Annotated in this window: 50 protein-coding genes and 1 pseudogene (2 of these 51 cut by a window edge); 26 read left to right on the top strand and 25 right to left on the bottom strand. The window is 68.0% G+C overall.

The features are described from left to right. From C1931_RS18215 to rpoH, 3 genes are all read left to right on the top strand, one after another. Positions 1–2670, top strand: partial view of an Ig-like domain-containing protein gene (locus tag C1931_RS18215; protein ID WP_108757340.1) — the 3' end only. It extends 8310 nt beyond the left edge of the window; 2670 of the gene's 10980 nt are visible here — the last part of the coding sequence; its start codon lies beyond the left edge, outside the window; the stop codon is at positions 2668–2670. A 10-nt stretch (positions 2671–2680) separates the two neighbouring features. Continuing rightward, the gene (locus C1931_RS18210; RefSeq protein WP_108757339.1) at positions 2681–6295 is read left to right on the top strand and encodes a hypothetical protein; all 3615 of its coding nucleotides are present in this window, start codon (positions 2681–2683) and stop codon (positions 6293–6295) included. Positions 6296–6614: 319 nt separating this feature from the next. Beyond that, positions 6615–7490: an RNA polymerase sigma factor RpoH gene (gene rpoH / locus C1931_RS18205; RefSeq protein WP_108751041.1), complete on the top strand. Its 876-nt coding sequence runs from the start codon at positions 6615–6617 to the stop codon at positions 7488–7490. 98 nt (positions 7491–7588) lie between these two features. On the opposite strand, the gene C1931_RS18200 is transcribed toward rpoH, so the two are convergent. Continuing rightward, a complete protein-coding gene (locus C1931_RS18200) occupies positions 7589–8029 on the bottom strand; it encodes a hypothetical protein (RefSeq protein WP_108757338.1) in 441 nt (146 codons plus the stop codon). Between the two features lie 151 nt (positions 8030–8180). Between C1931_RS18200 and C1931_RS18195 the strand changes: the two genes are divergently transcribed. Together C1931_RS18195 and C1931_RS18190 are read left to right on the top strand one after the other, a co-directional pair. Continuing rightward, the gene (locus tag C1931_RS18195) at positions 8181–8570 is read left to right on the top strand and encodes a type II toxin-antitoxin system RelE/ParE family toxin (RefSeq protein WP_108757337.1); all 390 of its coding nucleotides are present in this window, start codon (positions 8181–8183) and stop codon (positions 8568–8570) included. After that, positions 8554–8886, top strand: coding sequence for a DNA-binding transcriptional regulator (locus C1931_RS18190; protein WP_108757336.1), 333 nt, complete (start codon positions 8554–8556; stop codon positions 8884–8886). Before C1931_RS18195 ends, C1931_RS18190 begins: the two co-directional genes overlap by 17 nt. A gap of 117 nt (positions 8887–9003) precedes the next feature. Here C1931_RS18190 and purD read toward each other — a convergent pair whose 3' ends face one another. From purD to purH, 3 genes are read right to left on the bottom strand one after another with little or no spacing between them, the layout of a single operon-like run. Continuing rightward, positions 9004–10287, bottom strand: a complete 1284-nt coding sequence (gene purD, locus C1931_RS18185) for a phosphoribosylamine--glycine ligase (RefSeq protein WP_108757335.1) — start codon at positions 10285–10287, stop codon at positions 9004–9006. Between the two features lie 58 nt (positions 10288–10345). Then, complete coding sequence (locus tag C1931_RS18180; protein WP_108757334.1) at positions 10346–11212, bottom strand: hypothetical protein; 867 nt, start codon at positions 11210–11212, stop codon at positions 10346–10348. A gap of 17 nt (positions 11213–11229) precedes the next feature. Further along, a complete protein-coding gene (gene purH, locus C1931_RS18175; protein WP_108757333.1) occupies positions 11230–12813 on the bottom strand; it encodes a bifunctional phosphoribosylaminoimidazolecarboxamide formyltransferase/IMP cyclohydrolase in 1584 nt (527 codons plus the stop codon). Positions 12814–12994: 181 nt separating this feature from the next. Between purH and C1931_RS18170 the strand changes: the two genes are divergently transcribed. Genes C1931_RS18170 through C1931_RS18145 form a run of 6 tightly spaced genes read left to right on the top strand, consistent with a single transcriptional unit; the run spans position 12995 to position 18785 of the window. Beyond that, the gene (locus C1931_RS18170; RefSeq protein WP_108757332.1) at positions 12995–13612 is read left to right on the top strand and encodes a CDP-alcohol phosphatidyltransferase family protein; all 618 of its coding nucleotides are present in this window, start codon (positions 12995–12997) and stop codon (positions 13610–13612) included. Positions 13613–13636: 24 nt separating this feature from the next. Further along, entirely contained in the window at positions 13637–15388 is a 1752-nt protein-coding gene (locus tag C1931_RS18165) for a bifunctional alpha/beta hydrolase/class I SAM-dependent methyltransferase (protein WP_108757331.1), read from the top strand. Positions 15389–15411: 23 nt separating this feature from the next. After that, positions 15412–16722 carry a phosphatase PAP2/dual specificity phosphatase family protein gene (locus C1931_RS18160; RefSeq protein WP_199913937.1) on the top strand — a complete coding sequence of 437 codons (1311 nt, stop codon included), beginning with the start codon at positions 15412–15414 and terminating at the stop codon, positions 16720–16722. Continuing rightward, entirely contained in the window at positions 16719–17156 is a 438-nt protein-coding gene (locus C1931_RS18155) for a hypothetical protein (RefSeq protein ID WP_108757329.1), read from the top strand. The genes C1931_RS18160 and C1931_RS18155 overlap by 4 nt, the downstream gene beginning before the upstream one ends. A gap of 10 nt (positions 17157–17166) precedes the next feature. After that, entirely contained in the window at positions 17167–17796 is a 630-nt protein-coding gene (locus tag C1931_RS18150; protein ID WP_108751032.1) for a lysophospholipid acyltransferase family protein, read from the top strand. Beyond that, positions 17793–18785, top strand: coding sequence for a phosphatidate cytidylyltransferase (locus tag C1931_RS18145; RefSeq protein ID WP_108757328.1), 993 nt, complete (start codon positions 17793–17795; stop codon positions 18783–18785). Before C1931_RS18150 ends, C1931_RS18145 begins: the two co-directional genes overlap by 4 nt. A gap of 226 nt (positions 18786–19011) precedes the next feature. On the opposite strand, the gene fis is transcribed toward C1931_RS18145, so the two are convergent. From fis to prmA, 3 genes are all read right to left on the bottom strand, one after another. After that, on the bottom strand, positions 19012–19287 hold the full coding sequence (fis, locus tag C1931_RS18140) for a DNA-binding transcriptional regulator Fis (protein WP_108751030.1): 276 nt from the start codon (positions 19285–19287) through the stop codon (positions 19012–19014). 114 nt (positions 19288–19401) lie between these two features. Further along, a complete protein-coding gene (locus C1931_RS18135) occupies positions 19402–20145 on the bottom strand; it encodes a DUF3426 domain-containing protein (protein ID WP_108757327.1) in 744 nt (247 codons plus the stop codon). Between the two features lie 42 nt (positions 20146–20187). Then, a complete protein-coding gene (prmA, locus tag C1931_RS18130; protein WP_108757326.1) occupies positions 20188–21108 on the bottom strand; it encodes a 50S ribosomal protein L11 methyltransferase in 921 nt (306 codons plus the stop codon). Positions 21109–21257: 149 nt separating this feature from the next. On the opposite strand from prmA, the gene C1931_RS18125 reads away from it, so the two are divergent. Both C1931_RS18125 and C1931_RS18120 read left to right on the top strand, forming a co-directional pair. Beyond that, positions 21258–22223 (top strand): hypothetical protein, encoded by a 966-nt coding sequence (locus C1931_RS18125; RefSeq protein ID WP_108757325.1) that lies wholly within the window; start codon positions 21258–21260, stop codon positions 22221–22223. Continuing rightward, on the top strand, positions 22220–22594 hold the full coding sequence (locus C1931_RS18120) for a hypothetical protein (RefSeq protein WP_108754332.1): 375 nt from the start codon (positions 22220–22222) through the stop codon (positions 22592–22594). Before C1931_RS18125 ends, C1931_RS18120 begins: the two co-directional genes overlap by 4 nt. A 113-nt stretch (positions 22595–22707) precedes the next feature. On the opposite strand, the gene accC is transcribed toward C1931_RS18120, so the two are convergent. From accC to C1931_RS18100, 5 genes are all read right to left on the bottom strand, one after another. Further along, a complete protein-coding gene (gene accC / locus C1931_RS18115) occupies positions 22708–24075 on the bottom strand; it encodes an acetyl-CoA carboxylase biotin carboxylase subunit (protein ID WP_010481079.1) in 1368 nt (455 codons plus the stop codon). Between the two features lie 10 nt (positions 24076–24085). Then, positions 24086–24565 carry an acetyl-CoA carboxylase biotin carboxyl carrier protein gene (gene accB, locus C1931_RS18110; protein ID WP_108754331.1) on the bottom strand — a complete coding sequence of 160 codons (480 nt, stop codon included), beginning with the start codon at positions 24563–24565 and terminating at the stop codon, positions 24086–24088. Positions 24566–24624: 59 nt separating this feature from the next. Then, positions 24625–25068 carry a type II 3-dehydroquinate dehydratase gene (aroQ, locus tag C1931_RS18105; protein WP_108751024.1) on the bottom strand — a complete coding sequence of 148 codons (444 nt, stop codon included), beginning with the start codon at positions 25066–25068 and terminating at the stop codon, positions 24625–24627. Between the two features lie 78 nt (positions 25069–25146). Next, complete coding sequence (locus C1931_RS20365; RefSeq protein ID WP_159093633.1) at positions 25147–25284, bottom strand: hypothetical protein; 138 nt, start codon at positions 25282–25284, stop codon at positions 25147–25149. A gap of 21 nt (positions 25285–25305) precedes the next feature. After that, positions 25306–26028, bottom strand: coding sequence for a DOPA 4,5-dioxygenase family protein (locus C1931_RS18100; RefSeq protein WP_108757324.1), 723 nt, complete (start codon positions 26026–26028; stop codon positions 25306–25308). A 155-nt stretch (positions 26029–26183) separates the two neighbouring features. Here C1931_RS18100 and C1931_RS18095 point away from each other — a divergent pair, with 155 nt between their 5' ends. Then, the gene (locus tag C1931_RS18095) at positions 26184–27014 is read left to right on the top strand and encodes an isocitrate lyase/phosphoenolpyruvate mutase family protein (RefSeq protein ID WP_108757323.1); all 831 of its coding nucleotides are present in this window, start codon (positions 26184–26186) and stop codon (positions 27012–27014) included. Between the two features lie 130 nt (positions 27015–27144). Here the strand turns inward: C1931_RS18095 and C1931_RS18090 are convergent, their stop codons facing one another. The 3 genes from C1931_RS18090 to C1931_RS18080 all read right to left on the bottom strand — a co-directional run bounded on the left by C1931_RS18090 (position 27145) and on the right by C1931_RS18080 (position 31144). Beyond that, positions 27145–29196, bottom strand: a complete 2052-nt coding sequence (locus C1931_RS18090) for a TonB-dependent receptor (protein WP_108757322.1) — start codon at positions 29194–29196, stop codon at positions 27145–27147. A 152-nt stretch (positions 29197–29348) separates the two neighbouring features. Continuing rightward, on the bottom strand, positions 29349–30134 hold the full coding sequence (locus tag C1931_RS18085; protein ID WP_108757321.1) for an SDR family oxidoreductase: 786 nt from the start codon (positions 30132–30134) through the stop codon (positions 29349–29351). A gap of 23 nt (positions 30135–30157) precedes the next feature. Beyond that, positions 30158–31144: an MDR family oxidoreductase gene (locus tag C1931_RS18080; protein WP_108757320.1), complete on the bottom strand. Its 987-nt coding sequence runs from the start codon at positions 31142–31144 to the stop codon at positions 30158–30160. Between the two features lie 119 nt (positions 31145–31263). Here C1931_RS18080 and C1931_RS18075 point away from each other — a divergent pair. After that, positions 31264–31581: pseudogene (locus tag C1931_RS18075) on the top strand (helix-turn-helix domain-containing protein); the annotation flags it as partial. Positions 31582–31775: 194 nt separating this feature from the next. After that, the gene (locus tag C1931_RS18070; protein WP_108757318.1) at positions 31776–33323 is read left to right on the top strand and encodes an alkaline phosphatase; all 1548 of its coding nucleotides are present in this window, start codon (positions 31776–31778) and stop codon (positions 33321–33323) included. Between the two features lie 161 nt (positions 33324–33484). Here C1931_RS18070 and C1931_RS18065 read toward each other — a convergent pair whose 3' ends face one another. Next, positions 33485–34420 (bottom strand): AEC family transporter, encoded by a 936-nt coding sequence (locus C1931_RS18065; RefSeq protein WP_108757317.1) that lies wholly within the window; start codon positions 34418–34420, stop codon positions 33485–33487. A gap of 92 nt (positions 34421–34512) precedes the next feature. Here C1931_RS18065 and C1931_RS18060 point away from each other — a divergent pair, with 92 nt between their 5' ends. Then, positions 34513–35388, top strand: coding sequence for a LysR substrate-binding domain-containing protein (locus tag C1931_RS18060; RefSeq protein WP_108757316.1), 876 nt, complete (start codon positions 34513–34515; stop codon positions 35386–35388). Positions 35389–35541: 153 nt separating this feature from the next. Here the strand turns inward: C1931_RS18060 and C1931_RS18055 are convergent, their stop codons facing one another. Beyond that, entirely contained in the window at positions 35542–36258 is a 717-nt protein-coding gene (locus C1931_RS18055) for a transporter substrate-binding domain-containing protein (protein WP_108757315.1), read from the bottom strand. A 161-nt stretch (positions 36259–36419) separates the two neighbouring features. Here C1931_RS18055 and C1931_RS18050 point away from each other — a divergent pair, with 161 nt between their 5' ends. Beyond that, positions 36420–36788, top strand: a complete 369-nt coding sequence (locus C1931_RS18050; protein ID WP_108757314.1) for a VOC family protein — start codon at positions 36420–36422, stop codon at positions 36786–36788. Positions 36789–36795: 7 nt separating this feature from the next. Here the strand turns inward: C1931_RS18050 and C1931_RS18045 are convergent, their stop codons facing one another. Further along, entirely contained in the window at positions 36796–37632 is an 837-nt protein-coding gene (locus C1931_RS18045; RefSeq protein WP_108757313.1) for an arylamine N-acetyltransferase, read from the bottom strand. A gap of 201 nt (positions 37633–37833) precedes the next feature. Between C1931_RS18045 and C1931_RS18040 the strand changes: the two genes are divergently transcribed. Further along, a complete protein-coding gene (locus tag C1931_RS18040) occupies positions 37834–40371 on the top strand; it encodes a methyl-accepting chemotaxis protein (protein WP_108757312.1) in 2538 nt (845 codons plus the stop codon). Positions 40372–40434: 63 nt separating this feature from the next. On the opposite strand, the gene C1931_RS18035 is transcribed toward C1931_RS18040, so the two are convergent. The 5 genes from C1931_RS18035 to C1931_RS18015 all read right to left on the bottom strand — a co-directional run bounded on the left by C1931_RS18035 (position 40435) and on the right by C1931_RS18015 (position 48632). After that, positions 40435–42966 (bottom strand): sulfite reductase flavoprotein subunit alpha, encoded by a 2532-nt coding sequence (locus C1931_RS18035; protein ID WP_108757311.1) that lies wholly within the window; start codon positions 42964–42966, stop codon positions 40435–40437. A gap of 524 nt (positions 42967–43490) precedes the next feature. Next, positions 43491–44048 carry a TlpA disulfide reductase family protein gene (locus C1931_RS18030; RefSeq protein ID WP_108757310.1) on the bottom strand — a complete coding sequence of 186 codons (558 nt, stop codon included), beginning with the start codon at positions 44046–44048 and terminating at the stop codon, positions 43491–43493. Then, positions 44045–46420, bottom strand: coding sequence for a protein-disulfide reductase DsbD domain-containing protein (locus C1931_RS18025; RefSeq protein ID WP_108757309.1), 2376 nt, complete (start codon positions 46418–46420; stop codon positions 44045–44047). The genes C1931_RS18030 and C1931_RS18025 overlap by 4 nt, the downstream gene beginning before the upstream one ends. Continuing rightward, positions 46417–46755 carry a divalent-cation tolerance protein CutA gene (cutA, locus tag C1931_RS18020; protein WP_108754311.1) on the bottom strand — a complete coding sequence of 113 codons (339 nt, stop codon included), beginning with the start codon at positions 46753–46755 and terminating at the stop codon, positions 46417–46419. The genes C1931_RS18025 and cutA overlap by 4 nt, the downstream gene beginning before the upstream one ends. Positions 46756–46829: 74 nt before the next feature. Next, a complete protein-coding gene (locus C1931_RS18015) occupies positions 46830–48632 on the bottom strand; it encodes an endonuclease (protein WP_108757308.1) in 1803 nt (600 codons plus the stop codon). A 311-nt stretch (positions 48633–48943) separates the two neighbouring features. On the opposite strand from C1931_RS18015, the gene C1931_RS18010 reads away from it, so the two are divergent. The 3 genes from C1931_RS18010 (at position 48944) to C1931_RS18000 (ending at position 51737) form a co-directional block, all read left to right on the top strand. Further along, positions 48944–49231 carry a co-chaperone GroES gene (locus C1931_RS18010; RefSeq protein WP_006396661.1) on the top strand — a complete coding sequence of 96 codons (288 nt, stop codon included), beginning with the start codon at positions 48944–48946 and terminating at the stop codon, positions 49229–49231. 83 nt (positions 49232–49314) lie between these two features. Then, a complete protein-coding gene (groL, locus tag C1931_RS18005) occupies positions 49315–50964 on the top strand; it encodes a chaperonin GroEL (RefSeq protein ID WP_108750286.1) in 1650 nt (549 codons plus the stop codon). Positions 50965–51125: 161 nt separating this feature from the next. Next, positions 51126–51737, top strand: coding sequence for a DUF6445 family protein (locus tag C1931_RS18000; RefSeq protein WP_108757307.1), 612 nt, complete (start codon positions 51126–51128; stop codon positions 51735–51737). 28 nt (positions 51738–51765) lie between these two features. Here the strand turns inward: C1931_RS18000 and C1931_RS17995 are convergent, their stop codons facing one another. Further along, positions 51766–52932 carry a serine hydrolase domain-containing protein gene (locus C1931_RS17995; protein ID WP_108757306.1) on the bottom strand — a complete coding sequence of 389 codons (1167 nt, stop codon included), beginning with the start codon at positions 52930–52932 and terminating at the stop codon, positions 51766–51768. 65 nt (positions 52933–52997) lie between these two features. Further along, a complete protein-coding gene (locus C1931_RS17990) occupies positions 52998–53927 on the bottom strand; it encodes a pepsin/retropepsin-like aspartic protease family protein (RefSeq protein ID WP_108757305.1) in 930 nt (309 codons plus the stop codon). Between the two features lie 103 nt (positions 53928–54030). Between C1931_RS17990 and C1931_RS17985 the strand changes: the two genes are divergently transcribed. The 4 genes from C1931_RS17985 to C1931_RS17970 all read left to right on the top strand — a co-directional run. Continuing rightward, positions 54031–54738 (top strand): response regulator transcription factor, encoded by a 708-nt coding sequence (locus C1931_RS17985; protein WP_108757304.1) that lies wholly within the window; start codon positions 54031–54033, stop codon positions 54736–54738. A 32-nt stretch (positions 54739–54770) separates the two neighbouring features. Continuing rightward, positions 54771–56063 carry a HAMP domain-containing sensor histidine kinase gene (locus C1931_RS17980; protein WP_108757805.1) on the top strand — a complete coding sequence of 431 codons (1293 nt, stop codon included), beginning with the start codon at positions 54771–54773 and terminating at the stop codon, positions 56061–56063. Between the two features lie 192 nt (positions 56064–56255). Beyond that, positions 56256–56756, top strand: a complete 501-nt coding sequence (locus C1931_RS17975; RefSeq protein WP_108757303.1) for a MarR family transcriptional regulator — start codon at positions 56256–56258, stop codon at positions 56754–56756. Next, positions 56753–57021 carry the 5' end (the start) of a DNA alkylation repair protein gene (locus C1931_RS17970; RefSeq protein WP_108757302.1) on the top strand. It continues 475 nt past the right edge of the window, so the window shows 269 of its 744 coding nt (coding positions 1–269); the start codon lies at positions 56753–56755; its stop codon lies beyond the right edge, outside the window. The genes C1931_RS17975 and C1931_RS17970 overlap by 4 nt, the downstream gene beginning before the upstream one ends.

Here is a 57021-nt window from a genome sequence, read left to right as displayed (position 1 = left end):
CTGAACGTTGCCGCCAACGACACGCTGCCGTTGAACCCGGTGTTCACGGTGATCGTTGCGCCTTTGAACGGCACCGCCGTGGTGAATGGTGACAACACCATCAGCTACACCCCGAACCCGGGCTTTACCGGCACCGATACCTTCACCTACCAGGTCTGCCTGCCGGCACCGAACCTCAATGTCTGTGACACCGGGTCGGTCAGCGTGACCGTGAGCGCCACGACCCTTCAGGCAGTGAGCGACAACTTCAGTGGCACGCCCACCCTGCCTGGCGCGGGCGGGTCCACGCCGTCGGTGCTGGGCAATGACCTGATCAATGGCGTGCCGGTGCAGCCGGCGCAGGTCACGGTGTCCCTGGTCGCACCTCCGGCAGGCGTCAGCATCGATGCCAACGGCATCATCACCATCGCCGGCAGTGCCGCGGCCGGTGCGCTCAACCTGACCTATCAGATCTGCGAAGCCAGCAACACGGGCAACTGCGCGCAGGCCACGGCACTGGTGCTGGTACGTCCGGACGCGGTGAACGACGTGGCCACCACGCCGGCCGGGCAGGCGCTGAGCGGCAGCGTGGCGGGCAATGACAACGCCGGCGGCGGTTCGGTGTTCTCGCTGGTGACCGCACCGGCGCAGGGCACGGTGGTGCTCAATGCCAATGGCAGTTACACCTACACGCCCAACGCAGGCTACACCGGCAACGATTCCTTCATCTACCAGCTGTGCCTGCCCGCGCCGTATGCCGGCGTGTGCGATACCGCCACACTGGCCATCACGGTCAGCGCCGCGGGTGGCACCCTGGTCGCGGTGGATGATGCGATTGCCGATGTGCCGGCCACCGGCGCCACCGCAGTGTTGAACGTGCTGGTGAACGACACGTTCAACGGCGCCGCGCTGGACCCGACCACGGTGCAGCTGACCCCCACCAACACCACGGCCATCACCATCCAGGCCAATGGCAGCGTGGACGTCGCCGCCGGTGTGGCCGGTGCCACCTACACCACCACCTACCAGATCTGCCTGGTCAGCCAGCCCAGCGTCTGCGACATCGGTACGGTGACGGTGACCCTGGCCAACCCACCGGCGGGCAGCACCGTGCAGCCCGCCGACGATACCGCTACGACGCCGCAGGACAGCCCGGTGGTGGTGGCGGTGCTGGCCAACGACCTGGTCGCCGGCAGCCCGGTGGTGCCGGCGTCGGTGGCCGTGACCATCAGCACTGCGCCCACCTCGGGCACGGCCGAAGTACTGGCCGACGGCAGTGTGCGCTACACGCCGGCGGCCACGTTCAGCGGCAGCGACACCTTCGCCTACACCGTCTGCACGCAGGCCGCGCCGGTGCAGTGCGGTACCGCCAGCGTGACGGTGCAGGTGCAGGCCAACGCCGTGGAAGTGGTGGATGAGACCGTGACCACGCCCGATGGTGAACCGGTCACGATCTCGCTGCTGGACAACATCAGCACCAGCGGCGCGCCGATCAACCCGCGTTCGTTGCGCGTGCTGGCCGCGCCGCGCTACGGCCGCCTGGGCTGCACCGACGGCGTCTGCATCTACACCGCCTTCGTCGGCTACAGCGGCCAGGATGCCTTCACCTACAACATCTGCGACGTCTCCATTCCGACCCCGGTCTGCGCCGATGGCCGGGTGAACATCACCGTGACCGCCAGCGGTGCCGTGCTGCGCCTGACCAAGCAGGCAGCGCAGCGCACGGTGAAGGTGGGCGAGCTGGTGCGCTACGTGGTGACCGTGGAAAACCTGGGCGAAGTGGATGCGCTGGGGGTGAACGTGGTCGATACGCTGCCGGCCGGCTTCACCTTCATGCAGGAGGGTTTCGAGGCCCGCGACCTGGACAACGCCGCGTTCGTGAGCGCGCGTTCACCGCTGCGGGTGGAACGGGTGGATATCGCCGCCGGCGGCCGCGCCACGCTGGTGTACTACCTGCGCGTGGGCGCTGGCGTGGGCCAGGGCATCCACACCAACCGGGTGACCGCGGTGGATGCGGTCAACGCCAGCATCGGCAACGTGGCATCTGCCGATGTGGAGGTGGTGGGCGATCCCTTGCTGGACGAGAGCCTGATCCTGGGCAGCGTGTTCGAGGACCGCAACGGCAACGGCATCCAGGATGACGGTGAGCGGGGCATTCCCGGCGTGCGCGTGGCATCGGTGGAAGGCCTGGTGATGGAAACCGATGCCTTCGGCCGCTACCACCTGGTCGGCATCAATGGCGGCCAGGCACGTGGGCGCAACTTCATCCTGAAGGTGGACCCGACCACGCTGCCGGCCGACGCGCGCTTCACCACGCGCAACCCGCTGCTGCGGCGGATCACCCCAGGGCTGCCGGTGCGCTTCGACTTCGGCGTGCAGCTGCCCGATGCACGGTTCGACAGCGGTCCTCCGGCTCTGCGGCTGGAGTTCGGCCCCGCGCTGTTCGTGCCCGGCCGCGCCGAACTGGCGGCCGGCAACGAGGCGGTGCTGGTGCAGGCGGTCAACGCGTTGCAGGCACGCCAGGGCGGGGTGCTGCAGGTGCGTGCCGAGGCGGGTCAGGAAGCGTTGGCGGCAGACCGCGGCCGCGTGCTGCAGCAGGCCGTGCTGGCGCGGTTGCCAGACGGGTGGGCCGACCGGGTGCAGGTGCAGGTACTGCCTGCACCGGCCACCGTTGACCGCGCGGACCGCTGAGGAGAGGGCCATGATCAAGACGACCGCACTCATCACCCTGGCCACCGCGCTGCTGCTGCCTTCGGCCTGGGCGCAGACCGCAGCGCCCGCGCCGGCACCGGAAGTGCCGCAGACCCTGTGCGGTGCCGAAGGCTGCCGCCGCGGCAACGACCTGCTGCTGCAGGTGCATGGCGATCCGACCCCGCAGACCGTGCCGACGCCCGCCGACGCGCGCGCGGCCGCACCGGGTGGGCAGTTCGTGACCGAGTTGCCTGACGGCGCGGTGGTGTGGGCCACCGAAGATCCGTCGCTGTCGGCGCCGGTGCTGAACGTGCAGACCGGTTCCATGGCACCGTTCGAGAACGGGCGCCTGACCAAGCCGCTGCGCTTCCATGGCTACAACAACTACGCCTCGTTCATCGAACGCACCGAGATCACGCTGTATCGCGGTTCCGATACCGATCTGGTCACGCCGCTGGCGCGCATTCCCATGCCGGTGGACTACGTGGGCAACACCGAATGGGATGGGCAGCTGCCGGCTGGGCTGAACCTGCGCGAAGGCGACGAACTGCAGTACATCGCCCGCGCCTACGGCCACGATGGCGCGTTCGACGAAACCAGCGCGCAGCGCTTCCAGCTGGTGCTGCCCACCGACTACGAGCGGGGCACGCAGCAGGTGCGCGACAACGTGCAGAAGACCCTGGGCAAGGTGCTGAACGGCGAGGAGGCGCGCGACCAGCAGCTGACCAATGACATCTATGGACAGAACGCGCTGCGCCAGCAGAACATCGCCATCTACGGCTCGCGCGTGCGCATCTACGGCCGTGGCCTGGCACCCAACGCGCGCGTGCTGATCAACGGGCAGAGCTTCCCGGTGGATCTGGAGCAGAAGTTCGCCGCCGAATTCCTGGAGCCGATCGGCCAGCACCGCTACCAGGTGGAAGTGGAAGCGCAGGACGCGCCGCCCCTGCAGCGCACCCTGGACGTGGAGGTGACCGGCAGCTACCGCTTCCTGGTGGCCCTGGCCGATGTGACCCTTTCCAAGAACACCGCCAGTGGCAACCTGGACCCACTGGTGGCCGACCAGGACCGTGACGACAGCTTCCTCAGCGAAGGCCGCCTGGCGTTCTACCTGAAGAGCAAGCTGCGCGGGAAGTACCTGGTGACCGCGCAGGCCGACACCTACGATCGCGAGTTGAAGCGTCTGTTCAGCGGCTTCCTGGATGCTGATGCGCGCGATGTGTTCCGCCGCCTGGACCCGGACCAGTACTACCCGGTGTACGGCGATGATTCGACCACGTACCGCGATGTGGATACCCAGGGCAAGCTGTACGTGCGCGTGGACTGGGACCAGAACCAGGCGCTGTGGGGCAACTTCGCCACCGGCTTCACCGGCACCGAGTACGGCCAGTACGTGCGCTCGCTGTATGGTGCGGCGCTGAGCTGGCGATCACGCGCGACCACGCCGCTGGGCGATCCGCGTTCCTACCTGAAGGCATTCGGCTCGGAGGCGCAGTCGGCGCTGGGCCACAGCGAATTCCTGGGCACCGGCGGCAGCCTGTACTACCTGCGCCACACCGATCTGCTGCCGGGCTCGGAACAGGTGGTGCTGGAAGTGCGCGACCGCACCACCGGCCGTACCGAAGTGCGCAGCACCCTGCAGCGCGGCGTGGACTACGAAGTGAACGAGATCCAGGGCCGCATCCTGCTGACCCGTGCGCTTTCGCAGATCACCCGCGAGAACGTGCGCACGCTCACCCGCGACACGCCGCTGGATGGCTACGACCAGGTGCTGCTGGTCGATTACGAGTACGTGCCGGTGGGCTTCAGCACGGACGATGTCAGCGCCGGCCTGCGTGGCAAGCAATGGTTCGGTAACCACGTGGCGGTGGGCGGCACCTACGTGGACGAAAACCGCAGCGGCGACGACTACAGCCTGATGGGCGCCGACCTGACCCTGCAGGCCGGGCGCGGTACCTACCTGAAGCTGGAACAGACCCGCAGCGAAGCCACCGCCGCGCCGATCTTCTATTCCGACAACGGCGGTCTGAGCTTCATCCAGCGCAACCCGGTGAACGCGGCGCGCAAGGGCGATGCACGGGCCGTGGAAGCACGCGCCAACCTGCGCGAGCTGGGCTGGACCACGCAGGACTGGAGCTTTGGCGCCTGGTGGCGCGATGTGGATGCCGGCTTCTCGGTATCGCGCATGGACACCGGGGTAGCACTGGAAGAGTACGGCGCCGAGTTCCTCGGCTACTTCACCGACAACCTCAGCCTGTATGGCCGCCAGAGCCGCGCCGAACGCGGCGACGTGGCGCTGGAACAATCGCAGCTGACGCTGGATTGGCGGCTGGGCAACAACGACCAGCTGGGTGCGGAGCTGCGCCGCGTGCGCGAAGAGAATGCAGGCGTGGACGTGGATGGCACCCTGGCCGCATTGAGCTACCGGCAGCGTTTCGGCGCCAAGTGGGAGCTGTACGGCACCGGCCAGCTGACCGTGGATGATGATGGCGGCGCATACGAGGACAACAACCTGTTGACCCTGGGCACGCGCTATCTGTTCGGTGATCGCTCCAGCGTGGGCGCCGAAGTGAGCAGCGGCAGCCGCGGCGACGGCGCCAAGCTGGAAGCCGAGTACTGGATGACCCCCGAGCACAGCTTCTACGGCAACTACAGCTACAGCACCGACCGCACCACCACCGACCCGCTGTACGACACCGGCCTGCAGTCGGGCTGGACGCTGGGCCAGCGCTGGCGCCTGAGCAACCAGGTGAATGTGTTCAACGAAAGCCAGTACCTGAAGGACCGGCGCGAGGACACCGCGGGCCTGGTCAACACCTTCGGCATGGATTTCTACCCGGCGCAGGGATGGAACCTGGGCTTCAGCGTGATGGATGGCAAGCTGGACGCCACCACCGGCCGCGTGGACCGCCGCGCGTACAGCGTCAGCGGTGGCCGGACCGATGCCAACACGCAGTGGACCAGCAAGCTGGAGTACCGCCGCGACCAGGGCGCCGAGCAGCGCGAGCAGTGGGTGACCACCAACCGCCTGCTGTACAAGATCAACGAGGACTGGCGCATCGCGCTGCGCGCCAACTACGCCGATACCCAGGACAGGATCAACGCACTGGCCGATGCCAAGCTGGTGGAATCCAACCTGGGCTTCGCCTGGCGCCCGCATGACAACACGCGCTGGGCCGCGTTCGGCAAGTACACCTATCTGTACGACGTGGCGTCGCTGGGCCAGGAAGGCGGCAACGTGTACGACCAGAAGTCGCAGATCATCTCGCTGGAGGGCGTGCGGCAGATCGGCGAGCGCTGGGAAGTGGCGGCCAAGCTGGCCGCGCGCTGGGGCGACTACCGCACCGGTCGCGGCGAAGGCCCCTGGCTGGACAGCCGGGTGAACTTCTCTGCGCTGCAGTTGCGCTACCGGCTGTGGTCGCAGTGGGAAGGCCTGGCCGAGTACCGCTGGCTGGATGTGCGCGACGGCGGCGACAAGAAGGGATGGCTGCTGGGCGTGGACCGCCAGGTCGGGCAGAACTTCAAGATCGGTGCCGGCTACAACTTCACCGAGTTCAGCGACGACCTGACCGAGCTGCGCTACGAGAGCAAGGGCTTCTTCCTGAACCTGTCCGGCTATTACTGAGCGCTTTGGCCGCGGCCTGGGTTGCCGGGCATGGTCCGGCACTACCGGGCTGGGGCCGCCTGGGCCTGAATGACCGGCAACATTGCCGGGCTGAATGGGGCGGGTTGGTGGGATTTTGCGGCCCAAAAGCACAATTCATCCACCGGTTTGTGCGTAAGTGATTGTTTTGGAATGGATTGATGCGTTATGGGGCGTGCTCGCCATTGTCATCAATTCGCGATAGGGTAGGGATGTTGAACGGCCCATTGTTTCGCCTGCGGAACACTGGAACTTCCTACCGCTTTAGCAGTCAAAAACCCGGACTGCTAAGATGAGCCCTATGAGCCAGAACACCTCTACTGCCCTTGTGGCAAACAATCTCCCGATTCCCAGTGCGCTCGGTTCGCTGGACGCCTACATCGGTGCCGTGCACCAGATTCCGGTGCTGTCGGTCGATGACGAACAGGACCTGGCCCGTCGTTTCCGCGACGGCGACGATCTGGACGCTGCGCGCGAGCTGGTGCATTCGCACCTGCGCTTCGTGGTGCACGTGGCCCGCGGTTACAACGGCTACGGCCTTGCGCTGGGCGACCTGATCCAGGAAGGCAACATCGGCCTGATGAAGGCGGTCAAGCGCTTCGACCCGGATATGGGCGTGCGCCTGGTGTCCTTCGCCGTGCATTGGATCCGTGCCGAAATGCACGAGTTCATCCTGAAGAACTGGCGCATCGTGAAGGTCGCCACCACCAAGGCGCAGCGCAAGCTGTTCTTCAACCTGCGCAAGTCGAAGACGCGCCTGGGCTGGATGAACGCGGCCGAAGTGAGCGCGGTGGCCAAGGACCTGAACGTGTCCGAGCGCGAGGTGATGGAAATGGAATCGCGCCTGTCCGGTCGCGATATCGGTTTCGATGCGCCCAGCGATGAGGACAACGAACACGCCCCGCCGTCGCCGGCCGCGTTCCTGGTCGCCAACGACGAAGACCCGTCGATGGCCTACGAGCGTGCCGACAGCGAAGACAACCAGCTGCAGCTGCTGCGCGAAGGCCTGGCCGAGCTGGATGCCCGTTCGCGCGACATCATCCGCCGCCGCTGGCTGGACGCCGACAGCAAGGTGACGCTGCAGGAACTGGCCGATGAGTACGGCGTTTCCGCCGAGCGCATCCGCCAGGTCGAAGCGAACGCGCTGAAGAAGATGAAGGCGCTGTTCAACGCGTAACGCGGTGCAGCGTTGCAAAGACGAAAGGCCCGGCAATGCCGGGCCTTTTTTGTTTGGTGGGGCTCATCCACGCATGGCGTGGATCTACTGATCCCGCCTCATGGCATCGGCTTTCCCGTCGTCTCCGTCAGGGCCCAGACCGGGATCGATGCGTGTTGCCGGAAGTCGATCGTGTTGAAGGTCGCCAGACCGGCCAGCACCTGCAGGTCCCCGCTGAGTGCCGTGCGCTGAATGGCCAATGTAGGCGTGGCAAAGCGCACGTAGCCGCCCCGGTTCCAGTCGTACACATGGATGCCGCGCGAAGCCATGGCCACACCGTCATCGTCACGGGGAACCTTCATGTGCATGACGGCCCTGCCAACCACCGGCAGCTCCATCAACATCATTTCCATATCGAAGATGTCCACCGCGGCTTGGTGCAGAAGCGCGGTAGGGATGTCTCCCTCGCCTGCGGTGACGAATGCCGCCACTGCGCCGGTCTGGTCAACGCCCAGCCAAACACACTCAAAGCCGTCCGGATAATCCTGATGCTGGCGCATTCTGCGTACTCCCGTCCCTGAAGCCGAGGCCTGGCGTTGCCGGGCCGCTTCTGTTCCTTCCTGCCGCCATACCGACGATCAGGTGCTCACAATCCCCACGTATGCAGGAGCCTGACGCTGATTTTCACGCCGTACCACTAGGTGGCACGGTATGATCATGCCACGTGTCTTCCGCACCCGAAGCTTCAACCGAAGCACACGAAAGTCAACGTTGTCCGACTCGGCATTGTGCCGCGCGGTGAGCGAAATGCGTCATGGGCTTATTGATGCCGATCTGGGTGGCGGTCTCATCAAGAAACGCGTCGCGCTGCCGGGCCGCGGAAAGCGCGGTAGCGCCCGCACCATCGTGGCGACCCAGTTGGGGCGCTACTGGTTCTTTCTCTTCTGCTATGAAAAGAACGAGCGCGCGAACCTCACCAGGGCGGAACGGGATGCGCTTGAGTTATATGCGTCTGAGTTCTTGAAGATGAGCCCTGCACAGTTGGACAGGGCAGTGATGTGCGGCGATCTGCAGGAGATATGCCATGACCAAGCGTGTTGAACGTAGACGTGCAAAGAGCCCAATCCTTGATGCGGTGCATGAAGGCGCTGCAGGCCTGTATGCCAGCGGCTTCATCGACAAGCGACGAATGGGCATGTACGAGGCCCTGTGTCTGGAGCCCGTACCCGAATACAGCAGTGCCCAGATCCGCGCACTGCGCGCGTCGCTGCACCTCAGCCAGCCCGTATTCGCCGGTGTGCTCAATACCAGCGTTTCGACAGTCCGCAGCTGGGAGCAGGGCGAAAAGAAGCCGAGCGGGCCCTCGCTGAAGCTTCTGAACCTGATCGACCGCAAGGGTCTGGACGCTGTCCTCTAAGGCAAAGGCCCGGCAACGCCGGGCCTTTGCGTGTCTGCAGGGTTCATCCACGCATGGCGTGGATCTACTGCGATCAACCCGGGTAGAGCCACGCCATGCGTGGCTGCACCCCGCACCTCACCCCTCGCGTGCGATCGCGCGCCAGCCGATGTCGGTGCGGTGGAACTCGTTGGCCCAGCGCACCTTGGCCACGCCGGCATAGGCATTGGCCTGCGCGTCGCGCACGCTGTCGCCCAGCGCGGCCACGCACAGCACGCGGCCACCGGCGCTCAGCACCTGGCCCTGCGCGTCCAGCGCGGTGCCGGCATGAAACACCTTGGCGCTGGCCGGCACATCGGCCAGGCCGGAAATCACATCACCGGTGATCGGCGATTCCGGGTACGGCCTGGCGGCCAGCACCACGCCCAGCGACGGGCGCGGGTCCCACTGCGCCTCCACCTGGTCCAGGCGACCGTCGATGGCCGCTTCCACCAGGTCCACCAGGTCGGACTGCAGGCGCAGCATCACCGGCTGGGTTTCCGGATCGCCGAAGCGCACGTTGAACTCGATCACCTTCGGTGCGCCGCTGGCATCGATCATCAGCCCGGCATACAGGAAGCCGGTGAACGGAATGCCGTCGGCAATCATGCCCTGCACGGTCGGGTTCACCACCTCGCGCATCACCCGCGCATGTACTTCGGCGGTGACCACCGGTGCCGGCGAATAGGCGCCCATGCCGCCGGTGTTCGGGCCGGTATCGCCGTCGCCCACGCGCTTGTGGTCCTGCGAGGTGGCCATCGGCAGCGCATGCACGCCATCGACCATGGAAATGAAGCTGGCTTCTTCGCCGTCCAGGAATTCCTCGATCACCACGCGCGCACCGGCGTCGCCGAAGGCATTGCCCGACAGCATGTCGCGCACGGCGTCTTCGGCCTCGGCCAGGGTCATCGCCACGATAACGCCCTTGCCGGCGGCCAGGCCGTCGGCCTTGACCACGATCGGGGCGCCCTTGTCGCGGATGTAGGCCAGCGCCGCGTCCACCTCGGTGTGCACGGCGTAGAACGCGGTGGGGATGTTGTGGCGGGCCAGGAAGTCCTTGGCGTAGGCCTTGCTGCCTTCCAGCTGTGCAGCGGCGGCGGTCGGCCCGAAGATGCGCAGGCCGGCGGCGCGGAAGCGGTCGACCACGCCGGCCACCAGCGGTACTTCCGGGCCCACCACGGTCAATGCCACGCCTTCGGCCTGGGCCAGCGCCAGCAGGCCGTCGATGTCGGTCACCTTCACCGCCGCGTTGCGGCACTTGTCCTCGGTGGCGGTGCCGGCGTTGCCGGGCGCCACGAGCACTTCACTGACCTGGGGGGATTGGGCCAGCTTCCATGCCAGGGCGTGTTCGCGGCCGCCAGAGCCGATGACAAGTACGTTCATCACGAGATTCCAGATTGCGTGGGAAGGGAAGGGCGATGTTCCCGGCAGGCCGCGTGCCTCACTCGCAGCCCTCGCGCAGCAGCGCGGCGGGGAAGGAATAGGTCCACGTCTTCGGGTCCAGGGTGAAGCGGTGCTGCTGGCGCACGGCGGTGCCACCGCAGGTGCTGCCGGTTTCTTCCACCAGCAGCGGCCAGACGCGCGCGCTGCGGTCGCTGTCGTCGAAGCGCTGGCTGAAGTCGATGTTGAACACCTTGCTGCGGCAGTCTTCCGCCGCGTCGGCGTCGTCGCAATCGTAGGCGGCGCCATTGTCGATATGGCTGCGTATGCTGCCGGTGTCGACCAGGCCCTTCGGGCCAGGCAGCACTAGCGATTGCGAGATCAGCGAATAGCCCTGGCCGAACCAGCCGTCTTGCACGCGGAAGCCGTAGAAATCGCTGCCAGCGCGCACGATCTGCACCGTGCCGGGCTGGCCGCTGCTGCCGTAGGTGCCACCGGTCAGTTCGGCGGCCACGTCGAAGCCGCTGGCCGTCGGCCGCAGCACGTAGAAGTCGATGGTGCCCGGCTCCGGGTGGCCGGCTTCGACCAGCGCGCCGCAGACGGCCAGCAGCTGCTGCCAGCTGTCGCCGCTCACCACCGGCTGCTCGGCGCAGACCTGCCAGCTGACCGGGCGCGTTTCGCCGTCCTGGCTCAAGCTGCCGCGCCAGTCACCCGACAGCGCGGCGCCCTGGCCGTAACGCTGGGCCAGGAAGGCCTGCAGGCGGGCAGTGCGGCTGATCGGCGTGGCCGGTTCGGCCGCCGCCGTCGTGGCCGCCGGCGCTGCAGGGGCAGCGGCCGGCGCGGGATCGGCGGCCGGCGTGCAGCCGGCCAGCAGGGCCGTGCCGGCCAAAGCGAGCACGGTGAGCGGTTTCAAAGAGACTGCAGACATCCGTGTCGCTCCCTGTATCAGTGGCGGAAGTGGCGAACGCCGGTGAACACCATGGCCAAGCCATGTTCGTCGGCGGCGGCGATCACTTCCGCATCGCGCATCGAACCACCCGGCTGGATCACCGCCTTGATGCCGGCGGCGGCCGCGGCATCGATGCCGTCGCGGAACGGGAAGAACGCGTCGGAGGCCATCACCGAACCTTCGACCGCCAGGTTGGCGTCGGCGGCCTTGATGCCGGCGATGCGTGCCGAGTACACGCGGCTCATCTGCCCGGCGCCCACGCCAATGGTGCGGTTGTCCTTGGCGTAGACGATCGCGTTGGACTTCACGAACTTGGCCACCTTCCAGGCGAACAGCAGATCGGTGAACTGCTTGTCGGTCGGCGCCAGCTTGCTGACCACCTTCAGTTCGTCGCGGGTCATGCCGCGGTTGTCCGACGACTGCAGCAGCAGGCCCGAGCCGACGCGCTTGCTGTCGAAGTTGTTCAGGCCATCACCGTGCGGGATGCGCAGCACGCGCACGTTGGCCTTCTTCTGCGCGTATTCCAGCGCGGCCGGCTCGTAGTCGGGCGCGATCAGCACTTCCACGAACTGGCGGTCCAGGATCACCTTGGCGGTGGCGGCGTCCAGCGGCTTGTTGAAGGCGATGATGCCGCCGAAGGCGCTGGTCGGGTCGGTGGCGTAGGCCAGTTCATAGGCATCGCCGTTGCCGGCACCCACGGCCACGCCACACGGGTTGGCGTGCTTGACGATCACGCAGGCCGGCGTGTCGAACTGGCGCACGCATTCCCACGCCGCATCGGCATCGGCCAGGTTGTTGTAGCTCAGTTCCTTGCCCTGCAGCTGCTGGAAGGTGGCCAGGGTGCCCGGCACCGGGTACAGGTCGCGGTAGAACGCGCCGCTCTGGTGCGGGTTTTCGCCGTAGCGCAGGTCCATCACCTTCACGAAGGTGGAATTCATCTGCGCCGGGTACTCGGCGCGCACCGGCACGGCGGCGTCGGTGGCAGTGACCGCCGACAGGTAGTTGCTGATGGCCGCATCGTACTGGGCCACGCGGTTGAACGCGGCCACCGAGAACGCGAAGCGGGTGGCGGCGCTCAGCTGGCCGTCGTTGGCATCAAGGGAGGCCAGCAGTTCGGCGTACTGCGACGGGTCGGTGGTCACCGCCACGCGGGCGAAGTTCTTGGCCGCCGAGCGCAGCATGGCCGGGCCGCCGATATCGATGTTTTCCACCGCGTCGGCCAAGGTGCAGTCGGCCTTGGCGGTGACCGCTTCGAACGGGTACAGGTTCAGCACCAGCAGGTCGATGGCGCCGATGCCATGCTCGGCCATCACCGCATCGTCCAGGCCCGAACGGCCCAGCAGGCCGCCATGCACCATCGGGTGCAGGGTCTTGACCCGGCCGTCCATCATTTCCGGGAAGCCGGTGACATCGGCCACGTCCTTCACGGCCAGGCCGGCATCGCGGATGGCCTTGGCGGTACCGCCGGTGGACAGCAGCTCCACGCCGCGTGCGGCCAGTGCAGTGGCCAGCTCGACCAGGCCGGTCTTGTCGGAAACGGAAAGGAGGGCCCGGCGGACGGGCAACAGATCAGCAGTCATGGGGACAGGGCAATCGGCAGCGGAGCGGGGCCGATATTGTAGTTCGTGGGGGCCGGTGGCGGGCGCTGCGCGGGGCGGTTTCCTGCCCCCGGTGCGTACAAACGCCCGTATCGGCATGCTGGGCTGGGCACGCCATGGGGTAGGCTATGCCGGAACTGCCAGGGATCAGCGGGTTCAGATCGTGTCGATCTATGCATTGAAAGGACGTTTCCAGGACCTGTTGCGTCCGGCCGTGCGCGGGCTCTACCGCCTCGGCATCACCGCCAACACGGTGACCGTGGCCGCCGCCGTGGTCTCGCTGCTGGTGGCCGCCGCCGTGTGGTGCTGCGCCCCGGCGCAACCGCTGCTGTACCTGCTGCTGCCGCTGTGGATGCTGCTGCGCATGGCGCTCAACGCCGTGGACGGCATGCTGGCCCGCGAGTTCGGCCAGCAGTCGCGGCTGGGCGCCTATCTGAACGAATTGTGCGATGTGATTGCCGACGCCGCGCTGTACCTGAGCCTGCTCAGCGTGGCGGGCGTGAACCCGGTGGCGCTGTGGCTGCTGGCCTGGGCGGCGGCACTGAGCGAATACGCCGGCGTGCTGGGCCTGATGGTCGGGGCCAGCCGGCGCTACGATGGGCCCATGGGCAAGAGCGACCGCGCCTTCGTGATCGGTGTGCTGGGCCTGCTGCTGGCCTTCGGCTGGGTGGGGGCCGCCACGGTGACGTGGGTGGCAGGCGTGGCCGCGCTGCTGTGCGCGGTGACGCTGTTCAACCGGGTGCGCCGGGGCCTGCAGGAATCGGCGGTTTCACCGCAGTAAACACCACGACAATACGGAGATTGCATGCGTCAGGCGCAGGAACGGGAATTCCACAGCTTCGACCAGGTACCGCTGTTCTACCGGTACTGGGCGAGCACCACGGGCAGCACGGCCAGCAAGGCCGTCGTGCTGCTGCATCGCGGCCACGAACATTCCGGCCGGGTCACCCACCTGGTCGATGAGCTGGACCTGCCCGATACCGCCTTCTTCGCGTGGGATGCGCGTGGCAATGGCCGTTCGCCCGGTGCGCGCGGCGATGCCCCGGGTTTCCCGGCGCTGGTCCGCGACCTGGACAGCTTCATCGCCCATATCGGCGCCGAGCACGGCATCGCGGTGGAAGACATCGTGGTGATCGCGCAGAGCGTGGGCGCGGTGGTGGCCGCCACCTGGGTGCACGACTACGCGCCGCGCCTGCGCGCGCTGGTGATGGCCTCGCCGGCGTTCAAGGTGAAGCTGTACGTGCCGTTCGCGCGGGCGGGGCTGGCGCTGATGCAGAAGCTGCGCGGCAACTTCTTCGTCAACAGCTATGTGAAGCCGCAGTGGCTGACCCACGACCCGGCGCGGGTAGAAAGCTACCGCACCGATCCACTGATCACCCGGCCGATTTCGGTGCGCGTGCTGCTGGGCCTGTACGAGGCGGCCGACCGCGTCGTGGCCGACGCGCAGGCGATCAGCGTGCCGGTGCAGCTGCTCGTCTCCGGTTCGGATTTCGTCGTGCACCGGGGCCCGCAGGACCGCTTCTACGAACGCCTGTCCAGCCCGATCAAGGAGCGCGTGCACCTGCCGGGCTTCTTCCACGACACCCTGGGCGAGCGTGACCGCGCGCCGGCGCTGGCACGCATCCGCAGCTTCATCCAGGCACGTTTCGCCGAACCATTGCGCGAACTGTCGCGCCGCGATGCACACCGCCACGGTCCGACCTTCGAAGAATCGGAGATTCTGTCGTGGCCGCCCGAACGCAACAGCCTGGCCGACCTGCGTTGGCGCTTCGTGCGTGGTGGCCTGCGTTTCGGCGGCACGCTGTCCGAGGGCATTGCCCTGGGCCTGCAGACCGGCTTCGATTCGGGCAGCACGCTGGATTACATCTACCGCGACCAGGCGCGGGGCAAGGGCCCGCTGGGGCGCATGGTCGACCGCAACTATCTGGACGCGATCGGCTGGCGCGGCATCCGCGTGCGCGGCCAGCACCTGCAGGAACTGCTGCGCGACGCCGCCCAGCGCCTGCGCGGGCAGGGCACGCCGGTACGCGTGCTGGACGTGGCCGCAGGCCACGGGCGCTACGTGCTGGAGGCGCTGGGACAGGGCGAACAGCGCGCCGAGCGCATCGTGCTGCGCGATTTCAGCGAACTGAACGTGACCCAGGGCCTGGCCTTGATCGAACGCCTGGGGGCGACCGACATCGCCCGCTTCGAACAGGGCGATGCGTTCGACCCGGCGCAGCTGGCGAAGGTGGACCCGGCGCCGACGCTGGCGGTGGTGTCGGGCCTGTACGAACTGTTCCCCGACAACGATGCGGTGCTGCGCTCGCTGCAGGGCATTGCCGCGACCGTACCGGTGGGCGGCTATCTGGCCTATACCGGCCAGCCGTGGCATCCGCAGCTGGAGTTCATCGCGCGTGCGCTCACCAGCCACCGCGGTGGCGCGGCGTGGGTGATGCGCCGCCGTACCCAGCAGGAGATGGACGAGCTGGTACGCCTGGCCGGGTTCCAGAAAGTGGCCCAGCGCATCGACGAGTTCGGCATTTTCACCGTGTCGCTGGCGCGCCGGGTCGGCTGATGTCCGCCGTCGCTGCCACCCCGGTGGCCCCCACGGCGCGCCCCTGGCGGCGCGCCCTGTTGTGGCTGGTGCTGCTGGGGCCGTTCTTCTTCGCCAGCTACGGCTTTGCGAACTGGATGGCCGGTCGCCAGCCGGACGTGCCGGTGCTCGCCTTCGCCTGGGAAACCCACATTCCATTCGTGGCCTGGACCATCGTGCCGTACTGGTCCATCGATCTGTTCTATGCCATTTCGCTGTTCCTGTGCCGGCAGCGGCTGGAACTGGACCGGCACGCGCTGCGCTTGTTCAGTGCGCAGCTGATCGCGGTGAGCTGCTTCCTGCTGTGGCCATTACGCTTCAGTTTCCAGCGGCCGGAGATCGACGGCGTCTTCGGCTGGCTGTTCGATGTGCTGCTGGGTTTCGACAAGCCGTTCAACCAGGCGCCATCGCTGCACATCGTGCTGCTGATCGTGCTGTGGGTGAAGTTCGCCCAGTACCTGCACGGCGCGTGGCGCTGGGTGCTGCATGGGTGGGCGCTGCTGATCGGCATATCGGTGCTGACCACCTTCCAGCATCACTTCATCGATGTACCCACCGGGCTGCTGGTGGGCTGGCTGTGCGTGTGGCTGTGGCCCGACCAGGGTGTGCCACCGCTGCGCGCATGGCGCACCGCGCGCGACCCGAAGCGCTGGCGCCTGGCGCTGCTGTACCTGCTGGGGGCGGCCGTGGTGTTGCTGCCGGTGCTGCAGTGGCACGGCACAGCGCTGTGGCTGCTGTGGCCGGTGGTGTCGCTGCTGCTGGTGGCGCTGGCGTATGCGGGGTTGGGCACGGCGGTGTTCCAGAAGCGCGCCGATGGCCGGCTGACCATGGCCGCACGCTGGCTGCTGGCGCCGTACCTGGCCGCTGCATGGATCAATTCACGGCTGTGGACACGGCGTGCGCCGCAGCCGGTGCAGGTGGCCGACGGTGTGTGGCTGGGGCGCCTGCCCAGCGGCCGCTTGCCGGCGCCGCTGCAGGGCGTGGTCGATACCTGTGCCGAACTGTCCTGCCGCGCCCCGGGCGCGGTCTATGCCGGGGTGCCGATGCTGGACCTGGTGGTGCCCAGCGCTGCCCAGCTGCGCGCCGCTGCCGCCGCGATCGAGCGCCTGCATGCGCAGGGGCCGCTGCTGGTGTGTTGCGCGCTGGGCTATTCGCGCAGTGCCGCCAGCGTGGCGACGTGGCTGCTGTGCAGTGGCCGCGCTGGCGATGCCGCGCAGGCGGTGGCGCAGGTGCGCCAGGCACGGCCGTCCATCGTGCTGCACGACGTTCACCTGTTGGCGATCGCGGCCGCTGCCGCACAGGAGACCACCGTATGAGCCAGGCCCCGGACCTGCCGATGATGCACCTGCTGCTGCGCCAGGGCCGCTGGCCCGCCGTGCTGTCGCTGGGACTGTTGCTGGTGGGCCTGCTGCTGCTCGGCATCGAGCCGGGGCTGGCGATGATCGCCGCCGGCCTGGTGCTGCTGAGCGTGGTGCTGGGCCTGGCGCAGGCGTACTTCGCGGTGCGCGTGCGATTGGATGCCAGCCTGCTGCAGTTGCTGCTGCAGGAAGGCCTGCAGGGCGAGGCGGCAGCACATCGGATCGACCAGGCCCTGCACGTGGCCGGGCTGCGCCGGCTGCCGGCCGATGCGCCGCTGCGTGGCTGGGACGCGCGCTGGGCCGGCATGCGCGGCCTGCTGCTGCGCCAGTATCTGTTCACCGCGCTGCAGTTCGTAGCGGTGCTGCTGGCCGTGTTGTGGCCGCAGACCTGAGGGGAACCTGATGTTCGCAAGCGTGATTGCCCGTGCCTGCAGTGGCGCCATCCATGTGCTGACCGGTGCGCGCGCGCTGTGGATCGGCTGCGCGCCCTCCAGCGACCACCGCGTGTACTATGGCAACCATGCCAGCCACGGCGACTTCGTGCTGATCTGGTCGTCGATGCCACCCGCGTTGCGCCGCCAGGTGCGGCCGGTGGCCGCGGCCGAGTACTGGCAGCGCGATGGCCTGCGCCGCTACCTGATCGATGCGGTATTCAACGGCGTGCTGGTGGAACGCGAAGCGGCGCGCCGCCAGCAGGATCCCCTGCAGGTACTGCGCGATGCGGTGGATGAAGGCTGCTCGCTGATCCTGTTCCCGGAAGGCACGCGCAACACCGGTGAGGAGCCGCTGCTGCCGTTCAAGAGTGGCATCTACCATCTGGCGCGGCAGCGCCCGGAACTGGAGTTCGTACCAGTGTGGATCGACAACCTGAAGCGGGTGATGCCCAAGGGCCGCTTCCTACCGCTGCCATTGCTGTGCACCGCAACCTTCGGCGCACCGCTGCGCCTGCAGGCCGAAGAGGACAAAGCGGCGTTCCTGGCGCGCAGCCGGCAGGCACTGCTTGACCTGGCGCCGAACGGGGGCCGCGCATGAGTTTTCTGATCGATGTGTCCGGCGATCTGGCCACGCAGAGCGTGGGCCAGCAGACCGGGCTGCTGTTCGGCGGCATCGGTGCGGTGCTGGTGCTGGCCACGGTGGTGGCCGAGACCCTGCGCTGGCGCCAGCGCGGCAAACCCAGCGCGGTCATCGCCAACCTGGTCTCGCGCATCCGCGCGTGGTGGGTGATGGCGATCGTGGTGGGTGGCGCGCTGTTGTTCGGCCGCGCCGGGGTGATCGTGCTGTTCGCGATCATTTCGCTGTTCGCGCTGCGCGAGTTCATCACCCTGGCACCCACCCGGTCGGGTGATTACTACGCGTTGCTGGCGGCGTTCTACATCGTGCTGCCATGGCAGTACTACCTGGTGTGGATCGACTGGTACGGCATGTACACCCTGCTGATTCCGGTCTACGCGTTCCTGTTCCTGCCCATCCTGTCGACCATCGGCGGCGATACCACCCACTACCTCGAGCGCACGGCCAAGGTGCAGTGGGGACTGATGATCTGCGTGTTCTGCATTTCGCACGTGCCGCTGCTGCTGAACCTGCAGGTGCCGGGCCACGACCCGGCGCGCAACGTGCTGTTGTTTGCCTTCCTGGTGATCGTGGTGCAGTCGTCCGATGTGCTGCAGTACATCTGGGGCAAGCTGCTGGGCCGGCACCTGATCGCACCGAAGCTGTCGCCGTCGAAGACGGTGGAAGGGTTCGTGGGCGGGGTGCTGAGCGCCAGCGCGCTGGGTGCGGCGCTGTGGTGGATCACCCCGTTCACGCCGCTGCAGGCGTTCGGGCTGTCCCTGCTGATCAACCTGATGGGGTTCTGGGGCGGCCTGGTGATGTCGGCCATCAAGCGCGACCGCGGCATCAAGGACTGGGGGCACATGATCGAAGGCCATGGCGGCATGCTCGATCGGCTGGATTCAGTGTGCTTCGCCGCGCCGGTGTTCTTCCATGTGGTGCGGTATTACTGGAAGGCGGGCGGGGGCTGAGGGCTTCATCCACGCATGGCGTGGATCTACACGCGGGCGGGGGCTGAGGGGTTCATCCACGCATGGCGTGGATCTACACGCGGGCGGGGGCTGAGGGCTTCATCCACGCATGGCGTGGATCTACACGCGGGCGGGGGCTGAGGGCTTCATCCACGCATGGCGTGGATCTACTGGCAGGTGATGGCCTGGTATCGGTAGCGCCGGGCCATGCCCGGCGGCGGTGCCCTTACGCGCTGATGCCGTATTCCTTCAGCTTCTTGCGCAGGGTGGCGCGGTGGATGCCCAGCATGGCCGCGGCGCGGCTCTGGTTGCCTTCGCAGTGGTTGAGCACTTCCACGAACAGCGGAATCTCCATCTCGCGCAGCACGATCTCGTACACATCGTCCGCATCGCAGCCATCAAGGTCGCGCAGGTAGCGGCGCACGGACTGGGCTACGTGTTCGCGCAGCGGTGGCCGGGCAGCGCCACGACTGGTGTCAGGACGAGTGAGGACAGCGTTCAAGGGGGTTCCCGATCTGAAGGCCGGTGCGCGCGGTGCGCGCAGGCGGACGTGTGATTGGCCGTCAGTCTAGCGCGAGCGTGCCCGAGCTGCCACGGCCTGACGCCTCGACCTTGGTCAGAGGAACTCGAAGGTGAATGCGACGGTGGAGGCCGCCGGCTCCTGCACGCGGAACGCGACCCGCGCGCTCTGCCCGGGCTCCAGCGTGGCCGCCGGGGCCTCACCCAGGTACTGCGCCGGGGTAAACACCCCGCTGCCGATCAGGCGGCCATCGGCATCGGACAACGACAGGCGCAGGTCCGGCCAGGCCTGTGCCCAGCGCGCATCGTTGCGGATGCTGGCCTGCACCTGCAGCACACCTGCCTGCCCCGGCAGGGGGCGGATCTCGCGGCTGGTCATGGTGAACGCCGTGGGTTCGCGCCAAGCCGGCAGGCTGCAGCGAAGCACACCGCACAGCGCGCTGATCCAGGGCCGATGGCCGGCATCGGCGGCCAGGCGCGCGCGATCGGCCAGCACGCTCTGCAGCAGCAGCAACAGTGCCAGTCCTGCAACCAGTGCCCAGTGCCAGCGCGGTGACGGTCGCGCGCGCGGGCGCAGGTCCAGGAAGCTGGGGGCCTCGCTGGCCACGGCCGCATCGACCGTGTCGCTTTCGGCACGGTCGGCATCGGCATCGGCATGTGCGGTGGGTACCTCGATCGGGGCGAGCGACGGCGCGGTGTCCTGATCGTCCTCCGCGGCCTCGCCTTCCTGCAGCAGCTGCGGGGCGGCGTGGCCGGTGGCGTCGACAGGTGCGGCGTCGGCTCCCGGCGCAGTGCGCAGGAAGGTGGCCAGCGGGCGACGCGGCGGGTTCGGCTCGGACATCGTCAGGGCACCGGCTCGGATCCAGCGCTCATTCAACCACGATCAGGCGCGGCGTACGCCGGTGATGCGCATCCAATCGCCATCCTGGGTGGCCTGCAGTTCGTCGAACCAGGCGGCATAGCGCTGCAGCAGTTCGCCTTCCTGGCCATGCAGGATGCCCGACAGGGCGATGCGGCCACCGGCGGCCACGCGTGCGGCCAGCAGTTCGGCCAGTGCGTCCAGCGCCGAGGCCAGGATGTTGGCGACCACGATGGGATAGGTCGCCACCGGTTCGTCCTGCGGCAGATAGACGTGCATGCGCGCCTGCTCGCCATTGCGCTCGGCGTTGTCGGCGGTGGCCACGAGCGCCTGCGGGTCGTTGTCCACGCCGATCGCTTCGGCCGCGCCCAGCTTCAGTGCCGCCAGGGCCAGGATGCCCGAGCCACAGCCGAAGTCGAGCACGCGCTGGCCCTGCAGCTGGCCGTCCACGGCCAGCTGGTCCAGCCAGCGCAGGCACAGCGCGGTGGTCGGGTGGGTGCCCGAGCCGAAGGCCAGGCCCGGGTCCAGGCGCACGACGGCGGCATCGGCGGCCTGCGCGGCCTCCGGCAGGTCGTGGTTCCACGGCACGATCCAGGTGCGGCTGCCGAAATCCATCGGCTGGAACTGGTCCAGCCAGGCGCGTTCCCAGTCTTCGTCTTCCACGGCGCGGAAGCTGCCGCCGCTCCAGTCCAGGTCCGGGTCGAACGCTTCCAGCGCCGCCAGCAGCAACAGCGCATTGCTGTCGGCCGGGAACAGCGCGCTCAGTACCAGGGTGTCCCACAGCGGGGTTTCGCCCACGCCCGGTTCGAGGATGGCCTGCTCGTTGCTGGTGTCGGCTTCGGCATCAAGCAGGGTGACGGCCAGCGCGCCCACGTCCTCCAGCGCGTTTTCATAGCGGGGCTGGGTGGCTTCGGTGCAGCGCAGGGTCAGTTCCAGGAACGGCATGGCGGTGGGGGCAATCGCGGGAAAGGGGCCATGCTAGACCATCCGGCCGTCTCCGTATGCCCTGAGATGAACCGCAGTGGTTCAGACAGCGCTTCGGGGGCTTGCTAAAATGCCGGCTTTGCTGTGCCCCGCGTCCACTTCTGTCGCCCATGGCCTTCGCTCCCACCCTGAAAACCTGGTTGCTCGTGCTGCCCGCCGTGGCGGTGCTTGGCGTGGCCGGTTACCGGGCCAGCGGCCATGGCCACGCGCTGCAGGATGGCGTGGCGGTGCCGATGGAGGTGTCCGCGTCTTCGGTGGGCGATGCGTTGGCGCCGGTGGTGCCCGAAGGGTTGGCCCGGCGTCTGTCGGGCGTGGAGCGCAGCACCGCGCTGCCGTCCGGCCTGCCGCTGGATATCCGCGCGGATATCGAAGGTGAGACCGATCTGTTCGCCTATGCGCAGCGCCTGCGCGTGCAGGCCGACAACGGCAACCACGAGGCGCGCTGGATGCTGAGCCGGGTCTACGACTACTGCGCGCAGTACGCGGTGGACCCGGGTGGCTACCGCCTGGACAACAACGTGCTGGCCGGGTTGGGGCTGAGCGCGGCGCCGGCCATGGTGCAGGCGCGCGAACGCGTGGCCCAGCGCTGTGGTGGCTTCGTGCCGGGCGACAAGCTGGGGCCGGCGCTGGTGATCGGCGAGCGCCGGCGCGCGGCGCAGGAAGGCAACCTGGCGGCGGAAGCATCGCTGCTGGCCGAAGGTGAGCCGCTGCAGGACAGCGAGCAGTACCGCCGCGAGCTGGTGCAGCGCGTGCAGGCATCGCGCGATCCAGAGGCCTACATGGCGCTGGCACCGGCCATGGGTCTGCGCGCGGCCGGCGACAAGGCGATGACCGGCATGGTTGCCGGCGAACAGCTGAGCGAGCTGGCCTGGCGCGTTGCCGCCTGCGAGCTGGGGCTGCCGTGCGGCGCCGACAGCGTGCTGGTGAACAGTTATTGCGCGAACGGAGGGATCTGTTCGCAGGGTGGAACGCAGGATTTCCGGGATTTCGTGTATGACGCCGCGGTTTCGCGGCAAGGTGCGGGGAAGATGAAAGAGTGGATCAAGCGATTGATTGGTACGGGAGCAGGGCGATGAACTACCGTCGTTTACTACATGGCGCCAAGTTCTGGTTCTGGGTGGTGTTGTTCGTGGCTTACTCGGCCGGTGCGGTCGGCCTGTTGATGATCGACACCTACGAAGATCGCTACCGGCACCTGTCGAAGGTGGAATTGACCACGGTGAAGGCGCAGGAAGCAGTGCGCCGCGCCGGTGCCAGCCAGGTCGCTGCGGTGTACCGCGCGCAGAGTGGGGTGCCGTTCGCTTCGTTGCCGGCCGGCAGCACCTTCCAGGTGGTCTGGCCCGATGGTTCCACCGAAACCATGGTGATCGTCGATCCGACCTCGCCCAATGGCGTGCGCCCGCTGGCCAATTCGCAGATTCCTGCCGAAGTGGCCGACAAGCGCTGACCTGCGCCCGGTAGCGCCGGGCCAAGCCCGGTGGCGTTGCGCATCGTCGCCGCGCGCAACAGAAAAGGGCGGGGAAATCCCCGCCCTTTTCGTGTCCAGCGTTGGCTGCGCGATCAGGTCAATGCGATCGGCTTGTTCTTGCGTTCGGCCAGGCGCTTTTCCAGGTAGTGGATGTTCTGCCCACCGGCCTGGAAGCCCTTGTCACGCATGATGCGCTGCTGCAGCGCCACGTTGGTCTTGATGCCGTCCACCACCATTTCGCTCAGCGCCACCCGCATGCGGGCGATGGCGGTTTCGCGGTCCGGGCCGTGCACGATCAGCTTGCCGATCATCGAGTCGTAGTTCGACGGCACGCGGTAGCCACTGTAGATGTGGGTGTCCACGCGCACGCCGGGGCCGCCCGGCGGATGGAAGCCGGTGATGGTGCCCGGGCTCGGCACGAAGGTTTCAGCATCTTCGGCGTTGATGCGGCATTCGATGGCGTGGCCGGTCAGCACCACGTCGCTCTGCTTGATCGACAGCTTCTGGCCCGCGGCGATCTTCAGCTGCTCGGCCACCAGGTCGATGCCGGTCACCATCTCGGTCACCGGATGTTCCACCTGGATGCGGGTGTTCATTTCGATGAAGTAGAAGCGGCCGTCCTCGTACAGGAACTCGAACGTGCCGGCGCCGCGGTAGCCGATGCGGATGCAGGCTTCCACGCACACCTTGCCGATCTGCTCGCGCTGCTCGGCGGTGATGCCCGGTGCCGGGGCTTCTTCCACCACCTTCTGGTGGCGGCGCTGCATCGAGCAGTCGCGCTCACCCAGGTGGATGGCGTTGCCCTGGCCGTCGGCCAGTACCTGGATTTCCACGTGGCGCGGGTTCTCCAGGAACTTCTCCATGTAGACCTCGCCATTGCCGAACGCGGCCTTGGCCTCGCTCTTGGTGGTTTCGATCGAGGTCTTCAGCGAGGCTTCGGCGTGCACCACGCGCATGCCGCGGCCACCGCCGCCACCGGCCGCCTTGATGATGACCGGGTAGCCGATCTCGCGGGCGATCTTGGTGTTGGCCACGATGTCTTCGCCCAGCGGGCCGCCCGAGCCGGGCACGCACGGCACGCCGGCGGACTTCATCGCGCGGATCGCTTCGACCTTGTCACCCATCATGCGGATGGTGTCGGCCTTGGGGCCGATGAAGATGAAGCCGGATTCTTCCACGCGCTCGGCGAAATCGGCGTTTTCCGACAGGAAGCCGTAGCCCGGGTGGATGGCCTGGGCGTCGGTGACTTCAGCGGCGGCGATCAGTGCCGGAATGTTGAGGTAGCTCTGCGGCGACGGCGCCGGGCCGATGCAGACCGACTCGTCGGCCATGGCCACGTGCTTGAGGTTGCGGTCGACCGTGGAATGCACGGCCACCGTGCGGATGCCCAGGGTGTGGCACGCGCGCAGGATGCGCAGCGCGATCTCCCCTCGGTTGGCAATGACGACTTTGTCGAGCATGGCGTGCCCCTCAGCCGATCACGAACAGCGGCTGGTCGAATTCCACCGGCTGGCCGTTCTCGCCCAAGATGGCGACGATGGTGCCGGACTTGTCGGCTTCGATCGGGTTGAACATCTTCATCGCTTCGATGATGGCCAGGGTTTCGCCTTCCTTGACCTGCTGGCCAACGGTGACGAAGGCCGGCTTGTCCGGAGCGGCCGAAGCGTAGAAGGTGCCGACCATCGGCGAGCGCAGCACGTGGCCTTCCGGCAGGGCCGGGCCCGGCTTGGCGGTGCCGCCGGTGGAGGCTTCGGTGGGCGACTGCATCGGCATGGCCGGGGCCGCCGGGGCGGCCGGCGCGGCGTACACCGGGGCCGCGACCGGCGCGGCGTAGCCGGCCACCGGGGCGCGCGACAGGCGCACGGATTCTTCGCCTTCCTTGATTTCGATTTCAGCCAGGTTCGACTCTTCCAGCAGGTCGATCAGCTTCTTGATTTTGCGCAGATCCATGAGGGCCTCTTTGGTTTCTATCTAGGTGAGGAGGGCGCCATGGGCGCCCGGTTCGACAATCAGGTGGCCGACAGCCGCAGCAGGGCCGCGTCCATCGCGTAGCGGTAGCTGTCGGCGCCGAAGCCGCACACCACGCCCACCGCCTTGTCGCTGAAATAGCTGTGCTGGCGGAACGGTTCGCGGGTATGCGGGTTGGACAGGTGGATTTCGATGAACGGCACCGCCACCGCCGCCAGCGCATCGCGCAGGGCGACCGAGGTGTGGGTGAAGGCGGCCGGGTTGATCAGGATGAAAGCGGTTCCGTCGGCGCGTGCGGCCTGTACGCGGTCCACCAGCACGTGCTCGGCGTTGGATTGCAGGCTGTCCACGGCGTGGCCGGCGGCGCCCGCCTGGGCAGCCAGGGCCTGGTCGATGTCGGCCAGCGTGGTGCGCCCGTAGACCTCCGGCTCGCGCGTGCCGAGCAGGTTGAGGTTGGGGCCGTGCAGGACCAGCAGCTTCGCCATGGAATCCGATCAACGGGAAAGGGCGGCAGTCTGGCGGAACCTGAGGATGGTGTCCAGTTCGGCGAAGTTTGCGGCGTTTCAATCGTTTGTTTGAAATTCGCCGAGGCCCTTGTGGCCGTATGCGGCAGGGCGGATCAAGGCTGGCTGAACGTTGTCATCGGCGGCGATGGCAGCACGTACGCCGACAATGGCCCCGGCGGGGTAGATCCGCGCCATGCGGGGATGAATGTACCGTGCTCAGCTCTCCAGCGGCACCGTGGGCACCACGTTGGGAAAGACTTCTTCCAGCGCTTCGGTTTCCCCCGGCGCTGGTGCAGGCCAGTTGTAGGCGTTCACCGGCTGCGCCCGGTTCACCCACAGCGCGTAGTGCAGATGGTCGGCACGGCCATCGCCGGTGTTGGGGTGGATGAGGATGGTCAGGCCCAGGCTGTTCAGCTGCAGCCACGGCACCAGCACTGGCAGCAGATCGTTGCGGAAGCCGAAGTAGAACGAGGGCGTGACGTGCGGGCCGCGCGGCTGCAGGTTCCAGTTGCCCAGTTCCACCGGAAAGCGCTCGGCCACCCAGCGCCGCAGCAGTGCCGCCTTCTGGTAGCTGTCTTCGTCGAAATAGATATGCGCGTGGTAGCTCTTGATATCGGTATAGGCGCGTGGCCGGTCGGGCAGTGGCGTTTCGCCTGGACGAACGCTGGCTGGGCGCGGTGTGGCTTCGCTCACCGTGTCCTGGCCCCAGGGGCTGTGCCCCTGTGCGGGCGGCGGCACGATCGGGCGGAAGCCGGGGCGCCCCGGCTCGGTGGTGTTGGGCGCGGCGCCGGCAGCGCTGCCGGCACTGGCGCTGGCCAGCCCGCCCACTGCCACCCCGGCCGAGGCGAGCAGGCGCCGGCGCACCGGTGATCCCAGGTCAGCCTGTTGTGCATGGTGATCATCGCCAGTGGGCAGCAGCGTGCCAGCCTCGATGGGCATGTCCGGACTCCTGAAGGGGGTCTGCCACCGTTGCGCAGCGCCTGGCGCCGGTCCAATAAGCAGGCAGCATCACTTCATGAAGGCCACGCCATGTGGCGTTGAGTTGCGTCGGTCAGCGGGCTAGGGTGGCGCTGTCGCCACTCCGCCTGTCTGCCATGACCGCTACAGACGCCCAGACCCAGCGCAAGCGTGCCGCCTTCCGCCAGCTGCATGCGCAGGGTTGCTTCGTGCTGCCCAACCCGTGGGATGTGGGCAGTGCGCGCTATCTGCAGCGGCAGGGGTTCCAGGCCTTGGCGACCACCAGCGCCGGCTGTGCGTGGAGCGAAGGCCGGCCCGACGGTGCGGTCTCGCTGCAGGCCACACTGGACCATCTGCGGTTGATGGCTGCGGCCACTGATCTGCCCTTGAACGCCGACTTCGGCGATGGTTTCGGCGCCACACCCGAAGACGTGGACCAGGCGGTGACCGCGGCGCTGGACACCGGCATTGCCGCACTGTCGATCGAGGACGCCAGCGGTCTGGCCGATGCACCGTTGCGCCCGCTGGATGAGGCCGTGCAACGCCTGCGCGCCGCGCGTGCGGCCATTGATCGCGCCGCCGCCGATGTGCTGCTGGTGGGGCGCGCAGAGAACTTCTTCGTGGGCGTGCCGGATCTGGACGATACGCTGCGGCGCCTGCGTGCCTACGCGGCGGCCGGTGCCGATGTGCTGTACGCCCCGGGCATCACCACGGTGGAACAGATCCAGGCAGTGGTGGCCGCCGCGGAGGGCACGCCGGTGAACCTGCTGGTGGGTGGGCCGACGCCACTGACGCTGCAGGACATCGCGGCGCTGGGCGTGCGCCGGGTCAGCCTGGGCGGCGCGCTGGCCCGCGCGGCGTGGGGAGGATTGATGCAGGCCACCGATCCGCTTGTGCGCGAGGGCCGCTTCGATGGGCTGCAGCAGGCCGCTGCCGGCGCCGCCCTGAACGACCTGTTCCGGCCGTAGCGGCCGCGGTAGATCCACGCCATGCGTGGATGGGGGCGCAGGCTGGGGTCGGAGCCCTTCGCTGCGCGAAGGGATCCGCCCCGCGGTCAGAGCCCGTTGCCTGGCAGCGGGCTCTGACCCCACGGTTTGATCAGAACCGCGCGGTGGCGCCGACGAAGAAGGTACGTGCGCCGCCGTCGTAGTTGTTGCCTTCGTCGATGGTGGACACATCACCCACGTTCAGCACGCCGGCACGCAGGGTCAGGTTCTCGTTCACGTCGAAGCCGGTGACCAGATCCCACGTGGTGTAGGCCTTGGCGAAGGTCGCGCTGGTGGCCGACACCAGCTGCTTGCCGATGTGCTGCGCACTGGCATTGAGCGACCAGGCATCGGTCACCTGCCATTCCAGCGAGGTGTTGGCAGTCAGTTCCGGTACCACCAGCAGGGTGGCGCCGGTGGTGCGGTTCTTCGATTCCAGCATGCGCGTGGCATTGGTGGTCCAGCTCAGGCGCTCATGCAGCGGCACGGTCACGCTGGCTTCCACGCCGCGGGTGCGCGCCTTCTGGATGTTCTGCGCCACCGTCCACCAGTAGCCGTTGACGAAGCTGGTGGTCTGGCCGGGAATCTGGCTCAGCGGCACCTGTTCGATCTTGTCGTCGAAGTTGGTCAGGAAGTAGGTGGCCGACGCCGACCAGCCGCCCTGGTCATAGCCCAGGCCCAGCTCGTAGTTGGTGCTGGTTTCTGGTTCCAGGTTTGGGTTGCCGGCCATGTAGCAGCCACGGGTGCCATCGGCATTCACCGAGGTGCTGCTCCAGCCTTCCACGGTCAACGCGCGGCAGCCGTTGCCACCGGACTGGGTGGCCGCGCCGGCGGTGCCCTGCTTCAGGTTGGGCGCGCGGAAGCCCTTGGAAATGCCACCACGCACGGTCCACGCATCGGCCGGGTGCCACACGCCGTAGATGCGCGGGCTCAGGTTGTCGTCGTAGTTTTCAGTGTTGTCCCAGCGCAGGCCCAGGGTCAGCACGAAGCGCTCGTGCAGGGTGATGTGGTCTTCGGCGAACAGCGCCCACGAATCGGCTTCGCTGGTGGGGCTGATGCGGCCGCTGCCGGTCCAGGTGACCGGAACGGTACCGATCGTGTCGCTGTTTTCCAGCTCCTCGCGCTTCCATTGCCCGCCCACGTTCAGGCTGTGCTCGAAGCCCCAGTGGAAGCCGGTGGTGAAGGCGGTATCGAAGACAGTTTCCTTCGAATGGTTGCCCACCGTGCTGCCCTTGTCCTCGTAATCGTTCTGCACCAGCGTGGTCTTGGACGTGCTGGCGTCGCCGTACTTGCCGTCATGGCTGAGCACGTAGCCGGTCTGCACCAGCTTGGACAGACCCCAGCTGCTGACCGCGCCGGCGCCGCTGTTGCGCTGGGTGCCGCGCGAGGCTTCCACGCCCACGCTGTGGTTGTCGTTCATCCGCCAATGGAACTGCACGTTGGCATTTTCCGCGTTGTTGCCGGGCGTCTGCCGCGCGCCGCGGTCCGATTCGCGGTCGGTCACGTTGGCGCCCACGCGCACGCCCAGGTTCTGGGTGAGCGGGCCGCTGAACAGCGCGCCCATCTGCGTGGTGTTGCCGCGCGTATCCGAATCGGGCTTGCTGTAGTTGAAGGTGGCCGAGCCGCCCCAGTGGTCGGCGATCTTGCGGGTGATGATGTTGATCACACCGCCCATCGCGTCCGAACCGTACAGCGAGGACATCGGGCCGCGCACCACTTCGATGCGTTCGATCATGTCCGGCGACAGCCAGTTCAGATCCTGCGGACCCAGGTCATCGCGGTAGTTCACGCCGGCCGAGCTGCCCTGGCGGCGGCCGTCGATCAGGATCAGCGTGTACTGCTCGGGCAGGCCGCGCAGGCGGATCTTCGACTGCGCACCGGACAGCGCGTAGCCGCCGGTGACGCCCGGCACGGTGCTCAGCAGCTGGCCGATGCTGCTGACCGGCTTGCGCTCGATCTCCTCGCGGGTGATCACGCTGATGCTGGCCGGGGCATCCTTGATCCACTGCTGGGCACCAGTGGCGGTGACCACCACGGTGTCCAGCTGGCGGGCCGAGGAGGCATCGGCGCTGGCATCAGCGTTGGCGTGGGCAGCCAGCGCCAGACCGATCGCGGCGGTCAGGGTGGCAACGGAACGGCGGCGGTTCGGTGAGGCGTGCGACATCGCGCAGGTACTCCTGTGAGGGGGTCCACTGGCGATGGCTGGGACGTCCGTGTGTGGGGGTTTCAGTATTCCTTAACAATCGTATCACGAATCATTCGCATTTGATGCGGGGCGATACACAGGGCCACGGTGGGCCTGTGGGGTCGTGGCCGCTAGCGGCGGTAGCGGGCGGGTACTTCGCTGCGTGACAGGTTGGGGGCCATGGCCAACCGTGCCGCCTGCAGGGCGGCGAACTGCGCGTCATCCGGCAGCGGGGGCAGGGTGACGGTCTCCCCCAGATCCAGGCCCACTAGCGCGGCATCCACCATGTCGCCGGTTTCCATCAGGAAGCCCGGCGGGAAGCTGTCGACATCGCGCCCGGCCTTTTCCCAGAGCTCGGTGCGGGTGGCGCCCGGCAGCACCGCTTGCACCCGCAGCCCTTGCGGTTCCCACTGTGCTGCCAGCGCCTGGCTCAGGTTCAGCAGGTAGGCCTTGGTACCGCTGTACACGCCTTCGAACATCTCTGGCGCCAGGGCCAGCACCGACGACAGGTTGATGATCGTGCCGCGGCCCTGTGCCAGGAAGGCGCGGCCGGCGGCGGCACACAGGCGGGTTGGCGCGGAGACGTTCAGGGCGATGATCTGCTCCAGCGCCTGCGGCGTGTTGTCGATCAATCCGCCTTTCAGCGACATGCCGGCGTTGTTCACCAGTACGTCGATATCGCCACGCTGTAGGCGCGCTTCCACGCGCGCCAGATCATCAGCGGCGGTCAGGTCGGCGGTAAGCACTTCCACGGCACAACCATGCTCGGTGCGCAGGCGCTCGGCCAGCGCGGCAAGGCGCTGGGCATCGCGCGCTACCAGCACCAGCGCATGGCCACGGCGGGCGAAGCGATCGGCGTACACGGCACCAATGCCGGTGGAAGCGCCGGTCACCAGCGCGATGGGGGAGGTTTTCATGGGTATTCCAGGCAGGGAAGGGATCAGCGGTTCACATCAACCAGAGTGCGGCCCTTGGCCTGGCCCTGCAGCATGCGTGCGGTGAAGGCCGGTACCTCGCCCAGGCCGATCTCGTGGGTAGTGGCCGCCAGCTTGGCCAGGTCCAGATCGGCGGCCAGGCGCTGCCATGCCTGTTCGCGCAGCGCCGCCGGCGCACGTACCGAATCGATGCCGGCCAGGGTGACGCCACGCAGGATGAATGGCAGCACCGTGCCCGGCAGTTCGCGCCCGCCGACGAAGCCACAGGTGGTGGCAATGCCGCGATAGCGTGTCTGCGCCAGTGCGTTCACCAGCGTCTGTCCGCCCACCGCATCCAGGGTGGCGGCCCACCGCTCGGCCTGCACGGGCGCGCCCTGTGCGGACAGGGTGGCGCGGTCGATGATCTCTGCCGCACCCAAGGCGCGCAGGTACTCGGCTTCGGCGGGCTTGCCGGTGGACGCCACCACCCGGTAGCCTCGGCCCGACAGCAGGGCGACAGCCATCGAGCCCACGCCACCGGATGCACCGGTGACCAGCACATCGCCGTCGCCCGGTGCGACCCCATGGCGCTCCACTTCCAGCAGGCTGAGCATGGCGGTCAGGCCGGCGGTGCCGATGGCCATGGCGGCGCGCGCGTCGAGTGCGGTAGGCAGCTTCACCAACCAGTCGCCCGGCACGCGCGCACGCTGTGCATAGCCACCATGGTGGGCCTGGCTCAGGTCCCAGCCGGTGGCCACCACTGCATCGCCCGGCTGGAACCGCGGATCCGACGACGCTTCCACCGTGCCCGCAAAGTCGATTCCGGGAATCAGCGGGAAGGTCTGGATGATCTGCATGCCGGCCAGCGCGATCGCATCCTTGTAGTTCACATTCGACCATTCCACGCGCACGGACACATTGCCGTCGTAGAGGATGTCGTCCTGCAGATCCTGCAAGGTGGTGGTGACGGCGCCATCGGCGGCGCGCTCGGCAACAAGGGCTCGGAAGGACATGGGATTTCCTTGGGGGATGGATGTGGTGCGACTATAGGCAGGCACCGCCGTGTGCGTAAGAACGCACAATTACCGCCGTTACTATCATTCGTGTGCCTATGGCAGGCAGGAGAAGCGACATGCGTACCAAGCGCCTGGACCCCAAGAGCGGCTGCGCCGTGGAGCTGACACTCTCGGTGATCGGCGGAGTGTGGAAGCCGCTGTTGCTGTTCCACATCCTGACCGGCAAGAAGCGCTTCATGGAACTGACCCGGCTGATTCCCAACGCCACCCAGCGCATGCTGACCCTGCAGCTGCGGGAGCTGGAAGCCGACGGCATGGTGCTGCGCCATGTCTACGCCGAAGTGCCGCCACGCGTGGAATACGAAGCTACGCCGCTGGCCCGCACGCTGGCGCCGGTCATGCTGAGCCTGCGTGAGTGGGGCGAGCGCTATCGCGAACAGCAGCAGAGCCTGCCGCCACTGCCGGCACAGTGCGACGCAGACGCAGCGATGCCCGCAAAGGCAGCATCGCCCGCGCGATCGCGCAAGGCAGCGAGCACGCAGGCAACGTCGCCGCAGTAACTGCAACATTGCACTGCTATAACGTTGCGCCGTCGGCGGCGGTGTCCGCCTTGCAGTGCAGGAAACGCATGACCCGAGTTCTTTCGCGGCGCTGGCTGCGCCCGTCGCTGCTGGCCATGGTGGGCGCGCTGGCCGCATGCCAGCCCGTCGCGCGCGGCGACGCGCCGCTGGCCGAGACCACCCGGCCGCACAACGTGATCGTGATGATCAACGATGGCGCCGGCTGGGGCACCTGGGATGCTGCCGCGTACTGGCAGTACGGCAGTCGCGAGGGCGCGCCCTACGCGCAGTTCCCGCAGCGCCTGGGCGTGACCACGTTCCCGTTGAATGCCAGCAGCCAGCCCACCCGCGATGCCGCGCAGACCATCGGCTACGACGCATTGCGCGCGTGGAGTGCCACCGCCGTACCCGCCGCCGACCTGCCGTTCGAGGGCTACCAGTACCTGGCCGCCGTGGCCACCGACAGTGCAGCGGCCGGCACCGCGTTGTCATCCGGGGTGAAGACGTATAACAACGCGATCAACTTCAGCAACGACGGCGTGCCGGTGGACTTCAACACACTGCGCGCAAAGCGCTTGGGCATGGCCACCGGCGTGGTCACCTCGGTGCCGTTCGCGCATGCCACACCCGCGGCGTTCGCGGCGCAGAACGAATCGCGCAACAGCTACCACGCCATTGCCCACCAGATGCTGGCGCAGGGCCACATGGATCTGGTGATGGGCACCGGCGGCCCCGGCTACAGCGTGGACGGCAGGCCCTGCGTGGACGGCCCGGACGCGGTCGCCGCCGAAGGCTGCCAGAACCCCTGGGAATGGGTGTCGCAGCAGGATTGGCAGCAGCTGGAAGCGGGCACGCCGATTGCAGGCAATCCGGCGGGTGCCTGGCGGATGATCCGCAGCAAGGATGAATTCACCGCATTGGCCGAGGGCCGCCTGCCCAGTGATCGCCCGCTGATCGGCGTGCCGCGGGTGGCCAACACCCTGCAGCAGGCACGCCAGCTGGCGGTGGTCGGGCGCGATGCCGCGACGCCATCCGGAGTGAAGAAGATCGACAGCGTGCCCGACCTAGCCACCATGACCCGCGGTGCGTTGCAGTTCCTGCAGCAGCGGTCGCCGAAGGGCCTGTTCCTGATGGTGGAAGGTGGGGCCACCGATTGGGCTGCGCACACCAGCGCCTGCGGTACCGAGTGGCATTACGGCGCCTGCACCGACCAGCCGCAGTTCGGCCGTCTGATCGAGGAAACGGTGGAGTTCAACGATGCGGTTGCCGCGGTGGTCGACTGGATCGAACGCAATGGCGGTTGGGAACGCAACCTGCTGATCATCACCACCGACCACGACAACAGCATGCCGATGGGCCCGGATGCGCAGCAGGTGGCGTTCCAGCCGGTACGCAACAACGGCCGCGGGCAGCTGCCGGGCATGAGCTTCCGCCCCACCGGCAACCATTCCAACGGGCTGGTGCCGCTGTGGGCCAAGGGCAACGGCGCCGAAGGCCTGGCCCGGCGCGTGCGCGGCATCGATGCCGGCTATCGCCAGCACGTGGGCTGGAATGACGGCAGCTACATCGATAACACCGACGTAGCCTTGGCCGTGCAGGAAGCCCTGAGCCGCTGACTTCGCTCTTCGTAGAGTCGAGCTTGCTCGACTGGACTGCCAAATGCAGTCGAGCAAGCTCGACTCTACAGAAGGCGGTAGTCGAGCAAGCTCGACTCTACGGAAGGCGGCAGTCGAGCAAGCTCGACTCTACAGAAGTCCTGCGCCCAGCAGGTGCGACGCTACCGGATCAGCGCCAGATACGCGGTCACGCTCAGCAGTGACAGCACGGTCGTCCCCAGCACCGTCGCCGCGGTCGTCGCGGCCTCGCGTCGATGGAATTCGGCCAGCATGAACGGCCCGGTACCGGTGGGAAGCGCGGCCAGCAACACCGCGGCATGTACCAGCGGTGTGGGCAGCGCAGACACACGGGTAGCCAGCACCCACACCAGCAGCGGCTGCAGCAGCAGCTTTGCCGCGCCCAGGCCCAATGCGCTGCGTGCGGCGCCGGGTGCAACTTTGCGGCGCTCACCCAGGAACAGGCCCAGCGCGATCAAGGCGCAGGGCGCGGCGGCGCTGCCCAGCAGCTTCAGGAAGGCGTCCACCGGCGCGGGCACGGCCAGACCGGTTGCCATCGGTACGATGCCCAGCGCCGGTGCCAACAGCAGCGGGTTGCGCGCCAGCGATCGGCTGACCTTCCACAACAGATGGTGCAGGCGCTGTTCCCGCTGCAGGCCCGCTTCGATCAGGATGATGGCCACGGCGAACAGCACGCAGACCGTCAGCAGGGTGGCGACCAGAGTCGGTGCCAGTGCGGTCGGGCCCAGTACCGCGGCCGCCAGCGGAAAGCCCATGAAGCCGGTGTTTGCGTAGGCGGCATTCAGGCCGTCGATGCTGGCATCGGCCAAGGCATGGCCACCGCGTCGGCGCAGCAGCACCGTGGCCGCGAACACCAGCGCCGTGCCGATGCCGAAGCTGAGTAGGAAGCCAGGGTGCCAGAGGTCGCGCCACTGCGCGTGGGCCACCACGTCGAACAGCAGCGCAGGCAGCGCAAGGTAGACAACGAACCGGTTCAATTCACTGGTGGAGTGCGGGCCCAGGGCGCCGCTGCGGCGTGCCACCCAACCCGCGAACACCAGGGCGAAGATGGGCAGCACGATCGCCAGTACAGACCACATGGCGGCTTGAAAAAGGGGAGGGGCTACAAGGCTACGCAGCGCCATCCATACCTTCCAATGCTTTCTTCGGCATTCAGCGATACCCTTTGTGCATGATCGACATCCGCCCGTTGCGCTATTTCCTGGCCGTGGCCGAGACACTGCACTTCGGCCGTGCGGCCGAGCGCCTGCACGTCACACAGCCCCCGCTCAGCCGGCAGATCGCGGCGCTGGAACGCTCGTTGGGCGTGGCACTGTTCGAGCGCGATTCGCGCCATGTGCGGCTGACCCCGGCCGGCCAGCGCTTTCGCGAAGATGCGCGTGCCGTGCTGGCCTCACTGCAGCAGGCCTGCCACACGGCGCGGCAGATCGACGCCGGTGAACAGGGCGAACTGCAGGTCGGTTTCATGATGCACGCCGCCCACAGCTCGGTGCCGCCGTTGGCGCGCCGGTTCATGGCAGCCTGCCCGCAGGTTCAGCTACGCCTGCGCGAGGCACTGCCGTTTCCACTGCTGGACGGGGTGCTCAGTGGCGAGCTGGATGCAGGCATCGGCTTCGCGCCCGCAGCAATGCGCGGTCTGCAGATGCAGCCATTGCTGCAGGAGCCGTTGTGCGTGGTGGTGCCGCAGGACCACCGCTTGGCGCGGCGGCGTCAGGTGGCCGTGGCTGCGCTGGCCGATGAAGGCCTGATCACCGCGCCCGCCGAGGTGGTGCCGACGCTGCGCGAAGCGATCGACGCGTGCTTCCGCGCCGTAGGGCTCGAACCGCGGATACGTCTGGAAGTGCAGTTGCAGCAGAGCATCGTCAGCCTGGTGGCGGAAGGGTTGGGCATCGCGCTGGTGCCGGCGTCGCTGCGCCGGCTGGGGGTGCCTGGCGTTGCATTCGTGGGGCTGAAGGATGCCCCGCAGGTGCAGCAGGTCCTGTTCTGGCGTGATGGCAACCGCAATCCTGCATTGGCGCGTCTGCTGGCGTGCATCACCGCCACGTAGCGTCGAGCTTCGCTGTCTGTAGAGTCGAGCCATGCTCGACTGCTCTTCGCTCTTTGTAGAGTCGAGCCATGCTCGACTGGACCGCCAGAAGCAGTCGAGCATGGCTCGACTCTACAACTCACGGCAGTCGAGCAAGCTCGACTCTACTGGTCCCTACCGCAGCAGGGTGACCTGCTGCCCGGCGCGGTCGAATGCTTCGGCCAGCAGCGATGTCTGCCGGATGGCATCCACTTCAGCAAACAACGCCTGCAGCGCCGCTACCGGGCGCGCGGTCGGTGCCGCCACGGCTTGGGCGATGGCAGTGAACCGGTCAGCCAGCACGCGGTGGCCGGGATGCTGCGCGGCCCACGCCTGCAGCGGCTGGCGCACGCCTGCGGCCGCGTCCAAGCGCTGCTGGTCGAACAGGGCGATGGCGGCGGCGGAGGTGTCGGCGCGCTCGATGCGCGCGTGCTGCAACGCACGGCTGAGAAACAGATCGTAGGCCGCGCCGCGGCCCACCGCGACGCGCAAACCATGGCGATCAAGATCGGCCACCTGCTGCGCGGGGCTGTCATCGCGCACCAGGTAGGTGCCTTCAATTTCCACATACGGCGCGCTGAAGGCGATGCGATCGGCGCGCGCTGGATCGACCGCCAGGAAGGCTAGGTCCCAGTCATCAGCAGCAGCGGCCGCCACGACCGACGCGGCGGCGTCATGGCAGGTGAAGTGCGGCGCGACCCCCAGCCGCCGTGCCAGCGCCGTGGCCAGGTCCACCGAGGGGCCACGCGGCGCCGATGCGTCGCCTTGGGCCAGCACCGGGTTGCCCAGGTTGATGGCGACCCGCAGGTAGCCAAGTGGCGCGAGCGCAGTGCGGAAGTCGGACAGCGGCATGGGGTACTCCGGCAAGCACGGGGGAACCCAAGCATGCCAGCCACAGCGTGCCGGCGGCGTGCGCCCTCCATGCTCCGCGACAGGCTCGGTGCCGGCGATGGCCCCCGCGCCATGCTGAAGGCGATTACCCTGCGCATCATCTGAAGCGAACTGGCGCAGCGATGAACCCTGTCATGCATGTCGAGATTCCGGTGGCCGACCTGGCCCGTGCCATCGCGTTCTACCAGCGCTGGTTGCTGGTGGTGATCGATGCCCCGGTGCCGGTGCATGACTGCATGATGGCCTACCTGCCGTTCGACGATGACGCCGGCGGCGCCAGCCTGGCCCTGGTACAGGGAGCGGACTATCGGCCCTCTGAGCAGGGTGCGCGCATCTACATCGGCGTCGATGACCTGGACGCCAGCCTGGCCCGTGCGCTGCAGGCGGGCGCCACGTTGCGGTTCGGCCCCGCCCAGGCCGGTGAGTGGCACGTGGCGGAGATCGCCGACAGCGAAGGCAACCGCATTGCCGTGCAGGCCCGGGCAGCCTGACGCCCGGTTACGCGGCAGCGGACTGCCATCGCTGCAGCCACCCCGCAATGGCAGGGTCCAGCCGCGCATCGTCGGGAAGCCGCACGCCGAAGCGATCCTGCAGCACCTGCCGCACATCGGCCACATCGCGCAGCGCCCGCTTCTGCGGCGCCTGGCCGTGGCGATACTCGGTGTAGTTGCCGCTGCCGATGGTGCGGCGCCAGTCCGGGCCGGTCAGCGAAGCACGCAGCTCGCCCGGGAAACTGGAGTGCGGGTGCGTGCACACGTACCAGTTGCCCACTTCGTTGTCGGCCGCCGCCGGTGAGGCCAGGTCGAAGCGATACAGCGAACGCCAGTCATCGCCGCTGCTGGCGGCCAGCAGGAAATCGCCATTGTCCAGCCGCTGCAGCCGATAGCGCTCGTGCGGCGTGTCCTGCACGGCGGCCTCGCGCAGCCGCAGCGGTACGGTCGGGGTCAGGCTGCCAAAGCCGGTGTCCACCAGCCAGTCGCCGTCATCCAGGCTTACCCGGATCAACAAATGGGTACGCGGGGTCAGTTCGCCATCGCTGGCCGACAGCAGCACGCGCGCGCTCAGCGGGTGGGCGTCGAAACCCAGCGCCTGCAGCAGCGCCAGGAAGGCGCCGTTGAGCTCGAAGCAGTAACCGCCGCGCTGGGCGTGCAGCAGCTTGCGCTGCACGCTGTCCAGATCGATCGGCACCGCATCGCGCAGCAGGCAGGTCAGCGTCTCGAAGGGTACGTGGGCGTTGTGGCGCTGCTGCAGCTCGGCCAGCCCAGCAAGGGTGGCAGCCGGCGCGGCCGACAGCTGCAGGCGTTGCAGGTAGCGGGGGATATCGAGCGTGGTCATCACGGCACCAGGCGGGGCATAGATCCCTACTGTGCAACCGCAACCGGGGTTGAGGTCAAGCGGCAGGGCGGTGTCATTCCCCCGTCGTCTGTGGCCGGTACAAAGACCGCGACCGCTGGTGCGGCGATGGCCGCCGAAAGAAATGCTAAAGTCCAGGCGATCCAGGCCGATACAGGTGCGTCCTTCTGCCTGGAGTCTGTCATGTTGATCGCGGTGCCCCGCCTCCGGTCCCTGCGCACCCGCCTGGATGGTCTGCGCTCGGCGTTTCCTGGCGTGCTGCGCTGGCTGCAGCCGCATCGGCTCAGCGTCGCCAACAAGCTGAAAGCCACCCTGTGGGTCTGCGGCCTGGGCCTGGTGGCCATCGCTGGGGTGTATGCCTGGACCGGCCACGCCAGCGCACAGGCCGCACGCACGCAGGCCAGCTACCAGCGTGGCAGCGATCTGGCCGCAGCGCTGGCCACCCGTGTGGCCGAGGCGCGTCGCCTGCAAACACAGTATGCACGCAGTTTCGACGATGCCGACCGCAGCCAATTGCTGGTCACGCAGCAGTCGCTGCAACGCGACCTGCAGGCGCTGCGTGCGCAACCCATGGACGCTGGCCGGCGCAAGGCACTGCAGTCTCTGGCGGAGGCCGTGGACGGCTTCTCCGACGGCATCACGGCGCTGTTCGCGCGTGTTGACGAGATGGGACGGGGCGAGGCGGGTTTGGCCGCGCAGCTGCAGCAGGCTGCCGATACGCTGCAGGCGGCGGTGGCGGCGCAGCAGCGTCCCGCGCTGGAGCTGCATGTCCAGAAGATGCGCCGGCAGGAAGCGCTGCTGCTGCTCGATGGCGACTCTACCCATGCAGACCGCGCAAGCGAAGAGAAACTACCGTTCGACCTCGCCCTGGTCGGGTTGTCGGCCGATGCCCAGGAACGTCTGCGCAGCGCCATGGATGCCTATCAGGCCGCGTTGCTGGGCTATACCGCCGCGCGGGTCGGCCTGGACGTGGAAGCGCTGTCCCTGCTGGATACCGCCGCCGCCGTGGCGCCGGCAGTGGCCACGTTCCAGGAAGCACAGCGGACCGCACTGGCGCAGGTACAGTCCCGCCAGCAACGGGGCGCACGTACCATGGGCGCGTTGTTCGCCTTCACCCTCGTGCTGGTTGCGGGCGTGCTGATCACCAGTCTGGTGCTGGTCCTGCGCGCCGTACGCCGCCCGATTCAGGACACGCTGCGCTTCGCCAGCGACATCGCCGACGACCGCCTGGATACCACCCTGCGCGTGCACAACGACAGCGATGAGATCGGCCAGCTGGCACAGCGGCTGATCCACATGCAGCAGCGGCTGCGCGCACGGATCGAAGACGAGCGTGCGGTCGCGCGTGGCAATACCCGGGTGCGCCAGGCGCTGGACAGTGCACAGACCGGTTTGATGGTGATCGACGCCGAGGGCCGCGTGGCCTACGCCAACCCGGCGCTGCTGCAGCTGCTGGCGCTGCAGATCGACACCCTGGTGGGCAGTGATGCCGCGCGCCTGCATCCGGCGATGGTCCGCCTGGCCGGCGCACGCCGCCGCGAGGAGCACGAGATCGCGCATGCGGGCGTGCGCTACCAGCTGATTGCCAACGCCATTGTCGACGACGGGCACTTCCTTGGGGTGGCGGTGGAATGGCGCAGCCGTGCGCTGGAAACTCTGCTGGAAACCGAGGTGGCGGCACTGGTCGATGCCGCTGCGCACGGCGACCTGCACGGCCGCATTGCACTGGAAGGGAAGCAGGGCTTCGTACGTACCCTGTCCACCAGCATCAACCATCTTCTGGCCACCTTTGAGACCAACCTTGCCGACCTGCAGGCGCTGCTGGCGGCACTGGCGCGCGGCGACCTGAGCGTGCGCATGGAAGGCGACCTGCAAGGCGTTTTCGCACGCATGCGCGACGATGCCAATGCCACCGTTGGCCAGCTTGGGCGCATCGTCACCCGCATCCAACAGGCCACCGCGCAGCTGGATCTGGGCGTTGGCGAAATCGTGTCCGGCCACCACGATCTATCGCAACGGACTGAACAGCAGGCAGCCAACCTGGAAGAGACCGCCGCCTCCCTGCACGAGCTGACAGACACCGTTGGCCGCAACGCCGATGCCGCCGGCCGCGCCGACGCGCTGGTGCAGGGCGCGGCAGCCGTGGCGGCGCGCGGCGGCCAGGCAGTCGGTCAGGTGGTGGCAACCATGCACGGCATCAGCGCAGCCTCGCGGCGTATCGGTGACATCACCCAGTTGATCGACGGCATCGCCTTCCAGACCAACATCCTGGCACTGAACGCCGCAGTTGAAGCCGCGCGTGCTGGCGAGCAGGGCCGCAGCTTCGCAGTGGTGGCCTCGGAGGTGCGCCTGCTGGCCCAGCGCAGTGCCGAGGCGGCCAAGCAGATCAAAGCGCTGATCGAAGATTCGGTGACCCGCGTTGGCCAGGGCAATGCGCTGGCTGAGCAGGCCGGCACCACGATGGGCGATATCGTCGGCAGCGTGCAGCAGCTGGCTGAACTGCTCGCCGACATCCGCAGCGCATCGCAGGAACAGCACGCCGGCATCGCGCAGGTGAACCAGACCATCGTGCAGATGGAATCGAGTACGCAGCGCAATGCCACTCTGGTGGAAAAGGCGGGCACCTCCACGGCGCAGATGCAGGCACAGGTACAGGCCCTGGCCGAAGCGGTATCGGCGTTCCGCCTGCAGCCGCAGCGGCGCCCACGCGCGGCCGCCTGATCGCCTTCGCCGGGCAAGGCCCGGCGTTGCCGGGAAGCGCCGGGCCATGCCCGGCCAATCAACTCAGTACACGTCGCGGCGGTAGCGCCCGTTCTCCAGCAGCGTTTCCACCGCATCGTCGCCCAGCGTGGCACGCAGCACCTGGTCCACGCCTTCGGCCATGCCCTGCAGCGAGCCGCAGACGTGGATCACCGCACCGCGTGCCAGCCACGCCTGCAGTTCGCCGGTTGCGGCCTGCAGCCGGTGCTGCACGTAGCCGCCACCGTCGGCATCGCGCGAGAACGCAAGGTCCACGCGTGCCAGGTGGCCGTCAGCCTGCCACTGCGCAAGCTCATCGGCGAACAGCAGGTCATGCGCGCGCTGGCGCTCGCCGAACAGCAGCCAATGCCCGTGCTCGCCGTCGGCAGCCGCTTCGCGCAGCAGGCTGCGCAGGCCGGCAATGCCGGTGCCGTTGCCGATCAGCACCATGGGGGTTCCGGCCACGCGCTGGAAACCGGGGTTGTGGTGTACGCGCGCGGCAATGCTTTCGCCAGGCGCCGCATGCACGGCCAGCCAGCCGGAGCCCAGGCCGGGACGGCCAGCATTGTCGTGGGTCAGGCGCACGGCCAGTTCCACCACGTCATCGGCGGCACAGGAGGCGATGGAGTATTCACGGCTGGGCAGCAGCGGCAGCCCGGATAGCCACAGGCAGGCGTCCTGCACCGGCATGGCCGGCAGGCCATCGGGCAGCACGCGCTCGCTGGCCAGCTGCAGCAGGGTGCGGGTCTGTCCATCCACGCGGGTCGGCTGCAGCGGGTCCAACCCGTGCGCCTGCAGTACGGCGCGTGCGTGCGCGGCGGCGTTGCGCGGTGCGATGTGCAGGATGTCGCCAGCCTTCCAGTGCTGGTTCGCCGGCGTGGCCAGGCGGATGCGCCAGATCTGCCCGCCCATGCTGCCGGGATTCAACAGCGTGCGCTCCAGCAGCTGCCAGTCATGCAGCACGGTGGCCGGTGGCAGCACGCTGTCGTCGGTGTGGATGCCGGTCAACGCACCCAGCTGCAGCTGCCACTGGCGCAGCGACGCCACCGCGGCCGCGTCCACATCGATGCGGTCGAACAACGGCTGCGCGCCGTTGCGTGCCAGCCAGTCATCCACCTGCACGCCGAACGCGCAGTAGTGCGGGTACTGGCGATCGCCCAGCGCCAGCAGGCCATAGCGCAGACCGGAAAGATCGGCCGACTGCGCGAGCAGCTGGCGGGCCGCGCGGCGCGCGTTGTCCGGTGGCTCGCCATCGCCGAAGGTGCTGAGCACGAACAGCACCTGCGGCGTGTCCTGCAGCTGTTGCAGGCTGAGCCGCGCAAGCGGCAGCACCTGCACCGGATGCCCGGCCGCCTGCAGTTGGGCCGCTGCGCGCCACGCCAGCTGTTCGGCCAGGCCGCTCTGGCTGGCGTGTACCACCCGCCACGGCGTGCCTTCGTGGGCGACGCTGGCGCCGCTGTCGGGCAGCGACTGGCGCAACGCGCGCGCGGCGCGTTGGCTGCGGCGACGGTCCAGGTACAGCATCCAACCCGTGATGAAGAACAGGGTCATGCACAGGCTGGACAGCATGACGATCACGCGACCAGGCAGGCCGAAGAAGCTGCCCGAGTGCAGCGCGAACATGCTGGTCATGACCTTGCCGCCCGCATCCAGCTGGCCGTAAGGGCGGTGTTCCAGCACGGCGCCGGTGCCCGGGTCGATCTGCAGGCTGTCCTGGGCGCGGTCATGGCCGCCACCGCGCAGCGCCGGATCGCCGGCCATCACCCGTGCGGTGATCGGCTGGCCGGGTTTGCCGGGCAGGCGCAGGTCGATGTAACCACTGCGCACGCCGGGCAGGGCGTACAGGCTTTCCTGCACCCGCGTCAGGTCCAGCGGGCCGGGCTGCACGTGGGCACGGGGGGCACTGCGGCCGTCGCCCAGCAGGCGGGTGACACCGTCGCGGTACCAGTCGAACGACCACCACAGGCCGGTCAGCACGATGATCAGGTAGACCAGCAGCACCCAGGTGCCGACGACCGAGTGCAGGCTCCACAGGAAGCTGCGTCCGCTGCGTTTCCATTCCACGGCCAGCCAGGTGCGAGGGCGCCACCACTGCCGTGGCCAGCGCAGGTAGAGGCCTGAAAGCACGAAGAACAACAGGATGATCGCGCAGCTGCCGGTCAGCAGCTTGCCGCGCTCGCCGGCGGCCAGGTGCCGGTGCAGGTCTTCGACGAAGTCGAAGAATGCCTGGCCGCGCAGCGTGCTGAAGCGCTCACCGCTGTACGGGTCGAAGTAGACCCAGTGTTCCTTGCCGCCTTCAAAGCGCGCCACCGAGGGGCGCTGGCCGGTGGCATCCACGCGCAGACGTTGCAGGGGCCGGTCGCTGTCGGCCTGCAGCATCGGTACCAGTTCGTCCAGGCTCAGCGGCGGCTGGCCGTCGGCATGATGTTCGGCAATGCCGGCCAAGCCGGGGTTCGCAGCGCGCAGCAGCTCGTCCTCGAACGACAGCGCCGCGCCACTCAGGCCCATGATGGCCAGGATGGTGCCGGCGGTGATGCCGAGGAACCAGTGCAGCTGGAACAGGACGTTCTTGAACATCGGGAAGGGGGCCGTGGGTCTGCCGCGGCATCCCTGCGCAACAGTAAATGAGAATTAATCTCGGAATTCTCCCGGTCACGACCGGCCCTGGTCAAGGAGGGTGTTCCGGCAGGTCTGCGCCCTGCACCCGCCGAAGCAACGTCAACGTCCACGTCAAAGGCCAAAGCGGGCATTCCGTGGGATGGCGGGGTGGGTCCGGTCGAGGGGGACGCTGCAAGTACGTCCATGTAAGCTCGGTCGCCGCATCCATGCGGCTCACGCCCCCTCGACCGGACCCACCCCGCCTTCGACAGTTTTCCGCGCGCTGTTGGAACGGCACGGGGTCGGATCCCGTTGCTGCGCAACGGGCTCCGACCCCAGATCGTTCTGGATATCTGACAGATGTGTCGACCAAGGTCGACACCTACCAACAGCCGAGCGTTCGAACAGTCGCCGTTACCCACACCGCCCCGCCATCCCACGGATACCCAGCTTTTGACGTGGACGTTGCTTCGGCAGGTGCAGGGCGCAGCCCTGCAAAACCCCTACTTCACCCAGCCGGCAATCTCGCCGTGCGCGAACGGGCCCAGCTTGGCCTTGACCATGCGCCCGTCCGCATCGAACAGCACGCTGTAGGGCAGCAGGCCCTGCGCGTTGCCCAACTGCACGCTGGCATCGCGCGGGCCCGGCGTGTCCAGCACGATGGGGTAGTGCACCGGCACCCGCTGCAGGAAATCGGCCACGCCCTCGGGGGTATCCAAGGCCAGCCCCAGCACCTGCACACCGGCGCTCCCTTGTGCCTGGGCGAAGTGTTGCAGCTCGGGCATTTCTTCCACGCAGGGGCCGCACCAGCTGGCCCAGACATTCACCAGCAGCGGCCGACCGGCGAAGCGCTGGCGGATGTCCAGCGGCTGGCCCGATGGGTCGGGCAGTACCAGCGCGGGCAGGGCATCACCGGGTCGCAACGTCGGCACCGCTGCCGACGGCGCGTCGGTAGGCGCGCGCGGCGCCGTCGGTGCCGGCGTCAGCCGGTGCCCGGCCCACAGGCCCAGGCCGGCGGCCAGCACCGCTGTCCACAGCAGTGCGGGCCGCTGCCACTTCACCGCGCGGTGCGCAGCAGGGCTTCTTCCACCACTGCCTGGGTCAGCAGGGTGGGCAGCACGGTGGGCGGGGCGCCGGGGCCGTACACCACGTACAGCGGCACGCCTACGGCCTTGTGCTCTTCCAGGAAATCGGTGATCTGCGGATCGACGTTGGTGTAGTCACCGCGCATGTACACCGCATTGGTGCGGCGGAGCAGGTCCTTGAACTCCGGGCGCGACAGCACCGCACGTTCGTTGGCCTTGCAGCTCACGCACCAGTCGGCGGTCATGTTCACGAACACCACGCGGTTGTCGGCGCGCAGGCGGTCCAGCAACTGCGGCGAATACTCCACCACGTTGTCGGTGCTGGCCTGGGCGGCGCGCGCCGGCAGTGCCAGCTGGGTCACGCCCCAGACCGGCACCAGCGCGGTCAGCACCAGCAGCACGCCCAGCAGGATGCCACCGCGCTTGCTGCGCCAGCGGCTGGTTTCGAACAGCCACAGGCCGCCGGTCAGCAGCAGCAGCCCGCCCAGTGCCAGCGCCATGCCATCCACGCCGCGCTGCTTGCCCAGCACCCACAGCAGCCACAGCGCGGCGGCGTACATCGGGAAAGCCAGCACGTGCTTCAGGGTTTCCATCCACGGGCCGGGCTTGGGCAGGCGGCGGGCCAGCGCCGGCACGAAGCCGATCAGCAGGAACGGCAGGGCCAGGCCCAGGCCCAGGAACAGGAACACCAGCATGGCCGCCACCGGCGGTGCCACGAAGGCGTAGGCCACGGCCGGGCCGAAGAACGGACCCACGCAGGCACTGCCGACCACGCAGGCCAGCACGCCGGTGAAGAAGTCACCGGCCGGGCCGCTGCGGCTGGCCAGCGACTGGCCGAAGTTGCCCACGCCACCGCCCATGGTGAACACCCCGGACAGGCTCAGGCCGACGGCGAACATCACGTAGGCCAGTGCAGCCACCACGGCCGGGTGCTGCAGCTGGAAGCCGATGCCCACCGCGTTGCCCAGCATGCGCAGGCCCACCATCGAGGCGCCGATCACCGCGAAGGCCACCAGCACGCCCAGCGTGTACCACATGGCATGGCTGCGGGCGCGCTCGGCGCTTTCACCGCTCTGCGCCAGGCTCAGCACCTTCAGCGACAGGATCGGCAGCACGCACGGCATCAGGTTCAGTACCAGGCCGCCGCCCAGCGCCAGCAGCAGCACCCACAACAGCGAACTGTCGGTCTTCGGCACGGTGCCTGGCGGCTTGGTGCGCAGCGCGTTGTCCGGGCGCGCATCGGCGGCGAAAGCAGTCGCGCCGGGCGCAATGTCTGCAGCGTTCGGCGCCGGATCGTTCGGCACGGTCGGCAGCAGGCGGCGCAGCGCGCCGTCGCCGCCTTCGCGTGCGGCATCGGCCGCAGAGCCGGGCAGCGGCTGGATCACTTCGCTGCGTGCAGCGGTGGCCGACGCACTGGCGTTGACCTTGCCGGCAGGAATGGCCAGCTTCACCCGGCGGGTCATCGGCGGGTAGCAGATGCCGTCGGTCTGGCAGCCCTGGAAGGTGACCACCAGGGTGCCGTCCACCGCATCGGCGCGGCTGCGGCGCAGCGGCAGCGGCACTTCCACCTGGTTGAAGTACACCGAGACATCGCCGAAGTGCTCATCGCGGTGCGACTGCGCCTTCGGCCAGCGCGGGGTGTCGGCCAGCACGCCACTGCTGCCTTCCAGCTTCAGCGAGGTGCGGTCGCGGTACAGGTAGTAGCCCGGCGCCGGGCTGAAGCGCAGCAGCAGGGTGTTGCCGTCGCTGGCGATGGCATCGAAGGCGAACGCCTGTTCCGACGGCAGCGGCAGGGCCTGGGCCGTGCTGGCGCCGGGCAGCTGCAGGCCGCGCGCGGTGCCGGCCCCGGCCAGCGGGTTGTTGAAGGCAGGCGTGGTGCCGCTGCGCGCGGCCGGCGCTGCCGCCGCATCGCCACCGGGCAGGGTGACCTGCACCACGCGCTTCTGCGGCGGGTAGCACACGCCGGCGTCGGCGCAGCCCTGGTAGCGCACTTCCAGGCTGATCGTGCCGGCGGCATCGGTGGGCGCGCCGGGCAGGGTCGCGACCAGGCGCTGGCGGTAGGTTTCCACCTCACCGAAGAAATCGTCGTGGTGCTTGTCACCGGCCGGCATCTGCAGCGCGCCGGCATTGAAGGCGGTGTCGGCCTTCACGCTGGTGCGGTGGCGGTACAGGTAGTAGCCGGGGGCGATCTTGAACTGCAGTTGGATCTGCCCCCGTTCGGGCGCGGTGGCGGTCAGCGCGAACGCCTGGTCCACCGGCAGCAGGTCCTTCTCGTCCAGGGCGAAGGCCGGCAGGGAAAGCCACAACAGGGCGCACAGGGCGGCGCCACGCGCAAACAGAGTCTTCAAACGGTGTCCTCCCGGGTCTGCGCCCGGATCCAGTCCAGATACGCCGGCAGGCCGGCCCGGCTTTCGACCGCGATGCACTCCGGGAGTTCATACGGATGCAGGGCGACGATCCGGGCGATGGCGGCATCGACCCGGCTGGCCGTGGTCTTCACCAGCAGCTGCAGTTCGGTATCGGTGGTCACCTGGCCTTGCCAGCGGTAGGTCGAACGCGCGCCGTCCAGGCGGGTCACGCAGGCGGCCAGCTGTTCGCCCACCAGTGCGTGGGCGATGCGTTCGGCACTGTCCGCGTCGGGACAGGTGGTGAACAGCAGCAGGACGGGATCGGCGATCGACATGACCGCCGAGTATAGGGCCCCTGTCCGGCCGGGTCAGGGCCGGACAGGGGATTTGCAACTTTCTTCAACGCAGATCAGTTGGCCAGCTGGCAGGTGGCCGGCTTGGCCGAGGTGAACAGGGCCGGGGTGGCCCACTCGGGGTGGTCGATGAACGGGTTGCGGTTGCCCTGGAAGCTGTAGATCACGTCGTTGCGGGCGCGCTCGGCGTCGCTCGGCGGATCGGCCAGGTGCCAGTCGATCAGGGTGGACAGCAGGCCCATGTAGGCCGGCGAGCTGCTGGTCTTGACGATCTTGCTGCGGTCGTCGGTCAGTTCCAGGTCCGGTTCGGACTGGCCGGTGGCCGCATCCTTGCCGCCCTCATAGCGGATCGCCATGTACATCACCGCACGCGCCATGTCGCCCTTGCGCTGGCCCCAGACCTCGAAGGTGCCGGTGTTGCCGTCCGGGGTGCGCACCCAGTTGGAATTGCCCGGGTAACCGCCGCTGCCGCCGCCCTGGCCGTTGTTGGCCTCGGTGGCGCGTTCGCCGCAGTTGCTGTCGCACTTGCCGAAGGGCTTGTTGCCGCGGTCGGCATTCCACTGCGCGTCGGTCAGGTACAGCATGTGGGTATCGGTGTACGGGGCGTACGGCAGGCCCTTGTCGCCGGTGGTGCTGGCAAAGCCCAGCGAATTCGGCCAGGTGTGCTCGCGGTTGTACTTCAGGCCGCTGCCACTGCCGGCACGGTCGGTCACCTTGGTGTAGCTGCGGTTGCGGTAGGCATCGAGGATCTTGCCGCTGTTGTTCGGGTCTTCGTCGGCAATTTCCAGGATGGTCCAGGTGCTGGTGCCCGAGCCGCTGTACGGGTAGGCGGTGTGGCCCTTGATGGTTTCATGCAGCGAGCAGCGCAGCTGGCTGGGGCTGCTGGTGTTCACCTTGGAGTAGTAGCCCTCCGGGGTGCCGGGGTTGCCGGGGTTGCCCGGGTCCGGGTTGCCGGTGGTGCTGGCCACGGTGAAGGCGATGCGGCTGTCGGCGGCCGGGTGTGCGCCCTGGCTGTCGGTGATCCGTGCGGCGCGGATGTCGAAGCGGCAGGCTTCGCCGGCCACCAGGGCGGTGTTGGTGGACAGCTTCACGGTGCGGCCGCTGGTCGGCCAGGTCAGCGGCACGCTGCCCGAACTGCCGCAGCTCAGGCTGAAGGCGCCACTGGCCAGGGTCACGGTCTCGCTGAACACCACTTCCAGATCGGCCGCGGCCGGGAAGGTGCTGCTGCCCTGCGCCGGGGTGGTGGTGCTGACCGACGGCGGGGTGTTCGGGCCCGGGGTGCCGCCACCGCCGGTGAAGGTCTGGCTGGTGTTGCAGCGGCCGAAGGTCTGGCCGGCCGATTCGGCCCAGGTGAAGTGCGCGTACTGGCTGCCGCTGCCGGTCAGCTGCAGCGAGGTGCCCGGCGCGGTGCTGTTGGTTTCGGCCACCGGAATGTTCTGGCTGGTCATGCCGGCCGCCGGGCCACCGGCCGCGGTGATCGCGCCCTCGTAGCTCAGGAACTGCACGACCTTGCCGCTGGCGTCGACCAGGGCGATGCCGTCGTTCGGCCCGTTCTGCAGGCCATTGGTCGGGTAGGTGACCACCGCGATGGTGGCGCTGCCGCAGCTGGCCGCGGTGCCGGCCGGCACCGGGTTGTTGGCGTAGACCGCCGCAGCCGACGGGTTGCTGCCGTTGTACAGGTACAGTCGGTAGCCGGACAGGTCCTCACCGGCGGTGGCGACCACTTCAATGGCCTCGCCCACGTCGCCGGCAGCGGTGCTGTCGTCGTAGTGCAGTTCGTTGATGAAGACCTCGGCCTGGGCCGGCGCGGCGGCCAGCGCCAGCAGGCAGGCGGCGGCGAGCGGGGACAGCAATCGCATCGACTACTCCTTGTGATTGGGAATGCCGGGCGAGACTAAGGCCGATCACGTGACACTTTGTCGTAACTGAACGCCAGATATCTGACACTGCGACGCCCGTCACCAAAAAACTCGGAACTTCGCCGGATCCGCGCCGCAGCGCACCGTCGAAAAATTTTGCCGCGATGGCCTTGAAAGGCCCCCGGCGGGCTCCATCTCTGTCCTGCTCCCGACCTGTCGGGCTTTTTCACGCGCAATGCTGGCAGTCACCCTGGGTGAGTGCTAACATCGCCAGACTTTTTCAGACCAATCAATAACTTAAGAGGTCTCTCATGAGCATCAAGCCGCTGCACGACCGCGTTGTGGTCAAGCCGATCGAAGCCGACGAAATCTCCGCCGGTGGCATCGTCATTCCGGATTCGGCCAAGGAAAAGTCCACCAAGGGTGAAGTCGTGGCCGTCGGCCCGGGCAAGCCGCTGGACAACGGCAGCGTGCGCGCGCCGTCGCTGAAGGTCGGCGACAAGGTCATCTACGGCCAGTACGCCGGCAGCTCGTACAAGAGCGAAGGCGTCGAGTACAAGGTCCTGCGCGAAGACGACGTGCTCGCCGTCATCGGCTGAGCCCCGCCGCGACCTGCTGCATCCCCTGATTCCAAACACCCAGCCGCCGGGCATGGCCCGGCGCTACCAATGAGGTAACTGCAATGGCTGCCAAGGATATTCGTTTCGGTGAAGACGCCCGTTCGCGCATGGTGCGCGGCGTCAACGTTCTCGCCAATGCCGTCAAGGCCACCCTGGGCCCGAAGGGCCGCAACGTCGTGCTGGAAAAGAGCTTCGGCGCCCCGACCATCACCAAGGACGGCGTCTCCGTCGCCAAGGAAATCGAACTGGCTGACAAGTTCGAGAACATGGGCGCGCAGATGGTGAAGGAAGTCGCTTCGCGCACCAACGACGACGCCGGCGACGGCACCACCACCGCCACCGTGCTGGCCCAGGCCCTGATCCGCGAAGGCGCCAAGGCTGTTGCCGCCGGCATGAACCCGATGGACCTGAAGCGCGGTATCGACAAGGCCGTCGTGGCCGCCGTTGCCGAGCTGAAGAACATCTCCAAGCCGACCGCTGACGACAAGGCCATCGCCCAGGTCGGCACCATCTCGGCCAACTCGGACGAGTCGATCGGCCAGATCATCGCTGATGCGATGAAGGAAGTCGGCAAGGAAGGCGTGATCACCGTTGAAGAAGGCTCGGGCCTGGACAACGAGCTGGACGTGGTCAAGGGCATGCAGTTCGACCGCGGCTACCTGTCCCCGTACTTCATCAACAACCAGCAGTCGCAGACCGCTGACCTGGATGACCCGTTCATCCTGCTGCACGACAAGAAGATCTCCAACGTCCGTGACCTGCTGCCGGTGCTGGAAGGCGTCGCCAAGGCCGGCAAGCCGCTGCTGATCGTGGCCGAAGAAGTCGAAGGCGAAGCGCTGGCCACCCTGGTGGTCAACACCATCCGTGGCATCGTCAAGGTCGTGGCCGTGAAGGCTCCGGGCTTCGGCGACCGTCGCAAGGCGATGCTGGAAGACATGGCCGTGCTGACCGGCGGCACCGTGATTTCCGAAGAAGTGGGCCTGTCGCTGGAAAAGGCCACCATCAAGGACCTGGGCCGCGCCAAGAAGGTGCAGGTTTCCAAGGAAAACACCACCATCATCGACGGCGTGGGCGACAAGGCCAACGTTGATGCACGCGTGGGCCAGATCAAGACCCAGATCCAGGACACCTCCTCCGATTACGATCGCGAGAAGCTGCAGGAACGCGTGGCCAAGCTGGCCGGCGGCGTTGCCGTGATCAAGGTCGGTGCCTCGACCGAAATCGAAATGAAGGAAAAGAAGGATCGCGTCGACGACGCCCTGCACGCTACCCGTGCAGCCGTTGAAGAAGGCGTGGTTCCGGGCGGCGGCGTGGCCCTGGTCCGTGCGGTCACCGCGCTGGCTGGCCTGAAGGGTGCCAACGAAGACCAGAACCACGGCATCCAGATCGCCCTGCGCGCGATGGAAGCCCCGCTGCGCGAAATCGTCTCCAACGCCGGTGAAGAGCCGTCGGTCATCATCAACAAGGTCAAGGAAGGCAGCGGCAGCTTCGGCTACAACGCCGCCACCGGTGAGTTCGGCGACATGCTGCAGTTCGGCATCCTGGACCCGACCAAGGTGACCCGTTCGGCGCTGCAGAACGCTGCTTCGATCGCTGGCCTGATGATCACCACCGAAGCCATGGTTGCCGAAGCTCCGAAGAAGGACGAGCCGGCCATGGGCGGCGCCGGTGGCATGGGCGGCATGGGTGGCATGGGCGGCATGGACTTCTAAGTCCACGTCTTCCCGATGCAATGAAAAACCCCGCCGCAAGGCGGGGTTTTTTTGTGGGTCCACGGCCTGCGTGGATGCGCGCACGCAAGCAGGTTCGCGCCGGCCGGTTTCATGCTGCACGCTGCCTTGCCGCCGCAACCTGCCGGCACTAGCCTCCGCGCATGCCTACTTCGTTCCTCGTCGTCGACGACTTTCTTTCCCCGTCCGATGCGCAGGGCCTGCGCCGTGCCGGCCTGGGCCTGGACTACCCCGAGCAGGATGGCGCGTTCCCGGGCCGCAATTCGCTGCAGCGCCTGGAAATGCAGGGGCTGGCCGGTGCCGCCTCGCGCCTGCTGAACGAGCCGCTGCGGCCGGTACAGCCGCTGCAGTCGCATGGGAAATTCCGCCTGACCCTGGCCAACGACGTGGGTCGGGCGCGGGTGCATACCGACCATTCGCACTGGTCGGGCATCCTCTATCTCAGCGCGCCCGAACATTGCCAGGGCGGCACCGAGTTTTTCCGCCACCGCCGCACCAACACCGACCGCCTGGCACTGAACCCGGCCGAGCTGGCCGCACTGGGCTACGCCGATGGCGCGGCCATGCACCGCGACATCATCGAGCGCGACAGCAACGATGAAAGCGCCTGGGAACCGACCATGACCATTCCCATGCGTTTCAACCGCCTGGTGCTGCTGCGCCCGTGGTTCTGGCACACCGCCGGGCCTGCCTTCGGCGACTGCGCGGAGAACGGGCGCCTGGTCTACCTGATGTTCTTCGAACAGGCCGGTTGAGGCCACGCTCATCCGGCGTGGCGCCGATCTACTTCACGAACGCCTTCGACGCACCGTATTCCCACTGCCAGGGCACGCCGGTGTCGCCCAGTACGAATGCCACCAATGCAGGGAAGGTGGCTTCGGCTCGTACATCGTTGCCCAGGATCACCACGCAGCGCTGGCGCTGTTCGAGGCAGACCAGCGTATTGCCGACGGCATCATCGTGGCCGCCCTTGTAGAAGCCCGGCCCCTGCGGGCCCCGGAAGGTCACCACGCCCAGGCCGGCCGCCAGATCGCTGCGCTGCTGCGCTGCGGGCAGCTCCGGCTGCAGCGTTGGGAACTGGCTGGCGGTGGTGATCGGCAGCTGCGGGCGCACCAGCTCCCTGCGCATCGCCGTCGACAGACCCTCGCCGCGCACGTAGCCGGCGGCGAAATGGGCCATGTCGTTGATGGTGGTGTCCATCGACCCGGCCGCACGCACGCGGCTGCGCTCATCGTGCGGCTCGGCGCTGCCCTGCTGGGTCCAGCCATCGGCCAGATTGCCGGCAAAATCATTGCGCCACATCATGCTGGTGCGTGGCATGCCGAAGCGATCGAACACGCGCTGCTGCATCAGCGTGCCCACGTCCAGGCCCGGGCGCCCGCGCTCGAGCACGAACTGCAGCAGGATCAATCCCTCGCCGGAATAGCCATAGCGGCTGCCGGGATCGAAGTGGAACTTCAAGCGGCCGTCAGGTTCAAGGAAAGCGAAGTTGGCAAATCCGCTGGCATGGTTCAGCAGCAGACGCGGTGTCAGCTGGCGCCAGCGCGGGTCGTCGGCCAATACGGTGTAGTCGGCGTACTTCCGTGGTTCGGCAGGGTAGTCCGGCAGCGGCTTGTCCAATGCCGTGGCAATGCTGGCATCCAGATCGATCACCTTCTGTTGCGCCAACTGAGCCACCAGATGGCCGAAGGCCATCTTGGTCAGCGATGCCGCATACATCACGGTGTCGGTGCGCAGCGGCTCTCCGGCGGCGTTGCGTTCGCCATAGGCGGCCACGTGCACCACCTTGCCGCCATCAATGACGGCCACGGCCATGCCGCGTGCATGCGCGGCCCGCATCAGGCGCTGGGCTTCGGCGTCGATGCGCTCCGGCGTTGGAACCGGCAGAGCGGGCGCAGCCAGTCCGGCCAGTGGCAGCAGCGTCAGCAACAGCAGGAAAACACGGCACATGCGCGGAACTCCTGATGGGACCGGGCGATCCTACCCCCGCCCGGTGCCGCCGTCATCGCCCACCGTCATCCCTGCGGCGGCCGCCGCAGGCAGATCTGCTCGGCGCCGGCGCTGATATCCACCTGGCCGCCCTGCATCACGTCCGCGCCCAGGATCACCGCCGGGCGCTGGTCCAGGCCGATGGCGCGGAACACGGGCAGTTCGCTGATGCGCACTTCCACCGCGGGGTGCTGCCAGCCCGCACTGGCCAGCGCCGGCAGGGTGTACAGCCACGTGGGCGTGGGCTTGCCACCCAGCCCTTCGCTGCCCTTGCTGCGCGCCCGCACGCGCGCATCGCGGCCATCGGTGCGCAGGCCCAGGGCGCCGGCCGCCGCGTTGTTGAGGATGGTCTGGGCGGCACCGGTGTCGACCACGCCGATGGCCTCCACGCCATCATCGCCCAGGCGCAGGGTGACGAAGCCGAAGCCCTTCAGCACGCCGCTGCGGTCGGGCAGGGCGTTGTCCTGGCAGAACGCATCGGGCGTCGGCAGCGACCGGGCCGGCCACAGCAGCAGGCGCGACTGGTCGAAATCCCAGCGCGTATCGAAGCGTGCGGTGATGTCCTGGCCGATGATGCCGTGCAACGGTGCGCTGTCTGCCGACGAAAGGCTGGCCAGGTCGGCCTGCAGTGCGGTCACCTGCAGCTGCAGGCTGCCCAGCGCCATCGCCACGCGGCGCGTGCTGCGCAGGGCCAGACCGCCGGCACTGGCGCCCTGCGCATCATGATCGCGCGCGTTCGCGTCCTGCAGCCCGAAGCGCTGCACCACGGCGGTATCCAGCAGGGTCGCGCTGGCGGCGCTGTCCACCACCAGGTACAGCCGTTCGTCGCGGCCGTCCAGCGTGCCCAGCACGGTGGGGTGGCTGGCCTGCATCGTCATCGGCAGGCTGTGCAGGGCAGGGGGCTCGGCCAGGGCAGGCAGGGCAGTGAGCAGCAGTGGGAGCAGGGCCAGGCGCATCGGTGAATTCCTCGGGAACGTGTGGCCATTTCGCCGCAGGCGCGTGTTGCCGGTATGTCGCTGCTGATACCGGGCCGATACACAGCGCCGTCATACTGGCTGCATGAATGCTACCGCCACCCTTTTCGTCGTGGATGATGATGCCAGCATCCGCGATGCCATCGCCGACCACCTGCTGCTGCACGGCTACCGCGTGCGCGTGGCGGCCGATGCGGCGGCCATGGACATGCTGCTGCAGGCCGAACGCCCCGACGCCATCATCCTGGATTGGATGATGCCGGGCGAAGACGGCCTGTCCGTGTGCCGCCGGCTGCAGTCGCGGGCCATTCCGATCCTGATGCTGTCGGCGATGGGCAGTGCGCCCGACCGCGTGATCGGGCTGGAGATGGGCGCCGACGACTACCTGGCCAAGCCATTCGATCCGCGCGAACTGTTGGCCCGCGTGCGCGCGCTGTTGCGCCGGCAGGACAAGCTGCGCGCACAGACCCCCATCGAGCTGCGCTTTGCTGGCTGGCGCCTGCTGCCCGAGCAGCGCCGCCTGCTGGCACCAGACGGCGCCGAGGTCGTGCTCAGCCGCGGCGAATTTTCCTTGCTGCAGGCGCTGGCCGAACGGCCCGGCCGCGTGCTGGACCGCGAGCAGTTGATGCAGCTCACCCGCGGCGATGACAGCGACAGCGTTGACCGCGCCGTCGATCTGGCCATCAGTCGCCTGCGCCGCAAACTGGCCCAGGCCGCCGGCGATGCCGAAGGGTTGGTGCAGACCCTGCGCGGTGAGGGCTATCGCTTCGGTGCGACGGTGCAACGGCTGTGAGACCGCGTTGGAGCACAGCACGCTGGATCGCCCTGCTGGCGCTCAGCAGCCTGCTGCTGGCCACTGCGGTCAGCATGGCGGTGGTCGGCTGGTTGCCGCGCCCGGCGGCGCCACAGATGCGGCTGGACCAGGCCATGCAGGTGCTGCGCGGCGAGCGTGAGGCCGACAGCGCAGGCCTGCGCGTGGACGTGCGCGAAGTCGCCCCATCCGGTACCAGCTATGCGCGCCTGCAGGCACTGGCAGTGGACGGCCTGCATCAGCCGACGCAGCAGGTGCGCCTGGTCTGGGCGGGCAACAACCGGCCGCCGGATGTCCATGTGGTGGCCGCCGGCGGCGAGCAGGGGCGCGATGGCGACGCCGCCGTGCTGCGGGCCGCGCAGCAGGTGCTGGCCAGTCTGCCCTGGCCACCGTTCGAACTGGCCGTGCAGCAGGCCGATGGGCGCTGGCGCGTGGTCAGCAGCGCCTACAGCGATCTGGCGGCGTGGCGCAGGCAGGTACTGCTGGCCCTGCTCGGCGGCACCGTGCTGCTGGCGCCGCTGGCCGCCTGGGCGGCGGTGCGGCTGGGCCGTCCGCTGCGCCGGCTGGCCGAGGCCAGCGCCACGCTGGACCTGCACGCGCAGACGCCGCTGCCCGACGATGGGCCGCGCGAAGTGCAGATGCTGGCCATCGCGCTGGATGCGGGGCGCACCCGCCTGCGTGAGCAGGCGCAGCAGATGACCCGCATGCTGGCCGCGGTGGCACACGACCTGCGCACGCCGCTGACCGGCCTGCGCCTGCGCGCCGACTTCGCACCGCCCGCACAGGCCGAACGCATGGTGGCCGACATCGAGCGCATGAACGCCATGATCGAGCAGGTGCTGGACTACGCACGCGGCGAGTTGCAGCCATCGCAGCTGCAGCGGATGGACATCGCGCCGCTGCTGGACGACTGCGTGCAGGCGGCGCGGCTGCGTGGTGTCGACCTGAAGGCGGTGCTGCCCGCCAACCTGCCATGCCGTGCCGACGCCCTGTTGCTGCGGCGCGCGCTGGACAACCTGATCGACAATGCCAGTCGCTATGCGGGCGCGGTGGAGCTGCATGCCGTGCAGCGTGACGATGGGCTGCAATTGGACGTGATGGATCGCGGCCCTGGCATTGCTGCTGAAGATCGCGAGCGCCTGCAGCAGCCCTTCCAGCGCAGCGAAAGCTCGCGCAGCCGCGCCACCGGCGGCACCGGCCTGGGCCTGGCCGTTGCGGCCAATGCCGCCCGCCACCACGGCGGTTCCCTGCAGCTGCTGGACCGCGAAGGCGGCGGCCTGATCGCCCGCCTGCACCTGCCCCGGTAGCGTCAACTGCTCTTGCTCCTGCCGTTCGTAGAGTCGAGCTTGCTCGACTGCTGTTTGCTCCTGCCGTTCGTAGAGTCGAGCTTGCTCGACTGCTCTTTGCTTCAGTCGAGCAAGCACGACTCTACCGCCAGGTATTGCATCACCCGTTCTTTCATAAATATCATTAGGCGCCTAACCCTATGGATAAAAACGGTGCTGGAAGCCAAACACATCGCGCTGATAGAAGAAGCCACCCGCCGCGGCCACGCCAACCTGGCCCAGCTGCGCCTGTGCTTCCAGCTGCTCTCCGTATCCGCCGCGATCGACCGCGACTGCGCCACGCGACTGGCCCCGCATGGGCTCAGCGAAGGACGCTTCATCGTGCTGTTCCTGCTGCACGGCGCCGGCGGCACGTTGCCGCCCCATGAACTGGCCGAACGCGCCGGAGTCAGCCGCGCCACCATCAGTGGGCTGCTGGACGGGTTGCAGCGCGAGGGCCTGCTGCAGCGGCGCAACGACGCCGAAGACGGGCGCCGCCTGCAGATCGTGCTGACCGCGCGCGGCAAGCGCCTGGTCGAAGACCTGTTCAACCAGCACACGCAATGGATAGGCGGTCTGTTCGATGGCCTGGATGGCGCGGAGCAGGTGCAGCTTTCGCGGTTGCTGGCCAAGGTCTGGCAGCACACCGACAGCGGCCGCACGTCCCTGCCATGAGCACCGCGATAAACCCCACACGGCAACGTGAGCTGGATGCCGGCGCCGCGGCCAGTACGCACCTGGCCGAATGCCTCGCGGTGGATTTCGCGGCACTGCTGCGCGCCGTTGCGGCTGTTCCGGAACACGCGCTGCAGCGCATGCACGATGCCGCCAGCAAGGGCATCACCCAGCGCATGGCGCTGGCCGCAGTGCTGCTGCGCGACGCAGGGCAGGGCGCAGCCGCGCACTGGCAGTCGCATTGCTCGGACACCGTGCGCGGCTG

The sequence above is a fragment of the Stenotrophomonas sp. YAU14A_MKIMI4_1 genome, assembly GCF_003086855.1.
Lineage (GTDB): Bacteria > Pseudomonadota > Gammaproteobacteria > Xanthomonadales > Xanthomonadaceae > Stenotrophomonas.
Note: the sequence above shows the minus strand (reverse complement) of the source record. Positions and strands in the feature narration are given on the sequence as shown.

Coding starts and splice junctions, on each gene's coding strand:
- C1931_RS18210 (WP_108757339.1), top strand. CDS start 2,681: ATGATCAAGACGACCGCACTCATCACCCTGGCCACCGCGCTGCTGCTG.
- rpoH (WP_108751041.1), top strand. CDS start 6,615: ATGAGCCAGAACACCTCTACTGCCCTTGTGGCAAACAATCTCCCGATT.
- C1931_RS18200 (WP_108757338.1), bottom strand. CDS start 8,029: ATGCGCCAGCATCAGGATTATCCGGACGGCTTTGAGTGTGTTTGGCTG.
- C1931_RS18195 (WP_108757337.1), top strand. CDS start 8,181: ATGATCATGCCACGTGTCTTCCGCACCCGAAGCTTCAACCGAAGCACA.
- C1931_RS18190 (WP_108757336.1), top strand. CDS start 8,554: ATGACCAAGCGTGTTGAACGTAGACGTGCAAAGAGCCCAATCCTTGAT.
- purD (WP_108757335.1), bottom strand. CDS start 10,287: ATGAACGTACTTGTCATCGGCTCTGGCGGCCGCGAACACGCCCTGGCA.
- C1931_RS18180 (WP_108757334.1), bottom strand. CDS start 11,212: ATGTCTGCAGTCTCTTTGAAACCGCTCACCGTGCTCGCTTTGGCCGGC.
- purH (WP_108757333.1), bottom strand. CDS start 12,813: ATGACTGCTGATCTGTTGCCCGTCCGCCGGGCCCTCCTTTCCGTTTCC.
- C1931_RS18165 (WP_108757331.1), top strand. CDS start 13,637: ATGCGTCAGGCGCAGGAACGGGAATTCCACAGCTTCGACCAGGTACCG.
- C1931_RS18155 (WP_108757329.1), top strand. CDS start 16,719: ATGAGCCAGGCCCCGGACCTGCCGATGATGCACCTGCTGCTGCGCCAG.
- C1931_RS18150 (WP_108751032.1), top strand. CDS start 17,167: ATGTTCGCAAGCGTGATTGCCCGTGCCTGCAGTGGCGCCATCCATGTG.
- C1931_RS18145 (WP_108757328.1), top strand. CDS start 17,793: ATGAGTTTTCTGATCGATGTGTCCGGCGATCTGGCCACGCAGAGCGTG.
- C1931_RS18135 (WP_108757327.1), bottom strand. CDS start 20,145: ATGTCCGAGCCGAACCCGCCGCGTCGCCCGCTGGCCACCTTCCTGCGC.
- prmA (WP_108757326.1), bottom strand. CDS start 21,108: ATGCCGTTCCTGGAACTGACCCTGCGCTGCACCGAAGCCACCCAGCCC.
- C1931_RS18125 (WP_108757325.1), top strand. CDS start 21,258: ATGGCCTTCGCTCCCACCCTGAAAACCTGGTTGCTCGTGCTGCCCGCC.
- C1931_RS18120 (WP_108754332.1), top strand. CDS start 22,220: ATGAACTACCGTCGTTTACTACATGGCGCCAAGTTCTGGTTCTGGGTG.
- accC (WP_010481079.1), bottom strand. CDS start 24,075: ATGCTCGACAAAGTCGTCATTGCCAACCGAGGGGAGATCGCGCTGCGC.
- accB (WP_108754331.1), bottom strand. CDS start 24,565: ATGGATCTGCGCAAAATCAAGAAGCTGATCGACCTGCTGGAAGAGTCG.
- aroQ (WP_108751024.1), bottom strand. CDS start 25,068: ATGGCGAAGCTGCTGGTCCTGCACGGCCCCAACCTCAACCTGCTCGGC.
- C1931_RS20365 (WP_159093633.1), bottom strand. CDS start 25,284: ATGGCGCGGATCTACCCCGCCGGGGCCATTGTCGGCGTACGTGCTGCC.
- C1931_RS18100 (WP_108757324.1), bottom strand. CDS start 26,028: ATGCCCATCGAGGCTGGCACGCTGCTGCCCACTGGCGATGATCACCAT.
- C1931_RS18095 (WP_108757323.1), top strand. CDS start 26,184: ATGACCGCTACAGACGCCCAGACCCAGCGCAAGCGTGCCGCCTTCCGC.
- C1931_RS18090 (WP_108757322.1), bottom strand. CDS start 29,196: ATGTCGCACGCCTCACCGAACCGCCGCCGTTCCGTTGCCACCCTGACC.
- C1931_RS18085 (WP_108757321.1), bottom strand. CDS start 30,134: ATGAAAACCTCCCCCATCGCGCTGGTGACCGGCGCTTCCACCGGCATT.
- C1931_RS18080 (WP_108757320.1), bottom strand. CDS start 31,144: ATGTCCTTCCGAGCCCTTGTTGCCGAGCGCGCCGCCGATGGCGCCGTC.
- C1931_RS18070 (WP_108757318.1), top strand. CDS start 31,776: ATGACCCGAGTTCTTTCGCGGCGCTGGCTGCGCCCGTCGCTGCTGGCC.
- C1931_RS18065 (WP_108757317.1), bottom strand. CDS start 34,420: ATGTGGTCTGTACTGGCGATCGTGCTGCCCATCTTCGCCCTGGTGTTC.
- C1931_RS18060 (WP_108757316.1), top strand. CDS start 34,513: ATGATCGACATCCGCCCGTTGCGCTATTTCCTGGCCGTGGCCGAGACA.
- C1931_RS18055 (WP_108757315.1), bottom strand. CDS start 36,258: ATGCCGCTGTCCGACTTCCGCACTGCGCTCGCGCCACTTGGCTACCTG.
- C1931_RS18050 (WP_108757314.1), top strand. CDS start 36,420: ATGAACCCTGTCATGCATGTCGAGATTCCGGTGGCCGACCTGGCCCGT.
- C1931_RS18045 (WP_108757313.1), bottom strand. CDS start 37,632: ATGACCACGCTCGATATCCCCCGCTACCTGCAACGCCTGCAGCTGTCG.
- C1931_RS18040 (WP_108757312.1), top strand. CDS start 37,834: ATGTTGATCGCGGTGCCCCGCCTCCGGTCCCTGCGCACCCGCCTGGAT.
- C1931_RS18035 (WP_108757311.1), bottom strand. CDS start 42,966: ATGTTCAAGAACGTCCTGTTCCAGCTGCACTGGTTCCTCGGCATCACC.
- cutA (WP_108754311.1), bottom strand. CDS start 46,755: ATGTCGATCGCCGATCCCGTCCTGCTGCTGTTCACCACCTGTCCCGAC.
- C1931_RS18015 (WP_108757308.1), bottom strand. CDS start 48,632: ATGCGATTGCTGTCCCCGCTCGCCGCCGCCTGCCTGCTGGCGCTGGCC.
- C1931_RS18010 (WP_006396661.1), top strand. CDS start 48,944: ATGAGCATCAAGCCGCTGCACGACCGCGTTGTGGTCAAGCCGATCGAA.
- groL (WP_108750286.1), top strand. CDS start 49,315: ATGGCTGCCAAGGATATTCGTTTCGGTGAAGACGCCCGTTCGCGCATG.
- C1931_RS18000 (WP_108757307.1), top strand. CDS start 51,126: ATGCCTACTTCGTTCCTCGTCGTCGACGACTTTCTTTCCCCGTCCGAT.
- C1931_RS17995 (WP_108757306.1), bottom strand. CDS start 52,932: ATGTGCCGTGTTTTCCTGCTGTTGCTGACGCTGCTGCCACTGGCCGGA.
- C1931_RS17990 (WP_108757305.1), bottom strand. CDS start 53,927: ATGCGCCTGGCCCTGCTCCCACTGCTGCTCACTGCCCTGCCTGCCCTG.
- C1931_RS17985 (WP_108757304.1), top strand. CDS start 54,031: ATGAATGCTACCGCCACCCTTTTCGTCGTGGATGATGATGCCAGCATC.